The 56,627-nt window shown below is 69.4% G+C and carries 48 protein-coding genes and 9 pseudogenes (1 of these 57 running past the window's edge); 31 read left to right on the top strand and 26 right to left on the bottom strand.

The window, feature by feature from the left end:
* The 3 genes and pseudogenes from ABZ939_RS33850 to ABZ939_RS33860 form a co-directional block, all read left to right on the top strand.
* Positions 1–237, top strand: a pseudogene (locus tag ABZ939_RS33850) (glyoxalase); the annotation flags it as partial.
* Between the two features lie 164 nt (positions 238–401).
* On the top strand, positions 402–836 hold the full coding sequence (locus ABZ939_RS33855) for a YdeI/OmpD-associated family protein (RefSeq protein WP_361863923.1): 435 nt from the start codon (positions 402–404) through the stop codon (positions 834–836).
* Between the two features lie 96 nt (positions 837–932).
* Complete coding sequence (locus ABZ939_RS33860) at positions 933–1,328, top strand: DoxX family protein (RefSeq protein WP_361863925.1); 396 nt, start codon at positions 933–935, stop codon at positions 1,326–1,328.
* A 212-nt stretch (positions 1,329–1,540) separates the two neighbouring features.
* On the opposite strand, the gene ABZ939_RS33865 is transcribed toward ABZ939_RS33860, so the two are convergent.
* On the bottom strand, positions 1,541–1,972 hold the full coding sequence (locus ABZ939_RS33865) for a cupin domain-containing protein (RefSeq protein WP_361863927.1): 432 nt from the start codon (positions 1,970–1,972) through the stop codon (positions 1,541–1,543).
* 531 nt (positions 1,973–2,503) lie between these two features.
* Between ABZ939_RS33865 and ABZ939_RS33870 the strand changes: the two genes are divergently transcribed.
* A complete protein-coding gene (locus ABZ939_RS33870; RefSeq protein ID WP_361863929.1) occupies positions 2,504–3,820 on the top strand; it encodes a phytase in 1,317 nt (438 codons plus the stop codon).
* A gap of 261 nt (positions 3,821–4,081) precedes the next feature.
* On the opposite strand, the gene ABZ939_RS33875 is transcribed toward ABZ939_RS33870, so the two are convergent.
* Positions 4,082–4,852, bottom strand: coding sequence for an NAD(P)-binding domain-containing protein (locus ABZ939_RS33875; RefSeq protein WP_361863931.1), 771 nt, complete (start codon positions 4,850–4,852; stop codon positions 4,082–4,084).
* Here ABZ939_RS33875 and ABZ939_RS33880 point away from each other — a divergent pair.
* On the top strand, positions 4,851–5,288 hold the full coding sequence (locus ABZ939_RS33880; protein WP_361863933.1) for a helix-turn-helix domain-containing protein: 438 nt from the start codon (positions 4,851–4,853) through the stop codon (positions 5,286–5,288). The two genes, ABZ939_RS33875 and ABZ939_RS33880, sit on opposite strands and share 2 nt — an antisense overlap.
* On the opposite strand, the gene ABZ939_RS33885 is transcribed toward ABZ939_RS33880, so the two are convergent.
* Complete coding sequence (locus tag ABZ939_RS33885) at positions 5,277–6,623, bottom strand: lipase family protein (RefSeq protein ID WP_361863935.1); 1,347 nt, start codon at positions 6,621–6,623, stop codon at positions 5,277–5,279. The genes ABZ939_RS33880 and ABZ939_RS33885 overlap by 12 nt on opposite strands.
* Positions 6,624–6,900: 277 nt before the next feature.
* On the opposite strand from ABZ939_RS33885, the gene ABZ939_RS33890 reads away from it, so the two are divergent.
* Positions 6,901–8,175, top strand: coding sequence for a helix-turn-helix domain-containing protein (locus ABZ939_RS33890; RefSeq protein ID WP_361863937.1), 1,275 nt, complete (start codon positions 6,901–6,903; stop codon positions 8,173–8,175).
* Positions 8,176–8,321: 146 nt separating this feature from the next.
* Here ABZ939_RS33890 and ABZ939_RS33895 read toward each other — a convergent pair whose 3' ends face one another.
* Positions 8,322–8,675, bottom strand: a complete 354-nt coding sequence (locus ABZ939_RS33895) for a hypothetical protein (RefSeq protein ID WP_361863939.1) — start codon at positions 8,673–8,675, stop codon at positions 8,322–8,324.
* 230 nt (positions 8,676–8,905) lie between these two features.
* Complete coding sequence (locus tag ABZ939_RS33900; RefSeq protein ID WP_361863941.1) at positions 8,906–9,757, bottom strand: MBL fold metallo-hydrolase; 852 nt, start codon at positions 9,755–9,757, stop codon at positions 8,906–8,908.
* Positions 9,758–10,026: 269 nt separating this feature from the next.
* Between ABZ939_RS33900 and ABZ939_RS33905 the strand changes: the two genes are divergently transcribed.
* Positions 10,027–10,419: a nuclear transport factor 2 family protein gene (locus ABZ939_RS33905; protein ID WP_361863943.1), complete on the top strand. Its 393-nt coding sequence runs from the start codon at positions 10,027–10,029 to the stop codon at positions 10,417–10,419.
* 143 nt (positions 10,420–10,562) lie between these two features.
* Here ABZ939_RS33905 and ABZ939_RS33910 read toward each other — a convergent pair whose 3' ends face one another.
* Complete coding sequence (locus tag ABZ939_RS33910; protein ID WP_361863945.1) at positions 10,563–11,405, bottom strand: class II glutamine amidotransferase; 843 nt, start codon at positions 11,403–11,405, stop codon at positions 10,563–10,565.
* A gap of 439 nt (positions 11,406–11,844) precedes the next feature.
* On the opposite strand from ABZ939_RS33910, the gene ABZ939_RS33915 reads away from it, so the two are divergent.
* From ABZ939_RS33915 to ABZ939_RS33930, 4 genes are all read left to right on the top strand, one after another.
* A complete protein-coding gene (locus ABZ939_RS33915) occupies positions 11,845–13,011 on the top strand; it encodes a glutamate--cysteine ligase (protein ID WP_361863947.1) in 1,167 nt (388 codons plus the stop codon).
* 231 nt (positions 13,012–13,242) lie between these two features.
* Positions 13,243–15,027, top strand: coding sequence for an N-acetylglutaminylglutamine amidotransferase (locus ABZ939_RS33920; protein ID WP_361863949.1), 1,785 nt, complete (start codon positions 13,243–13,245; stop codon positions 15,025–15,027).
* The gene (locus tag ABZ939_RS33925) at positions 15,000–17,036 is read left to right on the top strand and encodes a prolyl oligopeptidase family serine peptidase (RefSeq protein ID WP_361863951.1); all 2,037 of its coding nucleotides are present in this window, start codon (positions 15,000–15,002) and stop codon (positions 17,034–17,036) included. The genes ABZ939_RS33920 and ABZ939_RS33925 overlap by 28 nt, the downstream gene beginning before the upstream one ends.
* Positions 17,037–17,238: 202 nt before the next feature.
* Positions 17,239–18,705 carry an ornithine decarboxylase gene (locus tag ABZ939_RS33930; RefSeq protein WP_361863953.1) on the top strand — a complete coding sequence of 489 codons (1,467 nt, stop codon included), beginning with the start codon at positions 17,239–17,241 and terminating at the stop codon, positions 18,703–18,705.
* 182 nt (positions 18,706–18,887) lie between these two features.
* Here ABZ939_RS33930 and ABZ939_RS33935 read toward each other — a convergent pair whose 3' ends face one another.
* From ABZ939_RS33935 to cpt, 3 genes are all read right to left on the bottom strand, one after another.
* Positions 18,888–20,093: an amidohydrolase gene (locus tag ABZ939_RS33935; RefSeq protein ID WP_361863955.1), complete on the bottom strand. Its 1,206-nt coding sequence runs from the start codon at positions 20,091–20,093 to the stop codon at positions 18,888–18,890.
* 76 nt (positions 20,094–20,169) lie between these two features.
* Complete coding sequence (locus ABZ939_RS33940) at positions 20,170–20,598, bottom strand: profilin (RefSeq protein WP_361863957.1); 429 nt, start codon at positions 20,596–20,598, stop codon at positions 20,170–20,172.
* Positions 20,599–21,093: 495 nt separating this feature from the next.
* A complete protein-coding gene (gene cpt, locus ABZ939_RS33945) occupies positions 21,094–21,627 on the bottom strand; it encodes a chloramphenicol phosphotransferase CPT (protein ID WP_361863959.1) in 534 nt (177 codons plus the stop codon).
* Positions 21,628–21,820: 193 nt separating this feature from the next.
* Between cpt and ABZ939_RS33950 the strand changes: the two genes are divergently transcribed.
* Positions 21,821–22,021, top strand: coding sequence for a hypothetical protein (locus tag ABZ939_RS33950; RefSeq protein WP_361863961.1), 201 nt, complete (start codon positions 21,821–21,823; stop codon positions 22,019–22,021).
* Between the two features lie 315 nt (positions 22,022–22,336).
* A pseudogene (locus ABZ939_RS33955) lies at positions 22,337–22,690 on the top strand (transposase); the annotation flags it as partial.
* Positions 22,691–22,720: 30 nt separating this feature from the next.
* On the opposite strand, the gene ABZ939_RS33960 reads toward ABZ939_RS33955, so the two are convergent.
* On the bottom strand, positions 22,721–23,158 hold the full coding sequence (locus ABZ939_RS33960) for a DUF5959 family protein (protein ID WP_361863963.1): 438 nt from the start codon (positions 23,156–23,158) through the stop codon (positions 22,721–22,723).
* Positions 23,159–23,406: 248 nt separating this feature from the next.
* Between ABZ939_RS33960 and ABZ939_RS33965 the strand changes: the two are divergent.
* A pseudogene (locus ABZ939_RS33965) lies at positions 23,407–23,535 on the top strand (IS256 family transposase); the annotation flags it as partial.
* 57 nt (positions 23,536–23,592) lie between these two features.
* On the opposite strand, the pseudogene ABZ939_RS33970 reads toward ABZ939_RS33965, so the two are convergent.
* Positions 23,593–24,177, bottom strand: a pseudogene (locus ABZ939_RS33970) (sigma factor-like helix-turn-helix DNA-binding protein); the annotation flags it as partial.
* A 4-nt stretch (positions 24,178–24,181) separates the two neighbouring features.
* Here ABZ939_RS33970 and ABZ939_RS33975 point away from each other — a divergent pair.
* From ABZ939_RS33975 to ABZ939_RS33995, 5 genes and pseudogenes are all read left to right on the top strand, one after another.
* Positions 24,182–24,441: pseudogene (locus ABZ939_RS33975) on the top strand (carboxymuconolactone decarboxylase family protein); the annotation flags it as partial.
* 93 nt (positions 24,442–24,534) lie between these two features.
* On the top strand, positions 24,535–25,206 hold the full coding sequence (locus tag ABZ939_RS33980) for a HEAT repeat domain-containing protein (RefSeq protein ID WP_361863965.1): 672 nt from the start codon (positions 24,535–24,537) through the stop codon (positions 25,204–25,206).
* A 3-nt stretch (positions 25,207–25,209) separates the two neighbouring features.
* The gene (locus ABZ939_RS33985) at positions 25,210–26,328 is read left to right on the top strand and encodes a MerR family transcriptional regulator (RefSeq protein WP_361863967.1); all 1,119 of its coding nucleotides are present in this window, start codon (positions 25,210–25,212) and stop codon (positions 26,326–26,328) included.
* 354 nt (positions 26,329–26,682) lie between these two features.
* Positions 26,683–26,889: a hypothetical protein gene (locus ABZ939_RS33990; RefSeq protein ID WP_361863968.1), complete on the top strand. Its 207-nt coding sequence runs from the start codon at positions 26,683–26,685 to the stop codon at positions 26,887–26,889.
* Between the two features lie 28 nt (positions 26,890–26,917).
* Positions 26,918–27,139, top strand: coding sequence for a hypothetical protein (locus ABZ939_RS33995; RefSeq protein WP_361863970.1), 222 nt, complete (start codon positions 26,918–26,920; stop codon positions 27,137–27,139).
* A gap of 653 nt (positions 27,140–27,792) precedes the next feature.
* On the opposite strand, the pseudogene ABZ939_RS34000 reads toward ABZ939_RS33995, so the two are convergent.
* Positions 27,793–27,994, bottom strand: a pseudogene (locus tag ABZ939_RS34000) (amidinotransferase); the annotation flags it as partial.
* Between the two features lie 92 nt (positions 27,995–28,086).
* On the opposite strand from ABZ939_RS34000, the pseudogene ABZ939_RS34005 reads away from it, so the two are divergent.
* Positions 28,087–28,372, top strand: a pseudogene (locus tag ABZ939_RS34005) (helix-turn-helix domain-containing protein); the annotation flags it as partial.
* 156 nt (positions 28,373–28,528) lie between these two features.
* On the opposite strand, the gene ABZ939_RS34010 reads toward ABZ939_RS34005, so the two are convergent.
* Positions 28,529–28,978 (bottom strand): HD domain-containing protein, encoded by a 450-nt coding sequence (locus ABZ939_RS34010; protein ID WP_361863972.1) that lies wholly within the window; start codon positions 28,976–28,978, stop codon positions 28,529–28,531.
* Between the two features lie 299 nt (positions 28,979–29,277).
* Here ABZ939_RS34010 and ABZ939_RS34015 point away from each other — a divergent pair, with 299 nt between their 5' ends.
* The 4 genes from ABZ939_RS34015 to ABZ939_RS34030 all read left to right on the top strand — a co-directional run bounded on the left by ABZ939_RS34015 (position 29,278) and on the right by ABZ939_RS34030 (position 33,612).
* Positions 29,278–30,552, top strand: coding sequence for a geranylgeranyl reductase family protein (locus tag ABZ939_RS34015; protein ID WP_361863974.1), 1,275 nt, complete (start codon positions 29,278–29,280; stop codon positions 30,550–30,552).
* 79 nt (positions 30,553–30,631) lie between these two features.
* Positions 30,632–30,862 (top strand): e9imm peptide, encoded by a 231-nt coding sequence (locus tag ABZ939_RS34020; protein WP_361863975.1) that lies wholly within the window; start codon positions 30,632–30,634, stop codon positions 30,860–30,862.
* A gap of 309 nt (positions 30,863–31,171) precedes the next feature.
* Complete coding sequence (locus ABZ939_RS34025) at positions 31,172–32,074, top strand: hypothetical protein (protein WP_361863977.1); 903 nt, start codon at positions 31,172–31,174, stop codon at positions 32,072–32,074.
* A 1,079-nt stretch (positions 32,075–33,153) separates the two neighbouring features.
* Positions 33,154–33,612, top strand: a complete 459-nt coding sequence (locus tag ABZ939_RS34030; RefSeq protein ID WP_361863979.1) for a cupin domain-containing protein — start codon at positions 33,154–33,156, stop codon at positions 33,610–33,612.
* Positions 33,613–34,269: 657 nt separating this feature from the next.
* Here ABZ939_RS34030 and ABZ939_RS34035 read toward each other — a convergent pair.
* The 3 genes and pseudogenes from ABZ939_RS34035 to ABZ939_RS34045 form a co-directional block, all read right to left on the bottom strand.
* Positions 34,270–34,734: a DUF5958 family protein gene (locus tag ABZ939_RS34035; RefSeq protein WP_361863981.1), complete on the bottom strand. Its 465-nt coding sequence runs from the start codon at positions 34,732–34,734 to the stop codon at positions 34,270–34,272.
* A gap of 419 nt (positions 34,735–35,153) precedes the next feature.
* A pseudogene (locus ABZ939_RS34040) lies at positions 35,154–35,332 on the bottom strand (IS5/IS1182 family transposase); the annotation flags it as partial.
* A 678-nt stretch (positions 35,333–36,010) separates the two neighbouring features.
* Positions 36,011–36,775 (bottom strand): hypothetical protein, encoded by a 765-nt coding sequence (locus tag ABZ939_RS34045; RefSeq protein WP_361863983.1) that lies wholly within the window; start codon positions 36,773–36,775, stop codon positions 36,011–36,013.
* A 461-nt stretch (positions 36,776–37,236) separates the two neighbouring features.
* On the opposite strand from ABZ939_RS34045, the gene ABZ939_RS34050 reads away from it, so the two are divergent.
* Positions 37,237–37,440 (top strand): cold-shock protein, encoded by a 204-nt coding sequence (locus ABZ939_RS34050; protein WP_147981444.1) that lies wholly within the window; start codon positions 37,237–37,239, stop codon positions 37,438–37,440.
* A 241-nt stretch (positions 37,441–37,681) separates the two neighbouring features.
* Here the strand turns inward: ABZ939_RS34050 and ABZ939_RS34055 are convergent, their stop codons facing one another.
* The 5 genes and pseudogenes from ABZ939_RS34055 to ABZ939_RS34075 form a co-directional block, all read right to left on the bottom strand.
* Positions 37,682–38,491 (bottom strand): leucine-rich repeat domain-containing protein, encoded by an 810-nt coding sequence (locus ABZ939_RS34055; protein WP_361863985.1) that lies wholly within the window; start codon positions 38,489–38,491, stop codon positions 37,682–37,684.
* 342 nt (positions 38,492–38,833) lie between these two features.
* Positions 38,834–39,083, bottom strand: a pseudogene (locus ABZ939_RS34060) (hypothetical protein); the annotation flags it as partial.
* 129 nt (positions 39,084–39,212) lie between these two features.
* Positions 39,213–39,599, bottom strand: coding sequence for a hypothetical protein (locus ABZ939_RS34065; RefSeq protein ID WP_361863987.1), 387 nt, complete (start codon positions 39,597–39,599; stop codon positions 39,213–39,215).
* Between the two features lie 510 nt (positions 39,600–40,109).
* Positions 40,110–40,835 carry a hypothetical protein gene (locus ABZ939_RS34070; protein ID WP_361863989.1) on the bottom strand — a complete coding sequence of 242 codons (726 nt, stop codon included), beginning with the start codon at positions 40,833–40,835 and terminating at the stop codon, positions 40,110–40,112.
* Positions 40,836–40,946: 111 nt separating this feature from the next.
* The gene (locus ABZ939_RS34075) at positions 40,947–41,384 is read right to left on the bottom strand and encodes a hypothetical protein (protein WP_361863991.1); all 438 of its coding nucleotides are present in this window, start codon (positions 41,382–41,384) and stop codon (positions 40,947–40,949) included.
* A 366-nt stretch (positions 41,385–41,750) separates the two neighbouring features.
* Between ABZ939_RS34075 and ABZ939_RS34080 the strand changes: the two genes are divergently transcribed.
* Positions 41,751–42,377, top strand: coding sequence for a cupin domain-containing protein (locus ABZ939_RS34080; protein ID WP_361863993.1), 627 nt, complete (start codon positions 41,751–41,753; stop codon positions 42,375–42,377).
* Positions 42,378–42,428: 51 nt separating this feature from the next.
* Here ABZ939_RS34080 and ABZ939_RS34085 read toward each other — a convergent pair whose 3' ends face one another.
* Positions 42,429–43,061 (bottom strand): hypothetical protein, encoded by a 633-nt coding sequence (locus ABZ939_RS34085; RefSeq protein ID WP_361864011.1) that lies wholly within the window; start codon positions 43,059–43,061, stop codon positions 42,429–42,431.
* Positions 43,062–43,289: 228 nt separating this feature from the next.
* Here ABZ939_RS34085 and ABZ939_RS34090 point away from each other — a divergent pair, with 228 nt between their 5' ends.
* Positions 43,290–44,072: a phosphotransferase gene (locus ABZ939_RS34090; protein ID WP_361863994.1), complete on the top strand. Its 783-nt coding sequence runs from the start codon at positions 43,290–43,292 to the stop codon at positions 44,070–44,072.
* 220 nt (positions 44,073–44,292) lie between these two features.
* Here the strand turns inward: ABZ939_RS34090 and ABZ939_RS34095 are convergent, their stop codons facing one another.
* From ABZ939_RS34095 to ABZ939_RS34105, 3 genes are read right to left on the bottom strand one after another with little or no spacing between them, the layout of a single operon-like run.
* Positions 44,293–45,339: an ABC transporter ATP-binding protein gene (locus ABZ939_RS34095; protein WP_361863996.1), complete on the bottom strand. Its 1,047-nt coding sequence runs from the start codon at positions 45,337–45,339 to the stop codon at positions 44,293–44,295.
* On the bottom strand, positions 45,336–46,961 hold the full coding sequence (locus ABZ939_RS34100; protein WP_361863998.1) for an iron ABC transporter permease: 1,626 nt from the start codon (positions 46,959–46,961) through the stop codon (positions 45,336–45,338). Before ABZ939_RS34100 ends, ABZ939_RS34095 begins: the two co-directional genes overlap by 4 nt.
* Position 46,962: 1 nt before the next feature.
* The gene (locus ABZ939_RS34105; protein WP_361864000.1) at positions 46,963–47,982 is read right to left on the bottom strand and encodes an iron ABC transporter substrate-binding protein; all 1,020 of its coding nucleotides are present in this window, start codon (positions 47,980–47,982) and stop codon (positions 46,963–46,965) included.
* Between the two features lie 172 nt (positions 47,983–48,154).
* Between ABZ939_RS34105 and ABZ939_RS34110 the strand changes: the two genes are divergently transcribed.
* Positions 48,155–50,728: an AMP-binding protein gene (locus ABZ939_RS34110; RefSeq protein WP_361864002.1), complete on the top strand. Its 2,574-nt coding sequence runs from the start codon at positions 48,155–48,157 to the stop codon at positions 50,726–50,728.
* A 58-nt stretch (positions 50,729–50,786) separates the two neighbouring features.
* Positions 50,787–51,548, top strand: coding sequence for a hypothetical protein (locus tag ABZ939_RS34115; protein ID WP_361864004.1), 762 nt, complete (start codon positions 50,787–50,789; stop codon positions 51,546–51,548).
* A 350-nt stretch (positions 51,549–51,898) separates the two neighbouring features.
* Here the strand turns inward: ABZ939_RS34115 and ABZ939_RS34120 are convergent, their stop codons facing one another.
* Positions 51,899–52,291 (bottom strand): hypothetical protein, encoded by a 393-nt coding sequence (locus ABZ939_RS34120; RefSeq protein ID WP_361864006.1) that lies wholly within the window; start codon positions 52,289–52,291, stop codon positions 51,899–51,901.
* Positions 52,292–52,697: 406 nt separating this feature from the next.
* Here ABZ939_RS34120 and ABZ939_RS34125 point away from each other — a divergent pair, with 406 nt between their 5' ends.
* Entirely contained in the window at positions 52,698–53,123 is a 426-nt protein-coding gene (locus ABZ939_RS34125; RefSeq protein WP_361864008.1) for a hypothetical protein, read from the top strand.
* A 152-nt stretch (positions 53,124–53,275) separates the two neighbouring features.
* Positions 53,276–56,627, top strand: partial view of a DNRLRE domain-containing protein gene (locus ABZ939_RS34130; RefSeq protein WP_361864010.1) — the 5' end (the start) only. It continues 5,234 nt past the right edge of the window; 3,352 of the gene's 8,586 nt are visible here — the first part of the coding sequence; its start codon is at positions 53,276–53,278; the stop codon falls past the right edge of the window.

The following is a 56,627-nucleotide window of genomic DNA, read 5'->3' on the forward strand; positions in this document are numbered from 1 at the left end:
CGGGGCCTGACCGTGGCCAAAAGCTTCGGCGGCAAGTACGCCGAGTTCACCCCCGGTCAGTCCAGCCCCGTCAAGCTGGCGCTGTACAAGCGCCGTGCCCTGGCCAAGGACCTCGGCGTCCCCGCCGACGGCACCGGCTCGCACCGCATCGTCCTCGGCAGCACCGCCGACACCTTCACCGACCCGGACGGATTCGCCTGGGAAGCCGCCCCGTCGCTCACCCCCACGCCGTCCTGACTCCCGGCCCTGTCATACCGATTGACCGGCGAACACGCGCCGATGTGACAGCCGGGCCCTGGCCCGGATGTCCGGCGCAGATACATCTGTGGGAACTGGGAGCGGCTATCGGAGCCGGACGGGCCGGATCCGAGGTGAGCCGGGACAACAACAGGAGAAAGATCATGAAGTTTTGGACCCACGTCGAGCCGCCGGAGCCCATGCGGGGCCTGGTAGTTCCGCCCGAGGTGGTAGCAGCGCTCGGCGGGGGCGCGCGGCCGCCAGTGACGATCACGGTCAACGGGCATTCCTGGAAGAGCCGGGTCGCCATCATGCGAGGCCGCCACCTGCTCGGCCTCAGCAACGCCAACCGGCAGGCCGCGGGTGTCGCGATCGGCGAGGAAGTCGAGGTCGAGCTGGAGCTCGACACCGAGCCGCGCGTCGTCGTTGAGCCCCCGGACTTCGCCCGAGCCCTGGATGACGACCCGGTCGCCCGCGCCGCGTACGACAACCTTGCCTATAGCCGCAAGCACGAGCACGTGCGCGCCATCGAGAGCGCGAAGAGGCCCGAGACGCGCCAGCGGCGTATCGAGAAGGCCATCGCGACCCTGCGGGGCTGACCCCCGAAAGCAAAGACTCCGGCGGCAGTGCCATTGCCGTGCGGAGGCCTGACCCTGCCCAATCCTCCTGAACGGACGAGTATGTCGAAGAGACTGATGACCGGTCTGTACTGGTTCCTGGCCTTTGAGTTCGCGCTGGGCGCCGTGACCAAGTACTGGCCAGGCGACACGATATTCAGCTCGGCGTACTCCGCGAAGTTCGTCGACTGGGGTTACCCGGCCTGGATGCGCTTCGTGGTCGGCGCCCTGGAAGGCGTCGCCGCCGTCCTGCTCGTGATCCCCGACCGGCGAGCACGCTTCCTGGGTGCCACGACGCTGATGTTCGTGCTCACCGGCGCGGTCACCACCCACATCGTCAACCATGACCCGGCGGTGGAGAGCTGGGCCGCGCCGACCCACCTTCTCATCATGGGCATTCTCGCGCTGGCCAATTGGCCTGCCGACTGGCGAGACCTCCTGCGGGCTCCTACCGCGCCGGCAGGGAATCCCTGACCTGCACCGACCCGCGGCGGCCTCGTCGCCCTTCTGCTGGACCCGGCGCCGAACAGGACAGTCATGCCCCGCTCGGTGAGTCGTCCGGCGGCGGCAGGCCGATCCCCTTGTTCTGTTCGCCCGGCGCTAGCCGACCATGATCGTTCTCAGGCCGTGGGGCCACTGCACGCACCCTTGGCAGAATCTGCCGCCGCCTGCACGAAGTCGGCACGTCACCCGGCTCCAACCGGGTAGGGGCCGACTCGAGTCTCCAGCCAGGCCGGCAGGTCGAGCAGTCGGACACCTTCCTGCTCGTTGGGGTCGGTCCGCGCGACCACGCACACCATGTCCTCGACGCCGGTGTTCACGGGCATGTGCGGAGTGTCAGCGGGGATGTGGATGTAGTCGCCCGCGCGCAGGACCACATGCTCGGCCAGGTCCTGGCCGTGCCACACCTCGACCTGACCGGACTGGATGAAGATGGCCGACTCGTGCCCCTCGTGCAGGTGAGGGCGGCCCCGGCTGCCGCCGGGCATCACCAGCCGGTGCAGACACAACCGCTCAGCCCCGGCGGACTGCGCGCTGATGCCTGCCCCGAACATCCCGCCCTGGATCCCTTGGTACTCCCCGGACCGAACCACCGTGCACTGCTCCTGATCTGTCATAAGCGCAGTACAGCAGCGCACGCAGGGCGTTCGACCAGATCACGCCAGCCTTCCTCGCCGGAAACGCCGGCGTCCGTCCCGCGTGGACACACCGTGCCGCTACTACAGCCATCGCGCTGGAGGGTCGGGCCAAAGGAGCGCGAGTCCACGTTCGTGAGACTGAGTAACTGCGTCACCGGTCTGAGGCAGCGGAGGGACCGCTGGGTCAGTGAGTACGTCCTGTGCCACGAGCTATGCAGACCCCGGCCGGGATCGCACATCCTCGGGCGGTGCTGGTCGTCGGCGCAGAAGCCCGATGGTGATGGCAGTCGGCGAGCCCAGGGGGCCTTCGGACGGGAGCGGAGACCATGCGCACCGGGCCTCTCAGCCCCCGCGTCCCCGTCGCAGCGCCGCCCCAACGCCCTTTCGCTGCACCGCCGGGTCGACGCACAAGCCGATCTCAAAGGTCACCCCGCGTTAATGATCACGTACCCATGTCTTCGCGAAGTCCCCATAGTGTCCCGGGCGTCCACGAATCTACCAAGGAGTAACGTGAGCGCCTTCGCTCTCAGCACCCTGACCGCACTTGCCACCGCGTTCACCCTGACCACCGGCCCCGTGGCCCCGGTGACCGTCACGGCCGCCGTGGAGACTCCCGTGGTTTACGACGACGAGGCCGGCGGCAATGCCGACGCCGACGACCCGGCCGTGTGGGTCGACCCCAGGAATCCCGGACGCAGCATCGTCGTCGGCGCGCTGAAGGAGGCCGGCCTCGACGTCTATGGACTCGACGGCCGGCGCCTGCAGCACATTTCGGCGCCCCAAGCACCGAACGAGGACGCCAAGCCGGGCCGCTTCAACAACGTCGACATCGTGTACGGGTTCGAGCTCGGCGGCCGGAAGACGGACCTGGCCCTCGTCAGTGACCGGGGCCGTGACCGCGTTCGCGCCTACGCCATCGACCCGGCCGCCGTAGCCGCCGGCAGGCCGCCGCTGAAGGACGTGACGGCCTCCGACGCCGCACCGGTCTTCGCCGCCGACGAGGCCGAGGTGGAAGACCAGCACACGTCCTACGGCCTGACCGCCTTCAGCGATGACGACGACGCCTACGTGGTGGTCTCGCGGCGCGCGGAGACCCGACTGAGGCTGCTGCGGCTGGAGGACCGCGGCGGACGCGTCGGCTACCGGACCGAGGACACCCTCGACCTGCCCGCCACCTTCACCCTGCCCGACGGCAAGGCATGGACCCCGTGCGCGGACCCTGGCGACCGCCCCCAGGTCGAGGGCATGGCTGTCGACCTCGAGGAGCACGTCCTCTACGCCGCCCAGGAGCGGGTGGGCCTGTGGCGAATCGACCTGGACGACGAAGAGTTCGAGGACCCGGAGCTGGTGGACCGCGTCCGTGAGTACGGCACGCCGTGGACGTACGACGCGGCGGAGGAAGAGTGCGTCCTCGACACGGCCGGCGACCCCGGTTTCGGCGGTGAGCACCTGCGGGCTGACGCGGAGGGTGTCACCGTCTATCACGCCGAGGACGGCAAGGGGTACGTCCTCGCCTCCAGCCAGGGCGACAACACCTTCGCCATCTACGAGCGCGACGGCGACAACGACTATGTCGGCTCCTTCCGCGTCGGCGACGGAACGGTCGACGGCGTCCAGCACTCCGACGGCTCCACCGTGGTCAACGTCCCCCTGGGCCCGAACTTCCCCAAGGGCATGCTGATCACCCACGACGGCGAAGCCACCCCCGTCGACGGCGACCGGGCAGGCACCAACTTCAAGTTCGTCCGCTGGGACGCCGTCGCCAAGGCTTTCCCCGAACCGCTGACCATCGACACCGAGTCCTTCGACCCCCGCGACGCGAACTGACCCGAACCACAGCGCTGCGAACTGTCCGGCAGCCTCCAAACACTGAGATCGGTGGAGGACCACACGTCACTGGAGCCGGGCCCAATCCCTGGCCCGGCTCCGGTAGGTGAAACACCGACAGACCGCCCGCCCGCAGGGTCCGACCAGGACGGATGGAAGGTGTACGCCGAGACCTGCGAGACCACGGTCGTTCACTACACCCCGCCCTCGTAGTCTCCCGATCCCACCAGACCGGGCCCCTGTCGTCGACCGGACAACGTCCTAGTCGTCCACGGCCCCCGGGGCCAGAGCCGGGGCCGGAAACGCGAAGCGGGCCTCGGCGCCCGACCACCAGACACCGACGGCGAAGACGGCGGTGGCCTCCAGCAGGGAGGCACGGCCGAGGCCGCCGCAGGGCAGCGGCGTGCAGCCCATGGAGGCGATGAGCTCAGCCACCCGCGTGGCGGCGCCCGGCTGGTCGGTGCAGAACGGCACCGCCAGTGGGGCCCCTTCGAAGGCCGGCCGGTCCAGGGTCCAGATGCTCTCGTGGCACACTCCGAATGCCTTCACCACATCGGCGCCGGGGGCGGCGTCCGCGATGAGCCGGGCGACGGAGGTGGCGCCGCCGCCCGTGGTCAGCGCCGGGCCGTCCGCGCCCGGCGCCATCGGAACGGTGCAGTCGATCAACGTCCGTCCCGCGAGCAGGTGTGCCAGCTCCGTGGCCAACTGCGGTGCGGCGTCCGCCGGTACGGCGGTCAGTACCACCTCCCCGTGGGCCGCGGCCTCGGCGAGGCTGCCGTGCCCGGAGGCGCCGGTGCGCCGGGCGGTCCGGGAGGCCGCCTCGGTGTCCCGACCGCCCACCCGAACGTCATGGCCGGCCCGTACCCAGGCCGCGCCGAGGGCCGTGGCCATAGCCCCTGTTCCAAGAATGCCGATGCGCATGTGCTTGCTCCTGTCGTCCGTACCGCGGGATGTGCGGGGTGTGATGGAAAGGACGCTAGACGCGCCGATGCACACCACATGGTGTGCATCGGCGGGGCAGGATGAGCGCATGGTCGACGGAGCGGTGGAGGAAGAGGAACAGGACCTGGGCGAGGACCTGGGCGGGGGCGAGTACGCCGCGGACTGCCAGGCGAGGGTGGCCTTCGAAGTGCTGTCGAACCGCTGGGACAGCGTGATCGTGTACATCCTCGGCGAGAGCGGACCCATGAGGCCGCGGGCGCTGATCACCCGCATCGGCGGGATCAGCCCCAAGGTCCTCAACGAAGCCCTGCGCCGCCTCGAGTACAACGGCCTGGTCGTACGCCAGGCGTATGCCGAGGCCCCACCGCGCGTCGACTACTCCCTCACCGAGGCGGGCACCGCGCTGCTGGGCCCGATCCGCACGATGGGCGCGTGGGCGGGACGCTACGCCGAAGCCGTCCTGGCGGCCCAGACCCGCCTCGGACCCCGGGAAGATCGCCCGGAGGGACGATGCTCAGGACAGTGATGCGGGCTTCTCCGGCGCCAGTGAGTTGCCGGCGGGGATGCGGCCGCAGTCGGACGGGGCCGTCCTTCCGGCGAAGCGGTCGTTGAGCCAGCCCAGCGCGTGGGGCGCCCAGACGACGGGAGCGCCCAGGTGGCTGAGCAGCCCGTACTGGCTGTACTTGACGGCCTGGTCGCCGGTGGCGCAGTACTGACGGGCGAGCGTTCGCACGTCGCCGGCCACCATCACACCGTCGCCCGTCCCGATTCCCGGGTGATGGCTGAAAGTCCCTTCCAGGACGCCCGCGTTGCCCTGGGCGATGAATCCGGGAATGGTCGGAGTGGCGGCGGAGCCGAGGTTGAGCTTGTTCACCGCCTCCAGGAACGCGGGAATCGAGTTGGGGTCGGCGTACTCCGGCTTCGCCATCTTCTTCCAGGTCAGCCCGGGGTAGTGACCCAGGGCGTCGATGATCGACCCCTGCTCCAGCTCCTTGTACACCTCCAGGCCGTAGCCGCTGAGGTAGGGCCTGAGGTCGATGTCGTAGGAGCGGGATGCTCCGATGACCGCCATGGGGATGACACCCGACCACGCCAGCGAGCCGTCCACGTACTTCAGGTTGTGCGCCGGGGCCACCAGCAGGCCGCCCTCGGCGTAGCCGACGAGCTTGCGATTGACGTCCGGCGCGTAGCTCGGCGCGAGCGCGGCCGCCCAGTTGGTCGCGATGGCGCCGCCGGAGTAGCCGATGAGCCCGAATGCGGTGTCGGAGTTCAGTCCGGTCTCCGCCGACCTGGTCGCGGCGCGGATCGAGTCCAGCGTGTTGGTCCCGTACTCCGGTCCCGCGGCGAAGTTCGCCCGCTGGCCCTCGGTGTCCGGGATGACGACGTCGTAGCCCTGCGCCAGCAACGGCGCGATGAAGATCGCCTCGACGTTCGGGATGAGGCCGCCCAGGCTGACGTCGCCCGCGATCGCCCGGGACGGCCCGTCCTCCGGGTTGAGCGAGTCGTAGAACGACTGGTACGACACCGCCTTGCTGCCGTCGCCCGTCAGACTGCGCACCACCGTGGTCACGTTGGCGGCCGGCCGGCCCTGTGCATCGGTCGTGCGGTAGAGCAGCTGGACTGCCTTCAGGGGCGTGGGAATGCCGATGAGGTGGTACTGCAGCGTCCGCGTCTTCAGGACGGCGCCGGGCGCGAACGAAGACAGCGGCTCGCTGCCGTCGTAGGTGTAGAACGCGTCGCTCGCCGTCGCCGTGGCCGTCGTCCCAGGCACGGACTCGGCGGCGTTGGCCGACGGCGCGGCGGTCATGACCGCCGCGGCGGCGACAGCGACGGAGATCAGGCGAACCACTGCCTTGGACATGGGTTCCTCGATTCGTGGGAGGCCCGTGCGTCAGCGGCGGCCGGGCGGGCGGCCCCCGGCCGTCGCTCTGACGCGAGGGTGGGTGTTCGATGGCGGCTCTTCGGTGCGGGTCGGGTGGCATGAGGAGGTCCGGTGAACGACGTGGCCGCGGTCCGCCACGTCTGGTCATCTGTCCGCCGGACGTGTTACCACCGAGTAGGGGAGTCTCGGAGAACATCATGGAAGCGGCGCGCGGCCACGTCTCCGGGGCGGACGACAGAGATTGGTGAGGTGGATTGTGACCGCATCCAACGCCGCGGAACGCGACTCGGCGCCTCAGTTCGGCGGCATTCCGGTCCACAAGCGACTTCAGGCTGCGGCCGGGACGCTGGAGCGCGCGGTAATGGGCCGGCTCGTCGAGCGGCTGCCCGTGTACGGAACGCTGCCGTCGGAACACCTAGGCGGCGACATCGCCAAGCAGGTGACACGCGGCATACGGAGCTTCGCGGAGGTGCTGCGCAGCGGCGAACTGCCCGGGCAGGCCGAGCAGGCGGCGATCCGCGAGTCGTCGGCCCGACGTGCCGACGAGGGCGTGCCACTGGAGGCCGTGGTCAGCGCCTACCACCTGGGTGCGGAGGAGTGCGCTGCCCAGGTCTTCTCGGCGGCCGAGCCGGGTGACCTGGGTGACGTGCTGCTGGTCCAGCGTCAGCTGCTCGCGTATCTCCGGCTGGTGAGCTGCGAGGTCGCAGCCGGGTACGTACAGGAGCGGCAGATGGCCCTGGGCGACGAGCAGGTCGCCCTGCAGTCGCTGCTGTCCCGGCTGATGGAAGGCGGCAGTCCGCAGGCCGCCGCCGACCGCGCCGGCATCCGTCTGCCGCCGTGCTACCTGGTGCTGAGCATCACCATGGGACCGCACCCGGACGAGCTGGCGCCCGGAGTGAACCACGCGGTCGCCGCGCGCCGCAAACTTCGCCGGCTGCGCAACGAACTGCAGCGCCAGACAAGGGGAGTCCCGCTGTCCGTGCTGTCCGGCGACGGAGGGGTTGTGCTGATCCCGTACGAGACGCCGGCCGCCGACTTCGGCCGTGCGGACCGTGACCGGCTCGCCCAACTGGTCGAGCAGCTCGGCCGGATGTGCGGAGCCGAGCTGATGGCCGCGGTGGTGGCCGCGGCGCCGGAAGGCGTTGCGGAGGCCGCCCGGCTGGCCGGCGAGGTACGCGAGACGGCGGAGGCGTCCGGCCGGGGGCCCGGCCTGTACCTGCTCGACGATGTGCTGCTCGAGTACCAGCTGAGCCGCCCGAGCCCGGCCAGGGAAGGACTTGCCGCGCTGATCGGCCCGCTGGATGCGCGACCGGAACTGCTCGACACGTTACGCGCCTTCCTCGCATGCGGCCTCGATCGGCGCCGGGCTGCCGCCCGGCTTCAGGTGCACCCGAACACGGTGGACTACCGCCTGCGCAAGGCGACGGAGTTCACCGGACTGGACGCTGCCCGCGGCGCCGATGTGCTGACACTGCGCGCCGCGCTGGCCGCCCACGACGCCATGCGGCAGGGCAAGCCCGACGCCGGCTGACCCGCTGACTGACCGGCCGGCGACATCCGGCCGGGCACGACCGGACGGCTGGTGCCCGGCCGGCAGGCGCAGCCCGGCTGCGCCGAGCCGGGCGACCGTCCACGCTGAACGCGGCCTCGCGCGCGGTCCACCGCGCGCGCCCGCGCTCAGCGGAACTCGTGCACGACCTTGATCTTCCCGACGATGTGGGCGTTGAACAGGTCGAGCTCCTCGGCCGGAACCCAGAGCTCCAGGATCGAGCGCCCGCCTGCCTGCTGTACGGGGTACCGGCTCAGGAACTCCGTCTCGACCTCGAACCGCGTCACGAACCCGACGCCGCTGTGCTTGACGTTCCAGTCCCTCGCGATCTTGATCGCGTAGTCCTCGTTGAGGACCGGGTAGAAGATCGGCTGCTCGGGGAGCCGCGGCGGCCAAGCACGCCAGTTCAGCTCGCGGACCAGGTCCAGCTCCTCGGGGCCGGTGGGGCGCCATAGGGTTGTCGTTGCTCGCCGGCTGGTCATGTGAATCGCTCTCTGAACACGGGTGGCCGCTGGTACGGCCGGTGTGAGACCGGACGATACCGGCGCCGGGAACGCAACAGCCACGCAGTTTTCGCACCAGGCCATCGCCATGACCAGCAGTGCAGTTACCTGCCCGAACACAGCCTTCTGCAACACGCATTGACGACCTCGTGGTTGGCGGTGCGTCTCGCCGGAGTGCAGCAGACCCCGATGCCGCGGGCCGGCGCCGCTCACGTCCCCGAGGGCCTCGGCTGCTCCGGCGGGACCGAGCTCTCGGCAAGCGCCATCCACTGGTCCAGATCGGCCTGGGTGAACTCCGCCCACGGTGGGACTTCGGGGAGCCGGCGGAGGACGTCGTAGGCCTCGGGGATCTGGGAGCCGCGGAGGACCGGGCAGTGGCAGCCGGCGATGACCTCGGCGTTCAGGCGTTGGAAGTCGGTGACGACCGTCCCGAACTTCTGAGAGTCCAGAAGGGCCACCCAAGGGGAGACCAGGCGGCCGCCGAACAACTGACCGTCGCGGAATTCGTCCGGCGACAGCGCTGCCGTTTCGGGCATGGGGGTCGGCACGTTTGTGGCGAAGGTGTCGACGGCCCACAGGACGTTGGTCTTCGGGTCGAAGAGAGCGCGGGTGGTGGGGTTGTCGTACAGGGGCGGTCGCTTGGCAACCAGGGTGCGGTCGCCCGCGTCGATCGTGTCGCCGTCGGTCATGAAGCGGCAACGGTTGACGGGAGTCTCCCACTCCTCGGCCATGCGGCCGATGGAGAACCATGTCGTCAGCAGGGTCGCGTTCGGGCATTCCGCGAGGACCGCCAGGAGGTTGCCGGCGTGGTCACGGTCGTCGTGGGTGAGGAAGATCCACCGCACGTCCAGAGGATCCACGACGGACCAGGCTGCCTCCAGCCACTGGGAGCGCACCGCGGGCGCCCCGGTGTCCACGAGGACCGGTTCGGCTCCCCGGATCACCATCGAGTTCATCGGGAAGTGGCCGACCGGCGGGGCTTCGAGGGCCCACGGGATGACGAACGTCTCCTCGGCGATCTTGTACGGCTGCAGAAGGCTGAAACTTTCGATGGTCGTCATCGCTGCTCTCCCTAGGGCGGAGTCGCCACAGCGTCCATGAATCCAGTGCAGCCCCGTGGCGGGCTGGCGTCAAACGCGCAACTCGTGACGGTCGGCTTCAGTGACAAGCGCCGCCGACGCCCTAGCCGGAGCCGGCGCGAGGATGTCGGAGGTGCCCACGGCTCCCGTTGCGCCCGATCGGGTAGGCGGGGCCGGCCGGCCGGTGTGCCTGCGGCTGTCCATCTGGATTCCGGTTACGTTCGCGGGGCAAGAGGCCGGAGGAGGCTGTGATGACTGATCACCCGAACATTGCCGTGTTTCAACGGGCCATGGCCGCCTTCACGGCAGGCGACATGGAGACGCTGGCGGAAGTGTTCCACCCCGATGTGGTGTGGCATAACCCCGGCCAGAGCCAGCTGGCCGGCGAGTTCCGCGGACGTGAGGCCACATTCGCTGCGTTCCAGAAAGAGTTCCAGCTCTCAGGGGGCACGTATCGCCCGCAACTCCATGATGTGCTCGCCAACGACAAGCACACGGTCGCCCTGCTCCACGTCACGGCCTCGCGTGAAGGCAAGAAGCTCGACATGGACTACGTGATCGTCTTCCACATCCGAGACGGAAGGATCACCGAGGCCTGGGACCTCTGGTCCGATCAGAAGGCGTACGACGAGTTCTGGTCGTAGCGAGAGCGCGGCGGCGATGCCCGCGCACTTCATCGCCTGCGGGTGCGAGTCCAGAGAGCCGAAGTGGCGGTCGGATTTCGTGTACCTCATAGGCGTCTCTGGACCAAAGGCATCGGCCCCCGACGGCGTCCCGCGCCCGCGGATCAATAGCCGTCCGGAGGCGTTGGGGCGAAGGGGTACAGCTCGTCAACGCCCGGCTGAACGAGTCTGTAGCTGCTTTCCGGTACCTCGTTCCAGGCGCCGGGCAGGTCGTCAAGAGGTTCGGACACGATGAGGCGGGATTCCTGGGAAATGTCCCGCAGGAATGCCACATCGGGATGCAGCCTGCGCAAGTCGTCCACTCGGCTGCTGTAGAAGAGCGAGCGCGATGCGCGCTCGCTGGAGTAGCGGAAGGCCCAGAGGCGTACGCCATCGGTGATTGCGATGGTCATCTGGAGCGGGAATTCCACCCCGTGGTCGCGGCCGGCGCGCTCCACGGCCCATGCCATCCGGGCCACCGCCGCGGGCGGGTCCTTGTCCAGGCCGAAGGTGAGGGTGAGGTAGAACATCACCTCGGAGTCTGTCGTTCCTTCGAGGTCGGCATAGAGCGCGGGGTCGATCAGCAGGGCAAGGTCACGGCGCATGAGGCGGAATCCGTCGATGGCGCCGTTGTGCATGAACATCCAGCGCCCATGCCGGAACGGGTGGCAGTTGGACTGCTGTACCGCCGTCCCGGTCGACGCCCGAATATGGGCGAAGAACAGCGGGGAGCGAACGTGATCCGCCAACTCCCGCAGATTACGATTGTTCCAGGCGGGGCCGACGTCTCTGAGAAGCGCTGGGGTGCTGCTTTCGTTCGTGTACCAGCCGATTCCGAACCCGTCGCCGTTCGTGGTCTCCACGCCGAGCTTGGCGTACCGGCTCTGGTCGATCAGCGAGTGGGCCGGTTTGTACAGGATGGTGTCGAGCAGCACGGGCGTTCCCGAATACGCGAGCCATCGGCACATACGCGATCACCTAGGTCCCTACAGCAGTGCGGCGAGAAATTGCCTCCCACTTCCTCCGGCATGGCGCTGCTCAACGACCGGCCCGTAGCCAGGCCAACACGCGGGTTCAGGCGCCCCCGGCAGGGATCGCTGTCTCTCCCGCCGCTCTGCGGGCGACTTCATGTCGAACTCGTCCGACTCTCATTCTCGGCTTCGCCCCCGGACAGCGCCACGCGGGCCATGGCTTCTCCGTCGCCGCCGCCGGGCCGGGGCGGTCGCCGACCATGAGTGCTCAATTGAGTCGTATGTGTGACAGATGAGCGGGGAGTGCTTAGGTCGCGCCCGATGGGGCACCCGCACTCCATGCCGAGGCTGGGCGCCGGTCACGCCGCATCAGCCAGCACGAAGATCGTCGGCCCGAAGATCGTCGAGTTACGCAGGAGTCGCTGTGGTCGTCCGGATGGGTGTCGAAGAAGAGTTCCATGTGATCGACCTCGAGAGCGGCGCGCTGACTCCCCGGGCCGACGCTGTACTGAGACGGCTGTCCCGGCACGGAGGCGACTTCACGCAGGAGCTGCCCCAGTCGATCGTCGAGTCGAACAGTGGAGTGCACGCGTCCCTCGACGGGCTGTACGTGGACCTGTCGGCGTCGCGGCGGCGCCTGGACGCGGCTGCTTCCTCCCAGGGCCTCGCGATCATGGCAGCCGGCGCGGCCCCGATCGCGCGGCTCGGCGCCGTGCACGCGACGGACGACCCTCGCTACCACGCCATGACGGAGGAGTACCGCCGGGTCGCCGACGAGCAACTGATATGCGGCGCCCAGGTGCATGTCGACATCCCCGACAGAGACACCGCGGTACGGGCGCTCTGCTTCCTGAATCCGTGGCTCCCACCCCTCCTGGCATTGTCCGCGAGCTCTCCCTACTGGCTCGGGGCCGACACGGGCTACGCGAGCTGGCGCACCATGATCTGGCAGCGCTGGCCCACCTCGGGACCGGCCGGATGCTTCACCGGCGCCGCGGAGTACGACGCCGCCGTCAGCGAACTGATCGTTTCCGGCGTCATCAGCGATCCCGGGATGATCTACTACGACGTCCGCCCCTCCGCGCATCAGCAGACGCTCGAACTGCGGATCTGCGACGCATGCCCACGCGTCGAGACGGTGGTGCTGATCGCGGCCCTGTTCCGGGCGCTCGTCGTCGACGCGTGTGCGCACGCCGAGGCCGCGGGCGGGACGGTCTGTGGCGACAGGCACGAATGGCTGCGGACAGCGACCTGGCGGGCCGCCCGCTCCGGCCTGGAGGGCGACCTGATCGACCCCGCCACCCGTCGGCCGGCGCCGGCTCCCGACGTCGTACGCGCCATGCTTCGCCGACTGCGCCCGACGCTGGAGGCGTACGGGGACTGGGAAACCGCCCAGAGCCTGGCCGAGGATGCCCTTGCCCGCGGCAGCGCCGCGCACCGCCTTCGCCGGGCGGCGTCCGACGACGACCTGCTCGCGGCCGTGGACCTCTTCCTGGCCGAGACCCGTGGTGAGGACTGGAGTGGTCGCAGGCGGGCAGGCTCGCGGCTCAGGGCGACCCGCTCCCGAGCAGAGGGCCTACCGGCGAGGGCCTTCTGGAGGTGACTCACCGGCGCTTCCGATCCAGCGGCACGCCTGGCCGCCGACCCCGCTCATTGCGAGTGGGCAACATCTTGTTGCAGGCGGGCGGCATACGGACGAAAGAACAGCGCATGCCGATGTCGAACAACGTGCGGAGAAGAGAAGAGTTCGTGCAGACACGTGTCTTCTCCGCCCCACGCCGCCTCGGGCGATGTCGAGGCTCGCGTATTTGTCTGCCCGTCGAGGAGGTACCGGGTGTGCGGCTTGAGCGGCGAGATCCGCTTCGACGAGGGACGGCCCGACCTGGCAGCGGTCGAGCGCATGACCGACCGGATGGCGGCCCGTGGCCCCGACGGTCGGGGACTGTGGTCACAGGGGGCCGTCGCCCTCGGACACCGACGCCTGAAGATCATCGACCTGTCGCCGCGGGGAGTTCAGCCGATGACCGACAGCGAAGCAGCGATGACCTGCGTCTTCAACGGCTGCATCTACAACTACCAGCAGCTCCGCGAGGAACTGCGGCAGCTCGGCCACCACTTCGTCACCACCTCCGACACCGAAGTGGTGATCAAGGCCTACCACCAGTGGGGCGCCGACTTCGTCCACCACTTCGTCGGCATGTTCGCCGTGGCGTTGGTGGAGCACGATACGGGCCGGCTCGTGCTCGCACGCGACCGGCTGGGCATCAAGCCCCTCTACCTGGCTGAACTGCCCGGCCGTCTGCGCTTCGCCTCCACGCTCCCGGCCCTCCTCGCGGGCGGCGGGGTGGACACGTCACTCGACCCCGTAGCCGTGCACCAGTACATGACCTGGCACGCGACGGTCGCCGCCCCGCGCACCGTCCTCGCCGGGGTACGCAAGCTTCCGCCGGCCACCGTTCGCGTCGTGCAACCGGACGGCACACATCGCGACACCCGCTACTGGCAACCCTCCTACACGCGCCGCAGTGCGTTCGCCGGGATGAGACCGGACGACTGGCGGGACGCCGTCCTGGACGCGCTCCGCACAGCCGTGCGCCGACGGATGGTGGCCGACGTGCCCGTCGGCGTCCTGCTGTCGGGCGGCCTGGACTCCAGCCTCATCGTGGCCCTGCTGGCCGAGGAGGGGCAGAAGGACCTGGCGACGTTCAGCGTGGGCTTCGAGTCCGAGGCGGGGGAGGAGGGTGACGAATTCGCCTACTCCGACCAGGTGGCGCGGCACTTCGACACCGACCACCACCAGCTGATGGTGCCGTCCGACCGGGTCTCCACCGCCCTGGGCGGCGCGATCGCCGCCATGAGCGAACCGATGGTGAGCCACGACGTCGTCGCCTTCCACCTGCTGTCGGAGCTGGTCTCCAAGGAGGTCAGCGTCGTACAGAGCGGCCAAGGGGCCGACGAGGTGTTCGCCGGCTACCACTGGTACCCCGCCCTTGCGGATGTCGAGCGGGAGCAGGAGCCCCAGCGCTACGAGGAGGTCTACTTCGACCGCTCGCACGCCGATCTCGCGAAGGTCCTGCAGCCGCACATGCTGCCCGACCACGACACGTCCGCCGAGTACGTCCACAGGCACATGGCCGCCCCGGGCGCCGAGACCGCACTCGACGCGGCGCTTCGGCTCGACACGCACGTCATGCTGGTCGACGATCCGGTCAAGCGGGTCGACAACATGACGATGGACTGGGGCCTCGAGGCGCGAGTGCCGTTCCTCGACCAGGAACTGGTCGAGCTGGCCGCCGCCTGCCCGCCGGAACTGAAGCTCGCACACGGTGGCAAGGGCGTACTCAAGGAAGCCGGGCGCACGGTGCTGCCGCGCAATGTCGTCGACCGGCCCAAGGGCTACTTCCCGGTGCCGGCCATCCGCCACATGGCGGGTCCCGTTCTCGAACGCGTACGGGACGCCCTGTCCGCGCCGGAGGCCCGTGCGCGCGGGGTCTTCCGTGACGAGTACGTCGCCTCGCTGCTGGCGGCACCCGACGACCACCGCACGAACCGTGGGGCGAACGCCCTGTGGCAAGTAGCGTTGTTGGAGACATGGCTGCAGACGCACCGAATCAGCTGACCTTCGAGCCCGCGTCGACGGCTCCCGTGGCGGAGCCGCTCGTCGACGCGGCCGGTCCGCGGGACGCCCCGCGGCCGTGGGTGGCCCACGGCTGCTGGTACCCGTCTCCCGATCCCCGAGGCGAGCACGTGGCCTTCATCTGCGACCGCGACGGCGCGCCGCAGCTCTGGACGGGGCCGGTGGGGAGTGACGACGTGCACCTGCTGGACACCGGTCCGGATCACGTCACGGAGGTCTCCTGGTCCCCGGACGGCAGGTGGATCGCGTACACCGTGGCCCCCGGCGGGAGCGGCCACACGCGCGTGCTCTGCGTCCGCCCCGACGGCTCGGGCCGCAGGATCCTGGCAGGGGCGGAACCGGGGAGTTCGGCCTATCTGGGGTGCTGGACGCCGGACGGCTCGGCCCTGGCGGTGACGGTCGCAGAGCCCATGGGGGAGAGAGCCGGCCCGCTCACCGACACCGACCGCCCCGCCGGCTGGACGGAACGCGACGGACACGCCACCCTCCTCAACGGCGTCCGTCCCGGCGAGGTGGGCGACCCGACACCGGCGCCGGTACGTGACCGGCTCACGGCATATCTTGTCGATCCCGCCGGTACGACCGCGCCCGTCCTCGTGGCCGACGAGACCGAGGCGGCGACGCTGCGCGTGTGCGACATCAGCCAGGACGGGCGCCTGGCCCTGCTGCGCCGCGGGCCCCGAGGGAGGCGCGAGGCCGTGGTCGTGCGGACGGCCGACCAGATTCCGACGTGCGTGCTGGCGGTCGCCGACGGCGATCCATGGATCGGCCGCTTCTCGTCCGACGCCCGCACGGTGTGGCTGCGCAGCAACCACGACCGGGAGTTCGCGGCACTGCTGGCGGTCCACCTCGACGGCGCCGACGAGCGGAAGGACCTCTCCGTGGTGATCTCGCGGGATGGGTGCGATCTCGAACTGCTCACCCTCGTGGAGAGTGGTCGGCGAGCGGCCCTGGCCTGGAACGACGGGGGGACGAGTGTGCTCGAGACCGTTCCTCTCACTGGCGGGTGGACCGAGCCGCCCCCGCCTCGCGAGGTGGAGCTGGCCCACGAGGTGGTCACCCGGGTCACATCGGCGGGGCCGGACGGCATGGTGGTCGCGCTTTCGGGTTCCCGGCGCCGCCCGGGGGTGTGGTCCGTGCCGACTTCCGCGCCACCTGCGCGTACCCCATGGTCGGCGAGCGACGCCGACTCCGTCCCCCAAGGCCTCCCGCCCGTCCGCCCCGTACCCCTGCGTGCGACGGCCCGCGACGGGCTGCTCCTCGGCGGCTGGTACCACCGGGCTCCCGGCCGGGGCCCCGGCGAACCCGCACCGTGCGTCCTGCATCTGCACGGCGGTCCGGAGGAACAGGAACGCCCGGTCTTCAACCCGCTGTACCAGGAACTGCTCGGCCGAGGCATCGACGTCTTCGCTCCCGACGTCCGCGGCTCCTCCGGCTGGGGCCGCTCCTTCGTCGACGCCGACGTGCGCGAAGGCCGCTTCGCCGCGATCGACGATGTCGCCGACTGTGCGACCCACGCGGTCGCGTCAGGCCTCGCAGACCCCCGCCGGCTCGCCGTGATGGGGCACTCGTACGGCGGCTACCTCACACTGGCCTCTCTCGTATGGCACCCCGACCTCTTTCGTACGGGCATCACGGTGTGCGGGATGTCGGACTTCGCCACCTTCTTCGCCGGAACCGAGCCGTGGCTCGCCGAATCGGCCGCGCACAAGTACGGCCATCCTGACCGGGACCGCGCGCTGCTGCGGGCGCTGTCGCCCATGAGCCGCATCGACGAACTGCGCGTCCCGTTGCTCGCGGTGCACGGGGAACACGACACGAATGTCCCGCCCGGCGAGTCCGAGCAGATCGTCAGCGCGGCACGTCAACGCGGGCTGGTGGCGGAACTGCTGCTGCTGCGCGACGAGGGCCACGACTTCCGGCGTGCCGAAAACCGGCGGCTGTTCCGCCGCGCCGCCGCGGAGTGGATGCAGCGGTGGCTGCTCGGCTGAGGCCGGGTCTGCTGGGCGCGAGAGGCCGCGTAGGGGCGGACCGTGGGGCGGACCGTCTCCCTGCCGCCGCGTAACGCACACTGCGAGGCCAGAAGTCGCCCGCCACCGAACCGACGTACCCCGGCGGCGGCAGCCAGGAAGCAACATCCCTGCGGCCGGGTGGGGGCGTTTTTGCCCTGTTTCAGGGGGAAACCGAAGTGCCATGGACCATTCAAAGGCACCCGTGCTCGACGCGCTGGCCGCGTACCACGCGGAGAACCAGACCCCTTTCACGCCGCCCGGCCACAAACAGGGGCGCGGCGCGGACCCGCGCGTGCGCGCGATCCTCGGGGACAGCGTGTTCCGGTCCGACGTCCTCGCCATCAGCGGTCTGGACGACCGGACCTCGTCCAAGGGCGTGATCACCAAGGCCCAGGAGCTGATGGCGGATGCCGTCGGAGCGGAGCACACCTTCTTCTCGACCTGCGGCAGCTCGCTCTCGGTCAAGGCCGCCATGTTGTCCGTGGCCGGCCCGTACGAGAAGCTGCTGGTTGGACGAGACGCCCACAAGTCGGTGGTGTCCGGCCTCGTACTCGCCGGAATCATGCCGATCTGGGTGGATCCTCAGTGGGACCCGGAGCGTCATCTCGCCCATCCGCCGTCCGCGGAAGCCTTCCGCGCCGCCTTCGCCGACCACCCCGACGCGCGGGGAGCCCTGGTCACGACGCCGACGCGCTACGGCACCTGCTCCGACCTTCCCGCCATCGCCGAAGCGTGCCACGAGCACGGCGTACCCCTCATCGTCGACGAGGCATGGGGCGCCCACCTGCCGTTCCACCCGGACCTGCCGACCTGGGCCATGGACGCCGGCGCGGACGTGTGTGTCACCTCCGTGCACAAGATGGGCTCAGGGCTCGAACAGAGCTCGGTCTTCCACCTCCAGGGCGATCTGATCGAACCCGAGGTCCTCAAGAACCGCGAGGACCTGCTGGGAACCACCAGCCCCTCCGTGCTCGTCTACGCGGCCCTGGACGGCTGGCGCCGCCAGATGGTCCAGCACGGGCACGCCCTCTACGGCGACGCGCTCGCCCTGGCCAAGTCGGTACGGGCGCGGATCGCCGAGATCGACGGGCTGCGCGTCCACGGGCGCGACGACTTCTGCGGTCCCGGTCGCGCAGCCGACCTCGACCCCCTTCAGGTCATCGTCGACATCAGCACGCTCGGCACCAGCGGCTACCGGATCGCCGACTGGATCCGCGAACATCACCGGATCAACCTGCATCTGTCCGACCACCGACGCACCAGCGCCCAGCTCACCCACGCCGACGACGCCTCGAGCGCCGATGCGTTGATCGCCGCGCTGAGCGACGTCGTCGAACATGTCCACGAGCTGCGCCCTGCATCCCCCTTGCACGTCCCCGACCCGGCAGAGCTGCGTCTGGAGCAGGTCATGCTGCCCCGTGACGCCTTCTTCGGGCGGGTCGAGCGGGTGCCGTGGGAGAAGGCAGTCGGCCGTGTCAGCGCCGAGATGCTCACGCCCTATCCGCCGGGCATCCCGGCCGCGCTTCCCGGCGAGAGGCTCAATGCCGGGGTCTTGAGCTACCTGCGCAGCGGTGTCGACGCCGGCATGGTCGTACCGGACGCGGCCGACACCGAGGTGAAGACGGTACGCGTGACCGTCGAGGAGTGACGACTGAGGACGGAGCAATTGCCGGGGGCGGCCGGTGCCGATCGGTGGACCGGCAAGCGCCGGGGGCGGTGGGCGCCGCTCTGCAGACCCGGAGCGAAGGACCGGAGGGCCAACGGACCGAAGGCCTGAAGGCCGGGCCACCATCCGCCGTCCGTGCCCACACCGCCGCGCGGACCGTGCCGTCACTGCCCCGCGGCGGCCTTCGCCCTCAAACTCGCCCAGGCCCGCTCCCGCACATCGGGCCGCAGCAGGACGTCGGCCGCCGTGCACGCCAGCGCCTCGGCCGCGGCCACCATTACCCGCCGTGCCCGGGGCCCCGCCGCCGCTTCCGCGAACTCGGGCGTATGGTCGGATCCGTCCGAACCCATGATGGCGATCCATGGATGGATCCCGGGCACTCGCGTGCTGACGTTTCCGAAGTCGGACGACCCCAGGTACACGCCCGCCGTGGGCTCCGACAACCGGATGCCCGCCCGGTCGAGATGGGCGGCGAACAGGCCCGACAGCACCTCGTTGTCACGGAAGTGCTCGTACCGCCCTCCTACGTCGGTCACCTCCACCCGGGTACGGGTGGCCGACGCCACGCCCTGCGCGCACGAGCGCAACTCCTCCACCAGCTCCTCCAGCGCGGATGTGGTTCCCCCACGCAACCCGAACAGGCCCTCGGCGTATTCGGGGACGATGTTCGTGGCCCGGCCGCCGTCCGTCACGATGCCCTGGATGTGTGACCCCATGGGAAGCCGCCTGTCCAGCACGCCGAGCGTGTTGAAGAGCTGGATCAGCGCGCCCAGCGCGTCGATCCCCTCCGTCGGGCTGCCGGTCGGGTGCGCGGCCCGCCCGTGAAACCCCACCCGGACCTGTGCACTGGCCGTCAGCGGCGCCCATGTCCAGTCGTGGACACCCGGATGGAACATGAGAGCCGCGTCGACTCCCTCGAACAACCCCGCCGCCACCTCCGCGACTTTGCCGCCGCCGCGCTCCTCAGCCGGGGTTCCGACGGCCAGCAGCGTTCCCTCGACCTCGCCGACCGCGGCGCGTACGGCGAGTGCCGCACCGAGGCCCGCCGACGCGATCAGATTGTGGCCGCACGCGTGCCCGAGAAGCGGCAGCGCGTCGTACTCCATCAGGAGGGCGACGCAAGGCCCTTCCCGTGGCCCGCCGGCCGACCCCGTGCGGGCCACGAACGCGGTGGGCAGGTCGGCCACCCCGCGTTCCACCTCGAAGCCCTCCTGTTCGAGTTCGCCTGCCAACAGGCGGGCCGCCCGGTGCTCCTCGTAGGCGGTCTCCGGTTCGCGGTGCAGCGCGAGACTCACGTCCCACAGCCGGTCCGAGCGGGCGGCCACCTCCTGCCTGATGCGGGCGTACAGGGACTCCGGGGTCTGTGACACGTGGGCCTCCTCGGGCCTGGTCGATCGCTGTGCCACCCCACGTATTCCACGATTTTGCCGCCCGACACCGAAGCGGTCAGAGCCCGGCCTGCGGGCCCGCCGGGTCCCCCGGCGGCGAGTCAGGGCCCCCGGCACGTGACGCCAGAAGGTCGGCAAGGTTTCCGACGGCCAGGACCGCGTCCGCCGGACGGTGCCCCTCCTCGTACAGGGCGACCACGATGAACGGCGGATTCCGAACGACCACCACGCCGGCGCTCCCACGTTTGCCATGCAGGAGACGCCGATCCGCCTGCGCGGCCACGTACGTGCATCCCCCAACCGTGATCCCCGCGGCGATCGTGTCCGCCGGCGCCTCGAACAGCCTTACCAGCCGTCTGCCCTCCTGCACGGTCGTCAGCAACCGGCCCGTCGACGTGCGTACCGTGCCGTCCATGCGGAGGACCTCGGCCTGGGCCACGCAGCCCGATCCGAGTACCCGCTGCAGATACACCGACGACGTGTCCACTTCGGCACCACCAGACGACTGAGCCTTGTCGAACGACCACGTGCTCGGCTTGCGAAACCGGCTGGGACGCCGTCGACGTGGGAAAACGCCGACCGACCCTGTGATCGACTGACGGGTTCCCGCTTCAACCGCGCGCAAACAGTGCGCCCAGCATGCGCACGGCGAGCAGCGTCTGCCGGTCCCAGGCCACCGCGAGGGCGAAGAATCCGGTGAAGTGCGCTGCGCGCAGTGTCGCAAACGGCCCGTCGAAGTCTGCGGCTCGCTGTGTCGAAGGGAGACGCCGAGGCGCAGCAGGGGCATGAGTTTGCCTTTCGATGCCAGTCCGGTGGCGACACGACGATCACCCGACCGCCCTGTCGCCACACCCAACTCCCGCACCGGCCCCATTTCATCCGGGCCGGGACGCAGCGGATCGCCCGTCACCCCGTCTGGTGCTCGCTGCCCAAGGCCGCGAACTCCCCAACCCGGTGAACCTTCCCGGTCAGGCACTGGCGATCAGCTGATGTGGGTGGCGATGGTTCGCGCACACACCAGGGACTCCGTACGCGTCGTGTCCACCTCCAGGTCGTAGAAGACCCCCTCGTGAACCACGTCCGACTGCGACGCGGCCATGCCCTCGGTGCGATCTCCTCGTGCGACCTCACGGCCTGCGGCGACCGCACTCTCACACCTGACACCGACCCACAGCACGTCAAGCCCGCGCAGAGCCTTCTGCCATCGCTGCTGGGACGCCGCGCCTCCGAGAAAGACGTCGTCGACGATGATCCTGGCGCCTGCACGGGCCATCGCCACGACGCCCTCCATCCAGGCCGCCTCCAGCGCCCGGAACTCAGCCCCGACGCTGACCCCGCCATCCGCCGCGAACACAATCCCCTCGTCCGACGCCTGCATCTTCGCGGGCATGGCGTCGACGAACGAATCGCACCCGAAAGCCAGCCACGGATCCGGCAGTACGGCCTGCAGACACCGTACGATCCCGGACTTCCCCGAGCTGGAACCACCGTTGAGAATGATCATCTGAGTCGTCACCGTGCCACGGTAGGGCGCTTCTCACGCGACGCGAAACGAATATCGGCAGGCCCAGCACAGGGGGGCCGTCCACGATGAGCACGGCGCCCTTGGCAAAGCGCGTTCGGGGTGGAGTGCGAGCATCGCCCCGAGGCGGTCGATGATTCGGTCCCGCCGCTGATCCGGGTAACGCTCAAGCCGTACCATCCCCACCATGACGATCGAAGTCCTCGCCGAAGACCTCGAGCCCGGTGACCACCTTGAGCTCTCAACCGAACACGGCCCCCGGATCATCCGGCTGACTCTCGTGGAGCACCGCACCCACGGCATCAAGTTCATGGGTCGCAACCAAGCGGGGCAGCTCTACTCCAGCGGCATGAAGTACGGCCAGCTGGCGCGGTGCGTTCGGCCGTAGGACGTCTCGCCTCCCCGCCGACAGTAGTACGGGACGGCCTTCGCAGGACAATTCCGAGCACACCAAGTGGACTGACGAGGCGAGCGCCTACGTTAAGCGGCGAGAGCTGACGAACAACTACTCGCAGAAGTAAGCCACTCCGCAGGGCAACGGCACCTCCAGCGGAACGATCACCAGTCACCGGCCCGGATCTCCAGGACCTCGGCGGCGCCATGCGCGGTGACGTAAGCCCATGTCGATTGGTGGCCGCTGGGCAGTGCGGGGACTCGCCTCAGTTCGAACCGGTGCTGGAGAATGTCCGCGTGCCCCGCATCGATCCGCGTTCCGCGACCAGGGCGCGGCAGGCCTCGCACCCGCCCCGACCGGGTCCTGGCAGACAAGGCGTACTCCTCCCGAGCCATCCGGGTCTGGCTGCGGCGCCGCGGTATCAGGGCCACCCTCCCCGAGCGTGCCGATCAGGTCGCCAACCGCCTTCGGCGAGGCTCGCTGGGCGGCCGCCCGTCGGCTTTCGACGAGGAGGCATACAAGGGCCGCAACGTGGTGGAGCGCTGCTTCGGTCGGCTCAAGCAGTTCCGGGCGATCGCAACGCGGTTCGACAAGCTCGCCGGCCGCTACTGGGCCGGGCTGCACCTCGCCTCGCTCGTCCTGTGGCTGCGCCACCCTTGCCGCGTGAACGCATGCGGGGCACGGGGTGAATCCTCAGTTGCGTCGCATGGGCCACGCCTGCCGGACTCTGTCCAGGCGGGCGTGATGGTCTTCGAGCCAGCCGTCAGCCAATTCAATGGTTACCTGGACGGTCGTCAGGGACATTGAGCGGTCGACAACCGAAACCGTGGCGCGTCCGAGGTCCTCTTCGAGGGCAACGTGCAGTTCGGTTGCTCTCTTGTTCTCCCTCCAGGAGACGCTTTCCCCGCCAGCCAGACTGCTGAGGGCCGTCTCCCAGTCGGTGAGGTCCTGAGGGAAGATCCAAGTCTTGAGACTTCCCTTGACGAAGCTGGTTCCGACGCTGATCTCGCCGACCAGGATGTGGGGGTCGTGCTGAGATGCGCCGATTTCTTGGCCTGTTACGCGAACAACAACACTGTTGCCCTCAATGCCTGCCAAGTGGATCAAGTCAATTGGGCCTTGCACTTCCATGCCAACTCCCACCCCTCAGGTTCGCGACCCTGGAAAGCTACTTCACTGTCCGCCCGATCCCGACGGCGCATCCGAGATCAATTGCCAGACACCCCCTAGGGGACGTCGGAGCGAGAGTCGCGGCTCACGGACGCCTGGACGGCCTACGGTCACGCCGCCTCAGTACGGTTGTCCGGCGGCACGATGTCGAACAAGGCAGGGTTCCGGGGAGTTCGAAGGGACGACGGAGTTCGGACGGCAGCGGACCCCTCGTCGAGTCCGCCCAGGCCCGCCGGCGAGCCGTGAACGCGCCGCACCTCGTCGCCCTGGTCCGGGTCGGGGCAGCCCGCTTCGAACGCGGCCACTTCGTCGTACGCCGCGAAGCCTCCGCAGCCTGACACAGGTCAATGGTCCACAGACCTTGGTCACTGGACGGCGATTGCCTCGGCAGGGACTCACGCCGGATCCGGCAGGTCCATCAGCGCGAGCTTGGCCGGGTCGATCACGACCGTGATGTCGGTGATCCGGCCATCGCCGACGGTGAACGTGAGGACCGAGAGCGGGGTGCCGTCCTCGCGCCAGGACATGATCCCCGGGAGGCCGTTGACGAGCGCTGCCCGTCCCTGCGTGGCTGCGGTGGCGGACAGTTGCGCGCCGGCGGCGACCTGCGTGGCGCCGAGGCGGACGACCAGGCCGGACGAGGTGTCGACGGTCAGTTTCACCTCGGGGTCGAGTACCCGCAGCAACTCCTCGAAGTCGCCGCGGCGAGCCGCTGCCAGGAAGGCTTGGACCACATCTCGCTGCTCCCGTCCGACGCCGGTCGGTCGCTCAATCGTCTGCACCTTCCTGCGGGCGCGGCTGGCGAGCATCTTGGTGGCGGCGGTGAACTTGCCGAGGATCTGGCCGATCTCGTCGAACGGCACCGCGAACAGGTCGTGCAGCACGAACGCCAGCCGCTCGCTCGGCCCGAGCGACTCCAGAACGACGAGGAGCGCGAGCCCGACCGAGTCGGCGAGCACCGCGTCGTCCTCGGGGGCGGGACTGGAGGAACAGCTGCACAACGTGGTCGCGTGGCGCGAGACGCCCTTCTACACCGAGGAGGAGCGGGCTGCCCTTTCGCCCTGACCGAGGCCGCCACCCGGCTCCAGGACGGCGCACCGGGCGTGACCGACGAGATCTGAGACGCCGCCGCCGACCACTTCGACGAGGAGCAGCTGGGCGCGATCACCCTGGAGATCGCCATGACCAACTTCTTCAACCGGATCAACCACACGGTCCGGGAGCAGGCCGGCAAGACCTGCTGAGCCGGGCGGAGGGTGCCTGGCCAACTCTCGGCCTGGCTCCGCTTGACCTTGACACAGTGACAAGGCCTTCACTGTGTCGAGGAGGTGGTCCCGATGACCTTGGCGAAAGAAGACCTGAACCCGCTGCGTGTTCTCCAGGGGCTGGAGAACAACAGCTCGTCGGTCCGGCTGCAGGCAGCTCTGACGATCGGCACGATCCCGGACCCGGGGTACATCGGCGAGCTCATCGAGCGATGCGCGGTCGAACCGGAGTTCTACGTGCGCGAAATGCTGACGTGGGCGCTCACCCGCCACCCTGCATCGATGACTCTCCCGGCGCTTCTCGAGGAAGTCCGCTCGGAGCGTGCGCAGGCCCGGAGCCAGGCGTTGCACACGCTGTCCAAGATCGGGGATCGGCGAGCATGGCCGGCGATCACACCGGCGCTGGTGTCCGACGCCGACGACGAGGTGGCCCGGAGCGCCTGGCGGGCAGCGGTCGTGCTCGTGCCCGAAAGTGAGGAGCACGAGTTGGCCGTAGTGTTGGCGACACAGCTCGGCCGCGGCGAACGCGAGATGCAACTGAGCCTCAGCCGGGCGCTGATCGCGCTCGGGGAGGCGATGTTGCCGACAGTGGGCGCCGCGACGAAGGGTCCCGACCCTCGTGTGCGCACACACGCGATCGCCACGGAACGGCTGTGGCGCGACCCGGATGCCGGATTCGAGTTCGCGATCGAAGAGGCCAAGCGCATTGTCGCCCTCGGCGGGGCCGGCCAGAAGGGGCGGTAGGCATTGTTGATCGGTGACGTCGCGCGACGGTCCGGGGTCAGCGCCCGCATGCTCAGGCATTACGAATCGCTCGACCTGGTGCGGCCAACAGGTCGTACCGATTCGGGCTATCGGGAGTACTCCAGCGAGGACATCCGGCGAATCTTCCACATCGAGAGCCTGCGGTCATTGGGGCTGTCGCTGCGCGACGTCAGGCGCGCGCTCGATGACCCCGGCTTCGCGCCCGCGGAGCTCGTCGCCGACCTCATCCGCCAGACGCGAGAGCGCATCGCTGCGGAGACGGAGATGCTCACGCGACTTCGTCGGATCGGTGCCGCGGAACCCGCGGGCTGGGAGGAGGTCCTCCAGATCGTCGCGCTCCTCCGGGCGTTGGGGTCGAAGAGCGCGGGGGCGCGGCAGCGCGCGGCCCTGTCCGCGGCCGAGGAAGTTTCCGTCCCGGTGGAAGCACTGGTCGAGGCCGTGCTGAGCGAGTCCGACCCGAACGTCGCCGGAGCCCTTCGTTGGGCACTGGCGCAATCGGGCGTGGACGGGCTGACACTGCTGGGGGAGGGCCTCGGCTCACCTGCGGCCGAGGTGCGGAAACGTGCCGTCCAGTCCATCGCTGAATTTCCGAACGGCGAGGCGACCGCGCTGCTGCAGAACGCCCTCACGAACCCCGACATCGTGGTCCGCAGGTACGCGGCTCTGGCGCTCGGAGCACGTGGAGTAGCCGACGCGATTCCGACGCTCATCGACATGATCGTCGAGGAGAGGAACGACGCCGACGCAGCCGACGCACTGAGCACGCTGGCGAGTGATCCAGCGTTGGCGGATCAGATCGCAACTGGGCTCGTCGACTGCCTCGCCCGCGAGACCATCGGAGCGTCTGCACGTCTACGGCTGACACAGGCGCTCGCGGACATCCCGGGGATCACGACGTCACGTGCTCTCGCAGATCTGTCACGTGATGAAGACCGTGCCGTTGCGCTCACCGCGACATACATTCTCAAGCTACGCACTGCACGAGAGCGAACCTCTCCCGGGAGCTGTGTGCGTGGGGCCCAGTTGTTGCCGGTCACCGCCGACAGGCCGACCGGTGGACAGTCCAGCGAAACCGGGACGGCCCACTCGCCACTTGCTTGACCGTCCTCCGCTGGACTACCGAACATGATCAGAGCACCGGCTGTCGCACCGCGCCGACACCGCCAACCGCGAACTGTCCATCGCGCGAACGGCGATGGCTGGTGGCCGGCCCAGAGCCGGACCGAGGCCGACCCATGAGCGGGATCGAGCGCAGCCCGGCACTCCCGGAACGTACGAAGGCACTGTCCCAGCACGAGATCGCCGCCCCGTGGCAACTAGGGCCCGTCCTTCGGATTGGTGATCTTGTACACCCGATGGGCGCCTCGATGAGCTGGTGACCCCGTCGTAGGCGCCCGCCCCGGCGGCGTCGCTGCGCTAGCCTCGTACGAGCAACACCCAGGGAGTGGAGGGCCCATGGCGCGCCTGATCTTCGAACCGGCCGAGCAACAGGCGCTGCGCGGGGCCGCGCGCACGGAGTTCCCCGGAAACCCTGCGCTCGCCTACGTCCTGGAGAACCTTGCCTCGGAGGGCATCGACCTCGACCGGTGCCGCGACTGGGAAGACCTGCGGACGGAGAACGGCCTGCCCCCGCAGAGTGACGAGGCCCCGAACGTTGTCTAACCCCTCCCTCGCCCGGCGCCCTCGCATCGTGTTCATCGAGCCGGCCGAGACGCAGGTCCGTGCCCTGTCCACCGTGCAGGTGGCGCAGCTGGACGCGGCTCTGAACGAAATCGCCGCCGACCCGGCCGACGTGAAGGCTCACGCCACCGCGTCCGCGCTGCGTGACTACCACCACTCCGGCGTCCGGATCGTGTTCTACGCGACCGCGCTCGGCAGCATCCTCATCATCACGTACGTCGAAGTCGACTGACCGCAGACAGTCAGGTACTCCCCGCCTGGGTACGACAGAGCGCAATGAGAGGCGCACGTGCGCCCCGCAGAGGCTGAAGCGGAGGCGCGTCTGGCCGCCTACAGATGCGCCGAGGAGGAGCGAGAAACGGTCGCGAACGCGGCGCCGGAGGCCAGACGGGCCCGTGCGGCACATCTTGGCAGCGCTCACTGCCTGTGCCGCTTTGTCTGGCGGGACCGGTAGCGGGTTCTCCATCGGGCGAGGAGTTCGCCGGGTGTCCGGGCCGGTGGATTACGTTCGGCGGGCTTCTGTTCTTGCCGGGTGAGGGGGGCTGTCAGCATGAGGTAGCGCATGCCCTCTGCTTCCAACGCGCACAAGGGGGCGTCGCCAGGGTCGGATGGGTGGCCCAGGCGGATGAGGAACGGTCGAGGAGGATCGGTCGCGATCTCGCCTCGCATCACGGTGACCTCATGGCGAGCCATACGGGCATTGGCGACGGTCTTACCGTCGACCCAGGTCTCCGCGCGATGGCGCCGGAGATCATGCAGGACCGTGATCGAATGTCCGTCAAGGTCCAGGTGATACCGATGGTAGGCAGCCATGCCCGCCTCCGAGGACGCCCCTGCCATCAGAGTAAGCGGTGGCGTGCCATGGGGGAGGGCCGGCGGCGAGGCGTACGACTCCAGTGTGACGCGCTGCCGGATGCCGAGCGTTGCGCAGCGGAACGAGCCGCCGAACGGCACGGAGTGCAGCAAGTTGCACAGGATCGGCGCGAAGCGCCATCGTTCGAGCGCGCAGCAGGCTGGAGTGGTGCTGCTCGGCGATCGCCCGTCTCTCGTCGATCACCAGGAAGCTCATGCTGAGCCGCTTCCCGCAGCGAGGTGGTCCTCAGGAGGCTCAGGTGGTCCAGCTCGAAAAAAAGCAGTCATTGCGGCGGTGGCTTCGACCTCGACCAGGTACTCGGGTACGTCTTCTCGGACGTCGCCAAACAAGTGGGCGCTCCTGATCATCGAGGCCCTGGGGGAGAGCACCCTGCGCTTCGGCGAACTGCGGAACGAGATCGAGGGCATCAGCCACAAGATGCTTACTCAGACGTCTCGCGGACCGTGCACCCCGTCGTGCCACCGCGGGTCGAGCACGCCCGTAGCGACCGGGCCGGGCCTGGCCCTGCCGGTGACGATCGACGGACCGTGCCACTGGACCCACCGGTCCCTCGGCCACATCGAGACCTCCCGCCACCGCTTCGACGCCTGACCGGTTGAGGACTCGCTCGGCGCCCAGCCGCGGAGGAAGCCCACTCGCAGGCTCCCTCCGGATGCAGCGGAATGACGGGCGGACCCGGTGGAAGACGAGGCTGACAGCCCCGAGCCAATGTGCGGGGCCGTCCAGACACCGATCTCTGCGGGATCTTCACCGCTCCTGGAGCCCGAGGAGCCGCCGCATCCTCGCGTACTTCTCGCTGAGCTGGGTCCGCGTCGGTTCGTCGAGCAGGGCGAGCCGGGCAGGGTCGGCGTTGTGGGCGAGGTCGGCCTCCTTGATGAGGCGGGCGCCCGGTGTGGCCAGGATCCGTTGCGTGTACGACTCGTCGTCCTCGCCCGGGCGCTTGGTCATGGCGTCGACCAGGTCCTTCACGCGCTGCGGAAGTGCGGCTGTCGCCAGCCACTCTCGGGAGAGCACATCGTCTTCGATCGTGTCGTGCAGCCAGGCGGCGGCTATCTGTTCGTCGGATCCTCCACGCTCCCTCACCCCCTCGACCACCGCCTGGACGTGCTCCAGGTAGGGCCGTCCCGTCTTGTCCCTCTGGTGCGCGTGACCTTCGCGGGCGATTGCCTCGACCTGGTCGGGAGTGAGGTCCGGCATGGATACGACTCTACGGGCACCGGGCCGTCGTCGCCCGTCACACCGCTGTCTGCCGGGCAGGTCAGGGAGTCAGCGCGGGCGACCCTTGCGATCCACCGCGAGGACCAGATCCCTCGGCGCTGGGCACGGAGAGGAGGTCGCGGGGCGCATCACTCTTGTGGCCTGTAGCGCTCGCCAAGGGATGCGTCGCCCGACCAGACGAAGGCTTCGCCCGGAAGACAGGTGATCGATGCTGTCGGCCGTGGGTACACATGGGAAGCCGTTGCCCCTCACGGCCCACCGCAGCAGAGGAAGGTTTCATGGCCTCATCCCCACAGCGCCACTCGGCGGACGTCATCGTTGTCGGCGCAGGACCTGCCGGCTGTACCGCCGCTCACCATTTGGCGCTGACAGGCCACGACGTCCTACTGCTGGAGAAGGCCGCCTTCCCGCGGGACAAGATCTGTGGAGACGGCCTCACCCCGCGCGCCGTGAAGGAACTCGTTGACATGGGCCTCAACATCGACGGGGACGGCTGGACCAGAACGCGGGGCCTACGGGTTCACGGCTCCGGAACGACTGTGGAGATGCCCTGGCCCGGTGAAGGGCCCTTCCCTGACTTCGGGCTCGTACGCAGCCGTATGGATTTCGACCACCTTCTCGCAACAAAAGCCGTGGCAAGCGGCGCGCTCCTGCTGGAAGGGGCCAAGGTCACTGCGCCCATCATCGACCCGAGAACCGGCCGCGTCAGCGGCGTGATCGCTCAGCAGGACGGCACCACTCGCACGTACCGGGCGCCGTTGGTGGTCGCCTCCGATGGCGCGTCGAGCCGCCTGGCCGTCGCCCTCGGTCTCCAGCAACGCAAGGACCGACCCATGGGGGTGGCCGTGCGCCGCTACTACACGGCGCCGCATCGCGACGAGGACTTCTTGGAGGCCTGGCTCGATCTCGAAACACGTGACTCCCGCGGCCGGACGTACATGCCGTTCGGCTACGGGTGGGTCTTTCCTGTCGGGAACAGCGTCTTCAACGTGGGCCTGGGCACCTTCCACATCGGACTCAAACCCAAGGTCGACCACCGAGAGCTCTTCAGAGAATGGACCGCGCGCCTGCACCCCGTCGCGCACTTCGACGAAGCGCACGCACTCAGCCCGCTGCGTGGAGCGCCTCTTCCCGCCGGCCTCAACCGATGCCCGCTCTACACACGGGGTCTGCTCCTGACAGGCGACGCCGGCGGGATGATCAATCCTCTCAGCGGCGAAGGCATTGATTACGCGATGGAGTCCGGGCGCCTGGCCGCCGAAGCAGTCACCCGTGCGTTCGCCCAGCCCACCGCGCATGCACGTGAGGAAGCTCTGCTCACCTACCCCGAGATCATCCGAGAAGCCTACGGCCGGTACTTCACCGTGGGACGCCTCGTGGTCCAAGCCCTTGGCCACCCGGCTGTCATGAAGCTCGTCGCCACCAAGGCCCTACGCCGTCCCACTCTGCGACGCTTCATGTTCAAACTCTGGGTCAACCTCGCGGACCCGTACAGTAAGGACGCTCTCGATCGCGTCATCATCGCACTTCAGCGCGCCGTCCCAGCAGCCTGACCAGCAAGGGGCGCGTGCGGTCAGGACTCGTCCGGCCGATCATGCTGCTCGCTGAAGCGGCGCCTATGGAGGTGGCCTGATGAGTGCGGTGGAGATGACTCGGGCGGAGGCGGTCGCGCTCGAGCAGCGGATCATGGAGGCGGACTACGCCTCCGAAGGCGAGGCGAACGACTGGTTGGACAGGCTCGACAGAGCTCTGGCCTGTCCGTCCGGTCACGTCAGCGGCCTGGTCTTCGGGCCGCCAAAGCGGGAGTTGTCGGCCGAGGAAGTGGTCGACCATGCCTTGGCGTACCGGCCGATTGCCTTGTGACGCCGGTACTCAGCTACGGGGCCAGATGGCGAGGGCTCGCCGCGATGGTGTTGCCCAGGAAGACGTAACGTCACCGGCGGCGAAATCGTCCGTCGGCTGCCGGCGGGCACCCCGCCGCAAGGGAGCCGCCCTGAGATGCGGCACGATGGCCCGATGAACGCACAACGGGGAAGCACCGCAGAGGAATCCATCGGGGAGCTCGCCCGGCGACTCGTCGCGGCAGACACCGACGGCTGGACGCCGGAGGGTGTCAGGGCTGTGGCGGCCGAGCTCGGGTGGGCTTGGGGCGGGACGTCAGACGCTCCTGTGTTGATCACAGGTCGTTCCTCGGGCGATGCTCGCGTGCGCCCGGTCGGCGAGTACGAGAAGCGCTACGTCGACGGCGAGTCGTACGTCGAGATCGCGATCCCGGTGGCGGCTCCCGCGCCGGACGCCGCAGCGCAGGCAGCCGCCTTCCGCGTCACGAGGGAGGAAGTGACCGCAGCGCTGGGCAAGCCGTCCATCATGGGCTCGCACGGCGACATGGGCCCCTTCTACGACAGCGAACCCCACTGGGGCGCACCCTTCCTCCGCTGGCGCGGCAGGCCGAACACTCTCGAACTGCGCGCCGGGAAGACGGGACCGGAGCTGGTCCTGCAGCCCACCGACCCGGCGGAGAACTGGTTCTGGCGCCAAGGCGTCGGCGAGGAGCACTCGATCAGCGGCTTCTTCGGCAGCAACCGCGACCAGGCCAACGCCGGTCTCGGCTTCCCCGGCGGGTGGACCGCCCGCAGCTGGGAGACCGTCACCCGGTCGCTGGGAGACTTCCTGGGAGCGCTGCCCGCCGAGACCACCGCCCTGGGAGTCCGGATCGGAATGCCGTTCTACGGCCGCAACGGCCACAGCGCGCCCCTCCTCTTCGACGTGACGTGCGGCGACCGGCTCTCGATCGGCTGCTTCGCCTCGGACGACGTTGATCTGGCCGCACTCGGCTGGGGCACGGTCGCCGAACACCCGCACACGGCGACCGTCTTCAGCGACGACGATCCGGTGTGGCGCGTGGACGCGGGCGGCCCCGGCGAGCCGAAGGGCCGCGCACTCGCGGAGATGCTCGTGGCCACGGCCAAGGCGGCGGGCGCGAGCGAACCCACCGACCTGATCGTCGGCGGCGAGGCGGGGTACGTGGACGGATACCACGTCACCTACTACGGGCTGGGCCTGCCGACCGGCTGACCTTCTCCCGTGGCGCGCACCCCCGTGGCGCGCGTCCCTCTTTCTGGCGCTTCGCCTGGATCGGGGCCGGGATGGGCCTGTCCATCCCGGCCGCGGCCGGCCCCGGGAGATGGGGTGAGCCACGACCGTACTGTCGGCTCGACTCCCACCTGCTGCAGAGGAAGAGCGCCCCGTTCCGCAGAACACTGATGTCGCCGAGTCTTGGAAGGGCCCAGGTGGTTGCTGTGGCACGGGCGTTGAGACGACCAGGCGCACCTCTCTCTACGCGCCCGGCCCCGGCCGCCCAGGGCGAGGGTCTGGCCGCGGAAGCCGGTTCGCCTCCTGCGCGGTGCTGCTCCCCGACCCCAGGCGGCGGGGGAGTGGCCTCCTATCGCGCCGAGACTGTCCGGCCGCGAAGACGCACCGGTGACAGGTTGATCGATGGTCTGCATCATGAGGGCATGTCACCTGTGAGCGTTCATGCGAAGCCCAGTACAGGCAAAGAGATCACGCTCGATGACCTGAGGGAGCTCGTGGAGAAGACCAAAGGCCTGGACGGGAAGTCGCCGATCCTGGCGACGATCAACAATCGGCAGACGAAGATCAGCTTGATCGACATAGATGCCTGACTGCCTTCCACTGCACAACAAGCCCTGAGCCGTCAGGTTCGGGGCTCGCAGTGCCTTCAAAGCACGCCACCGCACCCGGTGTACGAAGACGGCCAGCGGATGCACCGCCCCCAGCAGCCCGGCCGCACCGCATGGGAGAGGCCGGCTGCTGAGACCCGATGCGACGATGCGCACCGACGATGCATCGCATGTCGGCGTACGCCATGTTTCCCCAGCTGTGCCGCCCAGGCCTTCGCCACCCTCACCCAGAAGTGCAACCTCGGCGGCGTCTCTTCTGGTCCTCGAGCACACCCACGCCGAACCGTCCCCAGCCGGCACCCACGGCATCTCCATCGCTTACCTCCCCGGCGCCACGTCCGCCAACCGGCGGATGCGTCTGCACGTCACCTCTTCTGCCCATTCGGCCGCCGGACCTCCGGAGCCGTCACGGACTCGTGAGTCGAGGCGTTACCCCTGGCAGAAGGTCGGCCCATGCCGTGGCGGGCAGACGAGGCGCATCGGACGGAGGCAAGGGTGAGGGTGACAGGCGGAGAATCTTCGGGCCCAGCAGACGGGGCGCCGGTGCCTCGGGTTTTGTTCGAAACCGCAACGCTGGAGACGCTCGACCCGGCAACGGCCGGTGCGGTGTGGCGGCTGGCGGAGCCCGGCCGACAGGTCGACGCCAACGTGGTCCGGATCCCACCCGAACGTGGCGTCGACCCTCACACCGAGCCGGACCTGGACGTCCTCTTGCTGGTCGTGGCCGGCGAGGGCACATTGGTCACTTCCGAGGGAGCGTGTCCTCTGAGCGAAGGCAGCCTCGCCTGGCTGCCCCACGGCTCCACCCGCGGCCTTGTCGCCGGCAAGCGGGGTATGGCGTACCTGACCGTTCACCAGCGTCGCCCCGGCATGCGGATCCAGCCTGCCGCAAGCCGAGACCCGCGGCCCTGACCATGGTCGAACGGACTGGCTTGCGCGCCCCGATCCACACCGGATCCCGGCCCGGCGAGAACATGGGCATCTTCCAGGTCCCGGGCGGGGCCGGTCATGGAGTCCTGGTCTCAAGTCTGCGGCGGGCTAACGAATCGGTGACGTCCGCGGCACTGCCAGACGCTAAAACAAGCCACCGTCGTTGTCCGATACGTGACCACACCCCACCGCGAATCCGCTGCCTCGTCCGCTGGGCCGACGAGTGACTACTGGCTCGAACGACCTGACCATCGGGATGCCGAATGCGTGACCAGTAGTCGCCTGATGCGCCCTGATGCCAGGCAGCCAATCCCCGCCGCGGCCGTGACGCGGCTGGCGATGCTCATTGTGGCGGCCTGCGCCATCGGTGCCGCCCTGGTCAGCGTTGTGCGCGGCTGATTCGAGGTCGACCGCGCGCTTTCGGGTTCAAGGTGCCGCTCCTGCTAACCGTCGTACGACGATCCGCATTGATTGCCTGTTGGGGGTCACCGCCGGCTTCGAGAGTCGAAGCCCGTGGTGGATTTCGACCCGCTGTCGGCTCAGCGGTCGAACAACACGCTTCCCACGCACGCCCTGAGTCACTGCGCCCGTAGGCGAGACGCCGTAGCGGGCGTCGGCGTCTTAGCCGCCGATCGCCAGTCACCCTGCGCTCCCGACCTCCTCCTGGTCCTGGGGCGAGCGCCGAGGTGTGCCCGACTCCCTGTCAGCGGTCAGGTGATGCCAGTGGTGTCCGCAGCCGTGGACACGGCACCGTGCCCTCCGCCTGCCGTCCGCGACGGCGAGCAGGGCGATCAGCAGACGGAAGGCCTTCATCCGCTCGTGCTGCGGGGTCAGCCCGGCGATCCTGCCCACTTGGTGCTCGATCCGTCCCCGAACGAGCATGACCGCAGGAGTGTGGGTCGGTCGGAGACCGGAACGCCGGATGCTCTCCAGGGCTTCCTGGAGGGTGGGATGGGCCTGGAAGCAGAACCCCGCCAGCAGGCGCAGCGACTCCGTCTGCTCGTCCTCGGGGAGGTCCGCGAACCACGCGACCCCCTCGTCGAGTGGACGTAGGTCTTGGGCGAGTTCGTTCAGGTAGTCCCCGGTGTCGGGTCTGTATCCCATCGCGTGCCCACTCTCCTCGGATGTCCGCCCATCGTCATCTGTCGGAGGCCGCTGCCGCATTCCTTTATCGCGAACCCAGAGTCAGGAGGCGAGGTGCCCTCCATGCGCTTGCAGGCGGACGCCCCCGTCTGTTTGCGGACCACTCACCCAGGCTCGCCCCGTGAACGTGACAGGCGGGTGTCACCAGTCGACGTGCGCGGTGATCCATTTGGCCAGCGCGTTTTCGTCGTCCGTGGGGGGGCAGGTCGGGACCGCAGCTGAGTGGGGTGCAGGACAGCTGGAGATGGGTGAGGAAGCCGTACGGGCCGTTGTCGGCTGACGGTCCAAACACCAGGGCGTGGGTGGCGGTGCGCCAGATCCTGTGGGTCAGCGCGGTCCCGGTGACCACGGCTGCGGAGGACAGAACGGTTCGCTCCGGGGCTGCGCCAGTGGGCGGCGAACAGGCTGGACCCGGTCCTCCAGGGGCAGGCTCCACGGTCGGTCCTTGCGGACAGGGGCCGCACCTTCGCGGGCCGCAATGCGGTGATCAGCTTGCCGAACTGACAAGGGCTCAACCGGCAAATGGGGCTATCCGGGTCGGCTCCGACGCCGTGATCACACAACAGGCACGCCAAGATCATCTGACCTGTGACCAGGGGCCCGCCCCGTGCAACATCACGCGCCGCGGGGGGTGGGTCGACCGCTGTTGGCCGCCCTCCTCTGGTGCACCATTTCCCGGCGGAAGGCGAATCCGTGGAGACCGAGGAAGTACGGCCTTCCCTCGCCGAGAAGAGGGCGCCGTACAGCGCCGGTGCCTGGTTGATTGGGTGGGTAGTCTTTCTGGGGTCGGGGTTCGTGACCTCCGTGCTGCTGCTCAGCTCCTTGACGAACTGCAGTTTTGGCAGCACGGGTCCAGGCCAGCTCTTCCTGTTGGTAGTCGCAGCGACCGGCATGGCGACGGTGTCGACCGCTCTGTGGGCTGTGATGCGCAAGGTGACCGGCCGACGGGGGCTGTTGCTGCCTCTAATTCTGACAGTTCTCGCCACGACGGTGCTGCTTTGGCCGGCGCTGGCAATGTGGTACGTCTCGCCAGGCCGCCCGGAAAGCATGTGCGAACCAGGCGGCACGCCCCTGGGGTGGCCCAATTGGCTGCCCTTGTGAGGCAGCACTCAGCAGACTGCTCGATGTCACCGAGCGGGGCTCTCGGTTAGTCGAACGCTTCTCCCCGGCCGGGTCACGGCGGTGGCGTCGTGTTCGACCTTGCCGATGCCCGGGCCGAGAAAGACGTCGAGTTGAGTCAGTTGACGGGAGCTTGGTAGAGGCCACGGCCGGCGCGGGTGGCCCGCGAGGTAGCTACGAGTCGATCAAGTGTGCTACGCACGGTGTTGATGGCGCCCGTGGAGGAATCGCGGCCGAGCGCCTGCGCCACGTCACGCGCACGCATGGGACTGTCCGGGGATTGCGAGAGGACAGCGACCACCTGCTCAGTAAGGCCGCCGGAGTCTTGCGTTGCAGGAGCAGGCGGCGTCTCTTGTACTGCCGCCTCGGCTCGAGGCTTCTTCGTTGAGGGACGTTCCTTGCGCCCGCGAGTCCTGGAAGCGGCTGCCTTCTTCACGCCGGTGGAGCGCGGCTTGGTGGCTTCTCGGGGCGCCGGGACCGATCCGGTGCTGTCTGGCGTCACCGTCTCCACAGGCTCACGTGTGGCTACGCTCTCCACCACGGTCGGTTCGGGCGCTTCCTGCACTGCGCGAGGTGCGGGTGCGTCGGCCAGGGCCAGGAGAGCGGTCAATGCGGTGCGGACCGAGAGTGCGCGTTCGGAAACCGCGGCCAGCTCCTTCTCGAGATCCTGCTGAAGCTGTTCCAGCAGAGGAAGCTCTTTCTGGAGCTCCGATGTTGTGGCATTGATGCTGCGGACAGTGGCGTTTGATGAGGGCACGAAAGACTCCTGCTTGATGGTGTTGGGCAGATGAGACAACGACCGCTTGTCGAGCAGGGTACGTCTCCTCAGCGGCGCATAGAGGCTGAGGAACCAAACAACAAGCCCGCCGGAGGAAGAGACCAATCAGCGTTTCAGGTTTTGACGCCGGGATTGTGTGAAGGGAACCGCGCCTCCCGGCGGCTGCATCGGAGGCTGTGCCGGCCTGGCATGGTCCGGGTCTTCTGTGACCGCCTTCCTGGCCAAGCCGGTTGCCTTGATGGTGCTGAACCCGCACAAGGGGACTGTCCCTAGGGCCGGTCGAGTGGATTTTCTGGCCCGATTTTCGCAGGTCAGGTGACCTGATCGTCCAGTTCGTCACAGTCGCTTTCCGGGGCGCGCCAGAGCTCGACGGCTCTGTCGACTCGCCCGCGGCGTGCTCCTGCCCGCCTTCGGTTGCTGCTCGCGGGTACCCAACAGAATCCGAACAAGATCTGATGCATGAGTGTAGATGCGGGAGTCGGTGGGGAAGACTGGATCGGGCGTCCGAAGAGGGCGCCAGGGTGGCCCGAACCCGGGCTACTGCTGAATTGACCAGAAGGACGAGCATGGCCAGCGGCACCGTGAAGTGGTTCAACTCCGAGAAGGGCTTCGGCTTCATTGCCCAGGACGGAGGCGGACCGGACGTCTTCGCCCACTACTCCAACATCTCCGGCAACGGATACCGCGAACTGACCGAGGGCGAGACGGTGACGTTCGACATCACCCAGGGCCAGAAGGGCCCGCAGGCAGAGAACATCATCCGCGGCTGAGCCCGGCTCCCACCCACGTCTGACGGCGCCCGCACCATGTGCGGGCGTCGCCGGCACGGGTGACGCCTGGAGTGCGCACAAGCTGCAGCAGGTGACGCCCCAAGACTCGGTCTTGGCCGATGAGAAGTGTCGACGATCACGTTCCCCATCGGCAGCTTCGGTGTCCGTGCTCACCCGGCTCGAAGGCGCGCGGCAGCAGGGGATCCCTGGCCGAACAGCGGGCGAATCGATGATCGGCTGGTCAGTCCCAGTCGGATGCCGGCTGGTCGATTCGGCCGCCTCTGTGTGGTGCAGGGATGTAGTCGCGCGCACCGCCGGGCAGTGCCGCGACACATGCCGCTGAGCAAGAGCTGACCAGCAGGGGCAGTACGTCGGTGGCTACGTGCAGGGAGATCCACACCTGATGGAGTCCGCTCTGTTCGAGCGGGCGGCCGCAGACACTGCAGCTGTGGATGGCGGTGGTGCCCCAGCGCCGGGGAACCAGGCTTCCCAGGTCGAGATTCGTGACGGAGTCCGGGGAAGGCTGAAGCTTCGGGAAGGGCGGCCGCATCTTGTAGTTGCCGAACAATGCGCGTGTGCTCACCGTGCTACGGGTCAGCTTCCGGCATCGGGTGATCTCGTAGGGGAACCAGTGCAGCCGGTAGGAGGTGTAGGGGGTGAACTCCTCCAGGCTCGTCATGCCCCCGATCTCGGGCGGGATCCGTACCAGGTTGCTGCCGTAGAGCACGAGGTGCTTGACCGCCGTCAGCTTGGCGATGCTCGGTGGCAGGGTGATGATCTGCCGCCGCTCTTCCGGGCTGAGGTCCACCAAGGGGCGGAACTCTTCGCGTCCGTCGGCGGCAGCCTCGTCGATCAGCTCCAGCAGATGCTGCCAGCCCGGGGCGGAGGTGTCCTGGCCCTCAGCGTGAAATCCGACGCGGGCTCGCGGATGAGGCCTGGACTGGTCGAAGCACGAGCAGATGTCCCTGTAGGACCCGTGCCGGCCTGGGGCCGGGTCCGATGTGTCGCCCCAGCGGTTCACATAGAGCCTGGGCTCTCTCTCGTTCGTCATGGCGCCAAAATGTTGCCGCAGACCGCCTCAGCGATTATTCGAGTGAGAGCACGGACGACATCCGTCCGCCGCGATCACACCGTGGCCGAGCGATCGAGGAACTACGGGTAATCCACCAGCTATCAGGTCGTGGTCGATGCCGAAACCCGCATGGGTTGTGGTGGTGGACCGGCTGCCTGCCGGGAACCGACGGGAAGTGGCTGGCGCCTCTGACTACCTCAGCAAGCTCATCGACCAGCGGGCCGTAGTGCTCCCGATACGAGGCCACGGTGCCGCCGCCCCTGCAACTCCGGCGAACCCCAGGGCTGTCCCGTAAAAGCTCTTCGGAGCCTGGCAGTTGGGCTATCCCATGACCGCTCGGGCCGCGTCGAGGAACGCCAGCTGGTTGTCCTCCAGGTAGCCCCGCACGCTCTCGCCGTCCGGCAAGCCTTCCCACACCGTCCGATTGAGGTCGAGGAAGTGCGCCCGGGCCGCGTCATGTACGGGCAGGGGGGAACTGGGTACGGATGAGTCGCTCTGCGACCCGCAGCCTATTCATGACGCCCTGAGTCGTGAGGTACCAGGCGTGGGTATCGTCCCCTTCGGACGGCCTGCGTCGGAGCCGTCCTGGACAGCCCCGCTCACCGGGCTGCGCACTCCTCGCCGTCCGCGGGGGCCTCAAACGCTGACGTCGTGTTGTGGGTGCTCTTTCGCAGCCCGAACTATGGGGCCGTCGCTGTGGTCAGCCCGGATGCGAGGCGCCGCGCACGTATTGCGTGTCGGGGCCGAGTGGCAGGAACCCTATGGTGCCGTACTCGTCAGTGATTGATATGGAGAGGTAGATCCGGCACGTCTTCCCGGTGACGCCCTGGGGTCCTGGGTAATCGAACCTGATTCCCGGTGACTCGTCGGGAAAGGTGTCGAACACCCACCTCGCAGGCCCGGTGTACGTGGAGGGCTCCTGACCGGTGTACTGCCCGCAGTTCACCTCAGGTTCGGTCATTCCCTCCAGTTCTGCGGAACCGTCCGCCCGGACCGTCAGACGTCCGTCGTCCGAGACTGCCGACCAGACACCCTCCACGTCATTGACGGTGAGTGGCGGTGGGCTCTGGTGCTCGGTCAAGTCCATGAAGAAACTGATCAACGCCGCAGCGATCAACCCCCCGGCGGCAACCATCAACCAGACGAAGCTTCGTGGCAAGTCAGTCACTGAAAGCCTCTCTTCGGACCAGTGACTCGGGCGCCCCCCGAATCCATTCACGTCTCCGCCATCATGATCCATGAGTGGACAGCTGGGAACCGGCCAGGAGCTTGGCAGCGAACCGCTCGCTCCTGGAGCCCGCCTTCTCGCGCCCCCGAGACCGAAGGGCCGACTGTACGGGCTGGCCGCCGACGGATGCGGTTTACCAGTGTTACCTGAGAACCCGTACGTGGCCGGCAGGGCGCACGCCCTGCCGGCCACGTACGCAACCGGCCCGTCCGGTGACCGATCGGCCAGCGGACACGTGGACGATCGGTCACAGGAGATCGCTAGGCAGGGGCTTCCAGTCGGCCACCGCCTACGTCGGTGGGAATGGCTGCCGTGTCCTTTCGACATGCCCCTGCCCGATCCTCGCGCCGGCCCCGCCGCCCCTGGTCGTCAGTGGCTGTGAGCGTCGTTGTGAGCCGGGGTCGTGGAAGTCGGCTTGGGGGCGGAGGGAGTGGCCGGTGCCGGACTGCCTGCGGTTGAGGGACTGGTGGCGGGGGCGTGGTCGTCCGATGCCGGTTCTTCCGAGGTGCCGTGGCTGTGACCGCCGCCGTCGGGCGTGGTTTCCATGGAGGCCGCGACATTCCGCAGGCCGAGGAACGCCAGGGCCGCCACGACCAGGACGGCCAGGCCCAGCAGGCTGAAGATGCGCTGCCAGGGGGTCTCGGCATCCTTGATCACGTAGGCGATGAAGGAGACGACGATGCCGGCCGGTACGAGGACGGCGCCGCGGGCGGGGAAGTCGTCGAAGTGCTGGAGGCCGCCGCTGAGCATGCCGATGCCGAATGACAGCAGCAGCGCGGATCCGACGACCGCGAGCATGCGGGGGAGAGCGGGCCGCTCGCGGGTGAGGACGAACTCGTTGAGGACGGTGGCGGCGAGGAAGACGAGGGCGCCGTAGCCGGCGATGCGGGTGTAGCGGTCGGGGTCGAGCGGGTGGTGGACGACGGCACCGCTGATGAGGCCGGCGCCGACGAAGTAGCCGACGTAGCCGAGGTAGCGGGCGGCCAGCGAACGCTTCCGCGACGAGTGGGCCTTGCGCCGGGCGGCCCGCCCCATGGGGGGAGCGTCCGGCGCGCTGTCCGGGGTGCGGGCGTCGAGGAGCTGGGTCGTGGTCATGTTGAGAGTTCCTTGGGCGTAACGGGCGTGCCTCATCGCCGGCGGGCGCCGCAGGAGAGCGGTCCGGGGCCGGCGACGGGAGTCAGGTCAGATCTGGGCAAAGGGCCCGATCTATACCTGCTGCACCACTGAGCTGAGGGAACTTCGCAAAGGAGGAAGGCCGCAGGGCACGGTACGGGTCCACGGCTGCGGCGTCATCGCGTTGAAGGCGGGAGTCCGCTCGCCGAGGGGGACCAGGTGCGGGCCGGGCAGGTCGGCGGTCTGCTGCGGGTGGCCGGAGGCGCATACCTCGGCAGGGTGCCCATGGCCGTTGCCGTCGTGGCGGTCGTGCCGGGGGTCGTCGCGCTGATCGGCGCCACCGCCGGCGTCGGCGGGTGCCGCGTGAGGCACGGTGACAGCGCCGCCCGTGACGTGAGCGGACGTGTTCTCGGCTCCGGCGGCGTGGGTGTAGAGGAAGGCGAACAGCAGCGCCGCCAGCCACAACAACCGCAGCGGGCCCGCCGGTCGGCGGGTCCGCGTGGTGCTGAATGCGGCCAGGACTGTGATCACGCCGCGACCCTACCCGGTGGCTGGAAGGCGCTGTCCAGCGGCTCATCGAGTGAGACGGCCATGCCCCCGTCGACCTCGGCACGGCGATCGGCATGATGGTGCGCCGGTCGACCTGGCAGAACGATCCCTCCCGGCCGCGGTCCGCTCAACGAGCGTGTCCACCACCTGGTCGCCGGTCCCGTCTGACCTTTCGCTGCCGACAACTGGCGAACCTTGTCGCACAGGCAGGATGTCGTGGCACTGAGCGGACTGGCCCCTCATCCAGCCGCGTGTCCGGATCTGCAGGGAATTCGGCATGGCGGCCCGGGAGCCCAAAACTGACGATGGAGCCGTACCGGGACTCGCCGCACAGCGAGGAAGGGAATCGTGGACGGCTCCACGAATTCGCTTTCCGCTCCTTCGGCGTGCGCCCTGAGAACCCTGAAATTCAAGGAGACATCAATGCGTGCCAAGGCGAAGAACATCACCGCGGTTGCGGCCGCCATGACTTCGGTTGCCTTGCTGGCAGCCTGCTCGGGCGGCGCCGAGCCCAAGGGTGGCCAGAAGAACAGGGAAGGCAGCAGCACTGCTGCTACGGCGTCCTCGACCGTCACGCCGCCCACGAGCCCGACGGCTAAGAAGGGCCCGTCCGAGTTCCTCTCCTTCCCTTCGCCAGGCCGCACGTGGAAGGAACTTCCGGATTCGGGCGGCGTGAAGTACGCGAACGTGCAAGGGGATCTCGCGGGGAGCGGCAGCTACGAGGCGTTCGTCTCCTTCCCTGCCGGGAAGGACAATCCGATGCACGTGCACAGCCAGGACCTCCCGACCGTCGTCCTGAAGGGCACCTTCTACGCGGACATTGACGGGAAGCGCGTCCAGTACCCGGCCGGCTCCTACTACCGCCTCCCTGCGGGCAAGCCGCACCTGAGCGGATGCGAGAAGGGAGAGGACTGCCTCCTCTTCCAGTACCAGGAGGACCACTTCGACCTGGTGCCCGCCAAGGCAGGGGAGTAGCCGCCTACGGGCGCTTCGGCCCCCAGCGCGGCGCCGGAGCAAGCCGTCGACCTACGGCTTTGGCGGTACGACCCGCGAGGGCAAGGCGAGGACGCGCGCGAGGGCGGCGGTGACGGGAGTGGCGTGGTGGGGCAGGTACTGAGACGCCCAGTCACCGGCTAGTGCAAGGAAGTTGGTCAGGTCGTGCACGGCGTCGTCGAGCAGGCGGCGGAGTTCGGTGACGGACAGTTCGATCACGGGGCTGTCGCTTTGCTCGGCGTCGACGGTCAACCGGACGTTGTCGGCGACGCGCTCAGCGAATGGATCGGGGTCGTGGCCGAAGAAGGCGCGGCCGCTGCCGTCGAGGACCTCGAGCCAGTCACGCCAGTCCTCCAGCCCACTGCAGCAGCCGGGTAGGAAGGTGATGCCGGTGGAGCTGTCCGTGACCCGCATGCCACCAGCAGCGAAGAGAGTGTCGAAGGTCAGCAGCCCGTGCAGGAAGGATCCGAGCGGGTCGGCGGGCCGCGGCGGACGGTCATCCCCCTCGGGGTCGATGTCGTTGCAGCCGGCGATGCGCATCACCGCTGTCCCGACCTCGGCGGGCGTGAGCTCACCGCTCAGTGGCAGGTAGCTGAACGGCTCGATATCGGCGACGGGCCAGAGGGCAAAGCCATCAGGGGTGTAGATCTCCAGGACGGGCTGCATCACGATCACCTGGGGAAGTGTTCCGGACTCCCCGCCTCCATCGCCTCCCGATTACGCCGAGCGCCGGGCCTCGCCCGTCGCTTCAGCCCGACGCCCGACCCGGCCCGCCGGATCTCGCCCGTCGCTTCGGCCGGACGCCCGACGCCGACCCGGCCCAGGTCCCGCGCCTGGACCCCACTGGAAGGGATACCGAGCCCGGGGGCCCAGGCCCCTCACTAGGATTGCGCCATGATCCAGGACGGTGAATCGATGCGCGGCGGCCTGTCGACCGTGCGCCGCGAGGGCGAGACCATCCTCAGGCCCTGGCGGGTGTGGACCCCCGCGGTGCGGGAACTCCTGCGCCACTTGGAGCAGGTGGGATTCGAAGGCGCGCCGCGCGCCCTGGGTGACGGTCCCGTCGACGGCCACGAGGTGGTGTCGCTGCTGCGCGGCGAGGTTGGACTGTACCCGTGGCCACGGCCGCTCCTCGCGGACGAAGGCGTCATCGCGCTCGGACGGTGGCTGCGTGATTACCACGACGCCGTACGCGACTTCGACCCCTCGCCGCAAGCCGTCTGGTGCGACCCGGACGCCCGCTGGCGCCCCGGGCTGATCATGCGCCACGGCGACCTCACGACCTGGAACTCGGTCTGGGCTGACGACCGCCTGGTGGGCGTCATCGACTGGGATCTGGCCATCCCCGGCGAGGCGTTGGACGATCTCGCACAACTGGCCTGGTACAGCGTGCCGTTGCGACTGCCCGACCGACAGCGCAGGGTCGGGTACGGCGAGGCCGGTGCGCCGTTGGCGCGACGGCTGCGGCTGCTGTGCGACGCCTACGGCGCGGACCCGGCCGACGTGCTGGACTCGCTGGCGCGGTTGCAGCGCGACGAGACCGCACGGATCGCGCGCCTCGGCCGGCTCGGCGCCGACCCGTGGGCGGCGTTCTTGAAGCAGGACTTCATCCCGGAGATCGAGGAGGAGCGCACGTGGGCTCTGGCCCGGCGCGAGGAACTCCTCGGCCGCGCCTGACACGATCCGGCCGGATGGCGCCGCGCTGCTCAAGCACTGACCGGGTTCCGAGGAGTCTGCCGAAGCCGGATGTCCCACCACGCGGGGCCGCGCACGCCCGGCGGGTGACGTGAAGGCTCCGGCGGCGAGGCAGTTGCGACGGCTCCTGAGTGGTGGTTGGGAGACCATCTCCACGAACGCCGTGCCGCGCTCGGGTCTCGCCCGCCACCACTCGTAGCGATCAGGCCGGGACTTCGTGCAGGGTGGCCTCGCCCGTGACTCGGATGCCGATCCTGCCGCCCGGGCGCACCTGGAGCGGTCCGGGAGTACGGATGTCGATCGGCTGGTCCAGGCCGTCGACGGCGACGGTGACCATGGAGTCGTGACCGAAGAAGCAGACGTCGGTGACGGTTCCTTGAGCAGTCGCCACGTCCGGCCCCGTGAGGTGGAACTGCTCGGGACGGAGGAGGACGAGGCCGTCGCGCAGCCCCTCAGGAGCGGCGGCGAGAGGGATGCGGCCCAACAGCGTGGTGGCGGAGTTCTTGTCGGCCGTGCCGGCAATGAAGACCGCGTCTCCGACGAAAGAGGCCACCCAGGGATCGGCGGGGCGCTGGTAGAGCTCCTCAGGGGTGGCGCATTGGGCGACGCGGCCGTCGCGGACGACGGCGACGACGTCGGCCGTGGAGAGGGCCTCCTGCTGGTCGTGGGTGACGAGGACGGCGGTGGCGCCGGTGGCCCGGAGCGCGGCGCGGACCTCGGCCCGTACGGCTCCGCGCAGTCCGCTGTCGAGGGCGCTGAACGGCTCGTCGAGGAGGACGAGATGGGGTTCGGGGGCGAGCGCGCGGGCCAGGGCGACGCGCTGCTGCTGACCGCCGGACAGCTCGTGCGGCATCCGGTTGCCGTAGCCGCCGAGACCGACGAGTTCCAGCATCTCCTCGACGCGCTTCGCGCGGGCGCCGCGCTCCGTGCCGGTCAGACCGAAGGCGACGTTGCGGGCCACGCTCAAGTGAGGGAAGAGCGCGCCTTCCTGGGGGACGATGCCGATGCGGCGGCGTTCGGGCGGGAGGTGGACACCGGGGCCGGAGAGGACGTGAGCGGCGACGGTGACGGTGCCCGCGTCGGCGCGCAGGAAGCCGGCGATCACGCGCAGCAGGGTCGTCTTGCCGCAGCCGGACGGGCCGAGGACAGCGGCGAGGTGCCCGCCCTGGACGGTGAGGTCGATGCCGTCGAGGACGGTGGCGCCGGGACCGTACGACGTGACCACGCCGCTGACCTGAAGGTCGTTCATGGGCGGTGCCTTCCGAGGAGGTAGGAGGGAACGGCGGCCAGGAGGATCAGGAGGACGGCGTACGGGGCCGCGGCGGCGAATGACCCGGTACCGGTTTCCGTCCAGAGCCGGGTGGCCAGGGTGTCCATGCCGGTGGGGCGCAGCAGCAGGGTGGCGGGCAGTTCCTTCATGCAGACGACGAAGGTGAGGGCCGCGCCGGCGGCGACGCCCGGTGCGGCGAGCGGCACAGTGACCTCGCGCAGCACGCCGAAGGGTGTGCGGCCCAGGGAGCGGGCGACGTCGTCCAGGGCGGGTGGTGCCTGGAGGACGGCGGCGCGGGTGGCGGCCACCGCGACGGGTAGGAAGAGCACCGCGTAGGCGCAGATCAGCAGGGGGGTCTCCTGGTAGAGCGGCCGGGTGTAGCGGACCGCGAAGAAGACCAGGGCGAGCGCGACGGTGATGCCGGGGACGGCGTGTCCCGCGTACGCGGCCTGTTCCAGGAGGTGGGCGAGGCGCCCCCGGTGGCGGGCCGCGATGACGCCGACCGGCAGAGCGAGCAGGGTGGTCAGCGCGGCGCCGGCCGCGGCGACGCCGAGGGTGGTGAGCGCGGTCCCGGTGAGGGTGGCAGGGTCCCAGGTCGCGGACGAGCCGACGGCCAGCCAGTACGCGAGAACGGCGAGCGGGAAGCCCACGGCGGCCGCGACGACGGCTCCGCACCAGGCGAGGGAGGGCAGCCGTAGTCGGCCGAGCGTGACCGGGACGGTCTGCCGGGCGGTTCCCGCTCCGGTGCGGGAGTACCCGGCCCGGCCACGGGTGCGGGTCTCCCCGGCGACGAGCGCGATGGTCATGAGAACGAGCACGGCGCTGAGCGCGGCCGCCGGGGTGCGGTCGAAACTGGCGCGGTAGGACGTGTAGATACCTCGGGTGAAGGTGTCGTACCGCATGAGGGAGACGGCGCCGAAGTCGGAGAGCACGTACAGCGCGACGAGCAGCCCGCCGCCCGCCGCGGCCGGCCGCAGCTGGGGCAGGGTGACGGTCAGGAAGGTGCGCACCGGCCCGTGCCCGAGTGAGCGGGCGACCTCCTCGTACCCGGGGTCGGTGCCGCGCAGGGCGGCGGCGACCGGCAGGTACACGTAGGGGAAGCTGGCCAGGGTCAGTGCGAGGGCGGATCCCGTGAAGCCGGCGAGCGAGGGAGCCGCGGACAGCCAGGCGAAGGCGGTGACGTAACTGGGGACCGCCAGGGGCAGCGTGACGAGGACGGACCAGGCGCGTGCGCCGGGCAGAGCGGTGCGCGTGGTCAGCCAGGCCAGCGAGATGCCCAGGAGCAGGCAGGCGGCGACGACGGTGGCGGTCAGCCCGAGGCTGCGCAGGAGCAGTTGCCCGGTCCGGTCGTCGGCGACGACGTCCCAGGCGAAGGCGGGGCCGCGTTCGAGGGCGCGCACGGCGAGGTAGCCGAGGGGCAGGACGGCGAGGGCGGCCGCGAGGCAGGCGGTCACGATCAGGACCCACGAGGGTCTGCCGGCCCGGACGGTGAAGCCGGGGGCACGCTTCCGGTCGGCGGCGCGCTTCCGCCCGGCGGGCGCGGGGGCGCTCGCCGGGCGGGTCTCGCGACGCGTCCGGACGGGGGAATCCGGTGAGGTCACGTCAGACCAGTCCGACTTCCTGGAGCATGGCCAGCGTTTCCTTCAGGGAGTCGAGCCTGCCGAGGTCGATCTTCGGCGGCTGGAGGGTCTCCAGCGGCGGCACGCCCTTGGCGGTCTTCACACCGGCGGCCAGCGGGTACTCCTTGGTCTCCTCGGCGAAGTACGTCTGGGCCTCGGAGGAGAGCAGGTAGTCGACGGCCTTCTGCGTGTACTTGGCCTGCTTCTCGTCCGCGCCCTTGAGGATGCCGACTCCGGCGACGTTGACGAGGCCGCCCGGGTCACCCTTGGGCAGGTAGTGGATCCTGGCCTTGAGCTTGTCCTCGCCCTTCTCGGCGGCCTGCTCGTACCAGTAGTAGTGGTTGATCAGGCCGAGGGAGACCTCGCCCTTGTCGACGGCCTCCAGGACCTTGAGGTTGTTCTCGTACGCCTTGGGCTGGTTGGCCTTCAGGCCCTTGAGCCAGGTGCGGGCGGCCTCGTCGCCCTCGAGAACGCGCATGCCGGTGACGAACGCCTGGAAGGAGGCGTTGGTCGGGACGAAGCCGATCTTGCCCTTCCACTCCGGCTTCACCAGCTCGTGGACGCTGTTCGGGGGAGTGGGGACCTGGGCCGGGTTGTAGCCGAGGACGCGTACGCGGCCGCTGACGCCGGTCCAGTCGCCGGCCGAGCTGCGGTAGGCAGGCGCGACCTTCTCGAGGGTGGCCTGCGGGAGCGGCTTGAGGCGCTGCTCCTTGGAGAGCGCTCCGAGGGCGCCCGCGTCCTGGGACAGGAAGAGGCCGGCCTCGGTCTTGTCGCCCTCCTCGAGCAGCTGCGCGGAGAGCTCGGCGCTGTCGCCGTAGCGGACCTCGACTGTGGTGCCGAGGTGCTTCTCCAGCTTCTCGATGAGCGGCTTCACGAGGTTCTCGTTGCGCCCGGAGTAGATGACGAGACCGGCCGGTTCGTCGCTGCCGCACGCGGCGAGCGCTGGGGTTAGCAGGAGGGCTGCGGCGAACGCGGAGAGAGTGCGGGCCAAGGGGCGGCGCATACGGGGGTGCCTTCCTGCTGTGATCTACCGGGAGAACCTGTGAATACGGCATTGATAAGGTAAAGCTAACCTAATGGTCAAGCCAGGCTTTGATAACGGACCGGCCGCAAATGAGCATCTGGTGTGGACTCCCCCTCTTCTCGATTAGGAAAGCCTTACCTACGATGCGCCCGTGACGCTCCTACCCGCCCCGCCCGTCGGCGGCCACACCCTCCCCCTCGCCCGCGGCCTCGCGCTGCACGGCGACCGCACCGCCCTGGTCACCGCCGAGGGCGTGGTCTCCTACGGCGAGTTGGCCCGGCGGGTCGCGGACACCGCCCGACGGCTCGGTCCCGGACGCCGCCTCGTGCTCCTCCCCGGCGCCAACACCGTCGGTGCGCTCGTCGTCCACCTGGCCGCGCTCTCGGCGGGCCACCCGGTCCTGCTCGTCCCCGGCGACCACCCGGAGGCGGTGGCAGCACTGACCGCCGCCTACGACCCCGACGTCGTCGTCCACCCAGGCACCGACGAGTGGCGGATCGAGGAGCGGCGGAGCGGCTCCGCCCACGACTTCCACCCCGACCTCGCTCTGCTCCTGAGCACCTCCGGTTCGACCGGATCGCCCAAGCTCGTCCGACTTTCGTACGACAACCTCCAGGCAAACGCCGAGTCGATCGCCACGTACCTCGGGATCCGCGACGCCGACCGCGCCGCGACGACCCTGCCGATGCACTACTGCTACGGTCTGTCCGTCGTCCACAGCCATCTGCTGCGCGGCGCCGGCCTGGTCCTCACCGAACTCTCGGTGGCCGACGCCTGCTTCTGGGACCTCTTCCGCACCGCCCGCGGCAGCGCCCTCGCCGGGGTCCCGTACACCTTCGACCTCCTCGACCGCGTCGGCTTCGCCGAGATGGACCTGCCGCACCTGCGGTACATCACCCAGGCCGGCGGACGCCTCGCCCCCGAACGGGTCGCCCACTACGCCGCGCTGGGGCAGCGGCGCGGCTGGGACCTCTTCGTCATGTACGGCCAGACCGAGGCGACCGCCCGCATGGCCTACCTGCCGCCGAAGCTCGTCGCCGCACGACCTGGAGCGATCGGCGTGCCGGTCCCCGGCGGCTCATTCCACCTTGAACCCGTCGAGGAAGCGCTCGGGGAAGGCGTCGGCGAACTCGTCTACAGCGGGCCGAACGTCATGCTGGGCTACGCCCGCACCCCCGGCGACCTCGCCCTCGGCCGTACCGTCGACACCCTGCGCACCGGCGACCTGGCACGGCGCACCGACGAGGGCCTGTACGAGATCGTCGGCCGCCGCAGCCGGTTCCTGAAGATCCTCGGCCTGCGGATCGACCCCCAGCAGATCGAGGCGATGCTCGAACGGAACGAACTGAGCGCGCTGTGCGCCGGCGACGACGAGAGGCTCACCCTCGCCGTCGTCCGCAAACCCGGGTGGGACGAGCGGCGGATCCGAAGGCGTGTCGTGGACGAGTGCGGCCTCCCCGCCCGCGCGGTCCACGTCCACCTCCTGCCGGACCTTCCCCGCCTGCCCTCGGGCAAGCCCGACTACCAGGCCGTTCGCGCCCTGGACCGACCGGTCGACCAGCCCCTCGCCGGCGACGCGGACGGCGACGACCTGTGCGCCCTCTACGCGCGAATCCTGGACCGTACGGACGTGACACCTGACAGCACGTTCGTCGGACTCGGCGGCGACTCCCTCTCGTACGTCGAGATGTCACTCCACCTCGAACAGCGCCTCGGCCATCTCCCGGCGAGCTGGCACACCACACCGATCCGGGCCCTCCGCGCACCCGAACGTAGACCCCCCTCACGAAGAAGGGCCCTGGAGACCAGCGTCGCTCTGCGCGCGGTGGCGATCGTGTGCATCGTCGCCTCGCACGTCCGGCTCTTCGAGATCCGTGGCGGCGCGCATCTGCTGCTCGCCGTGGCCGGTTTCAACTTCGCCCGCTTCCTGCTCACCTCAGCCGAGCGACGCGAACGCGTCCGCCGTACGGCGCGGAGCATCGCGCGCGTCGCACTCCCGTGCATGGCGTGGACCGCCTTCGCGATCCTCATCGGCGCCGACTACGACCTGAGCAACCTCCTCCTGCTGCACAACGCCCTCTTCCCGCAGGACATGGGGCCGGGTCTCCACCTGTGGTTCGTGGAAGCACTCGTCTACATCCTGCTGGCGACCCTCGCACTGCTGGCCGTGCCCGCGGTCGACCGGGCGGAACGACGCTTCCCGTACGGTCTTCCCCTCGCCCTCGTCGCACTCGGCCTGCTGACCCGCTACGAACTTGTCGGCCTCCCCGACCGCTCACAGATCACCGACGCGGTCACCGTCTTCTGGCTTTTCGCCCTGGGCTGGGCGGCCGCGAAGGCCCGCACGACGCCCCATCGCCTGCTCGTCACCGTCGCCGCGCTCACCACGGTCCCCGGCTTCTTCCCCGGCGAACCCCGGCGCGAGGCGTACGTCCTCATCGGGTTCGTCCTGCTGGTGTGGTTCCCCACGCTGCCGAGCCACCACCGCGTCAACCAGGTGGCGGGACTCCTCGCCGCCAGTTCGCTCTCCATCTATCTGACGCACTGGCAGATCTATCCGATCCTGGACGACATCTCCGAACCCCTGTCGCTGGTCACGGCCCTCCTCTTCGGCATCGGCTACGCCAAGGCAGCGGACCGCCTGCCCCGGAAACTGCCAGCGCTGCTTCGCCTTCCTGTACTGCGCACGGGATGGCTCGGCCTCCGTCGGAAGCTTTCTGGCTGAGAGTCGGCCAGACCGTCTGGTGGGGAGCGACGCCGATCGGCTTCCTCAACAGCTGGTCGTGGCAGTCGCACAGGTCACGTCACGGCTCCAGGCCACGTCACCGCTGCCGGTCCGCCGACTGGGCGGCGGTGGCCTGCGCCTGCTGTTCGTCGTCATGGCCGTGTGCGGTGCGGCCGTCGCCCTCTGGGCGGCGCTCGCCGTGCCTTCCGTACCGCCGCTGCCTCGCAAGCGGCAGACCGTGGCCGACCTCGTACGCCGCCTGGCCGACCGCTCCTTCCTCGCCCCGACCGCAGCGCTCGCCGCCGCAACCGCGGCGCTCTCCGGCGGTGTCGGCTTCCTGCCCGTCTCCGGCGCCGCCGCCGGTCTCGGCATCGTCGCCACCGGCGCGGCCGTCTCCGTCCTCGCGGCGACCGCCGCCTTCGTCCAGCCCAAGGCCGGACGTGCCCTGGACTCGGGACGCCTGACCACCCGTACGGGACGCCTCACCGGCCTCGCCGTAACGGGTCCGGACTGGCGGCGGCCATGCTCCCCGGCCTCACCGGCGTCCTCCTCGCCGAGGCCCTCACCGGCACCGGGCACCGGCTTGATCACCCCGCTCGGAATCGCCGCCCTCGCGGCCTCCACACCCGAGAAACGCCTCGGCCAGAGCATGGGCTCCGCCGAACTCGGCCGCGAACTCGGCGACGCCGGCGGACCCATGCTCGTCGCGGCGGTTGCCACGCTCTCCACCCTCACGTACGGCTACGCGACCCTCGCCCTCCTCGTGGCCGCCGCACCGCTCCTCGCCGTCACGGCACGGATGCCAGGACGGCCGAAATGAGAACCGTGCGGCCTGCGCAGTTCCACTGAGCTGCCGGGCTTGAGGACACCGACGACCGCCACCAGCGTTCAGGGCCGGCGACACCGACGTACGGGTCCTGCGGATGGCGACGCAGAGGGAGATGCCCCGGCGGTACGAGCACCTTGCCGAGGACGAAGAAGCCACCGTGAGGGCCTCGGCCCTCATCCCGGAGCTGTGGCCGCACCTCCCGGTGCCCTTTCAGGAGAGGCTGCTCACCGATCCAGCCCGCGGTACCAGCGCCGCCAGGCGAACGTGCCGCACACCGACCGGAGCACCACCGACGGCGAGCTTGCAGACGGCCTGACCGCCCCCCTCGCCGAGGGTGATGCTCACGAGCGGCTGCATGCCGAGCGGTACGCGCAACGTCTTCCGCCGGGGCCGGGGCGCGGCCTGTGCGACCTCGGGCTTGCCGGCCCGGGCGGCCTTGCCCTCGCCGAGCCGGCTGATGCCGGCCGTGCCGGAGCGAGTGCCTCGTAGGTCACCTCCGCACGTTCCGTCGGCTCGTCGCCGGAGTCGAGGAGGCCGTACCCGACGAGCCCGCCGGTGACGAGGGGCAGCGCTCCGACGATGGCGGCCACGGCGCGCCGGTCCGAGCGGTGCTCCACCTTCTCGGCCTGCTCGCCCTTCGCCTGCCCGTCCCCGACCCGCTCGGCCCTTGGCCGCCTCTCCTTCGCTTGCCCGTCCTCGACCTGCTCGCTCTTGGCCGCCTCGCCCTTGGCCACCTCGTCCTCGGGCCGTTCGCTCTAGGCCGCCCCGTCCTCGGGCCGTTCGTCCCCGGGCACTTCGCCTTGCGGCTCCTCGTCTTCCGGCACCTCGTCTTCCGGCACCTCGCCTTCCTGTACTTCGACTCCCGGCACTTCGCTCTCGGTCGTTTCCCTCGTCGACACAGTGAGGCTTTCCCTCGCCGCGCATTCCCCGGACGTCAATACCGCGGGAGCAAATCCGCCCGGTTCTACACCAGACGCAGGAGCGGTGGCAACACGGCGGAGAAAACGGGACATTCAACTGCGGCAAGCCGCGACTGTCCCAATTGTCTGGGGAGTTGACGGCACGTCGAATTACTGACTACAAATCCGCCCCGGTATGCAGAAGAGGCGCGGCAAGCGCCTGGCGAAGGGGAGTTCTCTGATGACGATTCGGGCTCGACTGGTTCAGTTCTTCGCGGTGTTCGCCCTGGCGGTGGGCTCCGTCGTGACGCTGCCCGCGCAGCCGGCGGCGGCCGCCAACGGCTGCAACGGCGACCTGGTGGCCTGGAACAGCTGGTACGACTCGGCCGGCCGTCTGGCAGCCAAGACCAACTACTACGACGAGGGCGCCTACACCTGCGTCAACCTCGTCGCGCAGGGCATCTACTACGGCCAGTCCAAGTACATGGCCATCAAGCTGTGCGACAGCTACAACTCGGGCTGCGTCAGCGACGCCGGCACCTTCCTGTACTACGCGGGTCCGGTCCGCCGCCCGTCCGGCGTGTGTCTGTGGGCCGTCTCCACGATGAAGAACTCCGCCGGCACCACCATAGTGAACAAGAGCACCTACGTTCCGCCGTGCAACTGATCCGCCGATTCATCGCCAACTGTCCAAGTTGTCGCCTGATTTGACTCGGCGTCATCACGCTGGCTAGAACCCTCTGGCCTGAAATCGGCACCCCCAGTGTCCAATTTCAGTAATCCGGAGGGAAATACCACGTGAATGGTCGATCCAGGCGGTTGCTCACAGCAGCCGTCGCCGCCGCGATGGCCGGGACGCTGATACAGCCGGTGTCCCCGGCCGTCGCGGATTCCGCGCCACCGAAATTCGACGAACAGAAGTGGCGCGACGAACTCAGGGACTGGGAGGAGTCGGGCCGCCCCGGCGACCCGCCGGTCCTGCCCGCCGAGGGCGTCGTCCGCAACGAGCGGCTGCCCAAGGGCCGCACCGCCGCCAAGGCCACCCGGGTCGCCGAGCTCACCGCCCGGCGCACCCCGAACTCCCGCTCGTGGCTGCTCTCCGACGGGCGCGTCCAGTCCGAGGTGTCGGTCGTCCCCACCTCGTACCGGGACGGAAAGAGCTGGAAGACGCTCGACCCCGCGGTGACACCCACGGACCGTGCGGGCTTCGACTTCGCCAACACCACGAACACCGGCCGCAGCTGGTTCGGCTCCGACCCGAAGCGCCTGCTCCGGTACGAGACCCAGGACGGCCACGCCGTCACGCTCGGCCTGGTCGGCGCGGGCGCGAAGCTGAAGCCGGGCGCCAAGGGAAGCGTCGTCTCCTACCCGGACGCCCTGCCCGGCGGCGCGGACCTGACGTACCAGGTCGGTCCCGGCCGGGTGAAGGAGAACATCCTTCTGGCCCGGCGGCCCGCCGGCCCGGTGAGCTTCACCTTCACCCTCGACGCCGGCGGCCTGACCCCCAAGGCCCGCAAGGACGGCTCCGTCGAGTTCTACGGCGAGGCCAAGCATCCCGTCCTCGTCATCCCGCCGGCCTTCATGACCGACTCCCGCAAGGACGCCGACTCCCCGTACGGGTACGCCGCCAGCGACAAGGTCGCGCAGACGCTGACCCGGGACGGCAAGGGCTGGAAGCTGACGGTCACCCCCGACGCCAAGTGGCTGGCCGCGCCCGAGCGGCAGTACCCGGTCACCGTCGACCCGACCCTCACGATCGCGCCGACTCCGTCCGAGTCGCAGGACACGATGATCCTGTCCTCCGCGGCCGGCACCAACTTCAACGACACCTGGCGACTGTCCGCCGGACTCGACTCGGCGGGCAACGCCACGCGTGCCCTGGTCCGCTTCGGGCTCTCGGGCGTCCCGGCCGGGACCAAGCTGGAGGACGCGCGCCTCCAGCTCTACTACGACCAGACCCACACCGGAGTGTCCACGGGCGCCCCGGTGACCCTTGGCGCGTACCGGGCCACCACCTCGTGGACCGCCGGTCAGGCGAACTGGAGCAATGCCAGCGGCCTCGTCGGCGAGCTCGCCGGCTCGACCACCCTGGTCGACGACGGCGACGCGGGCACCACCGCCGCCCAGGGGGCCTGGCCGTCCTCGTCCAACACGGCGTTCACGCAGTACGCGGTCAACCGCGACTACCTGTACAACAAGGACACGACGGCCGGTGACACGTACACCTGGCAGCCCAAGCTGCCGGAGGACGGCACCTACCAGGTCGACGCGCATGTGATCCCCGCCGACGACCGGTCCACCGCCGTCCCGTACACGATCACGTACGACGGCGGCAGCAAGCCGTACACCGTCGACCAGAAGACCGGCACCGGCGGCGTCTGGAAGCCGCTGGGCGCGCACCCGTTCAAGGCGGGCACGGCCGGCAAGGTCGTCCTCGGCGACGGTCCTGCGTCCGCCTCCACGGCCGTGATCGCCGACGCCGTGCGGTTCACCAAGCCCGGCACCGTCTCGATGCCGGCGAACACGTACAACAAGTGGCACTCGTTCTCGGTCAAGGACACCGTCCAGTCCTGGATCGACGGCACCCAGGCCAACAACGGCTTCGTCATCAAGGCCGTCGACGAGGCCGCGAGCGCGCCCAAGGGCGGCCCTCGCTACGAGGCGTCCGAGTTCGGGTACGGCGGCGAGACCGTCAACTACCCCAAGCTGGTGCTGACCTACGGCCGGCCCGGCGTGACGCTGAACGCGCCCACGGTCATCCACGACACCGGCGCCGAGCTGACCTGGTCCGCCTACGCCGACCCGTCCGCCGCCACCGGCGACGACCTGGTCGAGTACCAGGTGCACCGGAGCGTCTACCAGACCTTCACGCCGTCCGCGTCGACGCTCGTCGCGCCGCTCTCCGCCGGCACCACGGCGTACACGGACACCTCGGCGACGCCGACCCCCGCCGACGACGCCGACCCGTTCGGCCGCGCCTACTACTACATGGTCGCGGTCAAGACGAAGGACGGGCAGGTCGTGCCCGCGACCACCCAGCTGGTCCGCCTGCCGAAGGCCGGCCGGACCACCAAGGTGATCGAGGCCGCCCAGGACACCACCCTGTCCTCGACGGAGTCGACCCTGCCGCACGACACCATCCAGGACGGCGCCCCGCAGAACTGGGTGACCGTCGGCAACAACTCGGCGACGTACGGCAAGACCCGCACCCTGCTGAAGTTCCCGGCGCTCGGGATCCCCACCACCGCCCGCGTCCTCGACGCGGACATCCGGCTCTGGGGCACCCAGACCACCACCCAGTCCACCGGCACCGTCTACGAACTGCGCCCGCTCACCCGGGACTTCGACGAGGCCACCGCGACCTGGGCCAAGGCGAACGCCTCCACCTCCTGGACCACCGCCGGCGGTGACACCGGTGCCCCGGTGGCCGACACCGTCTCCGCCGTGACCAACGACCCGGCGCGCCACGAGTGGAGCGTCACCTCGCTGGCCCAGGGCTGGGTCACGACGCCCGCCTCCCAGCAGGGCGTGCTGATCAAGACCGCCAACGAAGCCGTCCAGACGGAGCGGACGATCTTCCTGTCGTCCGAGGCGACCGAGCAGCGGCTGCGCCCGCGCATCGTCGTCACGTACATCGACTCCACCACCGAGTCGACGTACTACGCGCCGCAGACCCCCGCCCGGATGATCCCCGGCGACACGCACAACGTCGAGGTCACCCTCACCAACACCACCGCCTCCGTCTGGCGCGCCGCCGACCGGGTCCTCAGCTACACCTGGGCCCTGCCCGACGGCACCGACCGCACCACCGGCGGCAACCAGGTCGAGACGGCGCTGCCGGCCGACGTGTCGCCCGGCGGGACCGTCACCGTCCAGGCGCAGGTCAAGACGCCGATCAACTCGGACGAGGGCAACAAGCGCACCGACTACGTACTGACCTGGGACCTGCGGAACAAGACTGCGGGCACCTGGCTCTCGGCCACCGACGGCATCGCCGGCCTGAAGCAGAACGTGGCGGTGGAGGACCCGACCTCCAACCAGCTCGGCATGGAGAAGTTCTACTCGTACGCGGGCGAGAACACCGGCGCCGGCTCGTCCGTCATGAACAACACGGCGGCCGGCAACAGCGTCTGGCAGTACAACGCGTTCGCCAACCCCGGTCGTGGCCTCG

Source organism: Streptomyces sp. NPDC046712 (genome assembly GCF_040645695.1).
Taxonomy (GTDB): Bacteria; Actinomycetota; Actinomycetes; order Streptomycetales; family Streptomycetaceae; genus Streptomyces.

Excerpts from the sequence above, each read along its gene's own strand:
- ABZ939_RS33855 (WP_361863923.1), top strand. The coding sequence starts at position 402 with ATGAAGTTTTGGACCCACGTCGAGCCGCCGGAGCCCATGCGGGGCCTG.
- ABZ939_RS33860 (WP_361863925.1), top strand. The coding sequence starts at position 933 with ATGACCGGTCTGTACTGGTTCCTGGCCTTTGAGTTCGCGCTGGGCGCC.
- ABZ939_RS33865 (WP_361863927.1), bottom strand. The coding sequence starts at position 1,972 with ATGACAGATCAGGAGCAGTGCACGGTGGTTCGGTCCGGGGAGTACCAA.
- ABZ939_RS33880 (WP_361863933.1), top strand. The coding sequence starts at position 4,851 with ATGGTCGACGGAGCGGTGGAGGAAGAGGAACAGGACCTGGGCGAGGAC.
- ABZ939_RS33875 (WP_361863931.1), bottom strand. The coding sequence starts at position 4,852 with ATGCGCTCATCCTGCCCCGCCGATGCACACCATGTGGTGTGCATCGGC.
- ABZ939_RS33885 (WP_361863935.1), bottom strand. The coding sequence starts at position 6,623 with ATGTCCAAGGCAGTGGTTCGCCTGATCTCCGTCGCTGTCGCCGCCGCG.
- ABZ939_RS33895 (WP_361863939.1), bottom strand. The coding sequence starts at position 8,675 with ATGACCAGCCGGCGAGCAACGACAACCCTATGGCGCCCCACCGGCCCC.
- ABZ939_RS33900 (WP_361863941.1), bottom strand. The coding sequence starts at position 9,757 with ATGACGACCATCGAAAGTTTCAGCCTTCTGCAGCCGTACAAGATCGCC.
- ABZ939_RS33905 (WP_361863943.1), top strand. The coding sequence starts at position 10,027 with ATGACTGATCACCCGAACATTGCCGTGTTTCAACGGGCCATGGCCGCC.
- ABZ939_RS33910 (WP_361863945.1), bottom strand. The coding sequence starts at position 11,405 with ATGTGCCGATGGCTCGCGTATTCGGGAACGCCCGTGCTGCTCGACACC.
- ABZ939_RS33915 (WP_361863947.1), top strand. The coding sequence starts at position 11,845 with ATGGGTGTCGAAGAAGAGTTCCATGTGATCGACCTCGAGAGCGGCGCG.
- ABZ939_RS33925 (WP_361863951.1), top strand. The coding sequence starts at position 15,000 with ATGGCTGCAGACGCACCGAATCAGCTGACCTTCGAGCCCGCGTCGACG.
- ABZ939_RS33930 (WP_361863953.1), top strand. The coding sequence starts at position 17,239 with ATGGACCATTCAAAGGCACCCGTGCTCGACGCGCTGGCCGCGTACCAC.
- ABZ939_RS33950 (WP_361863961.1), top strand. The coding sequence starts at position 21,821 with ATGACGATCGAAGTCCTCGCCGAAGACCTCGAGCCCGGTGACCACCTT.
- ABZ939_RS33960 (WP_361863963.1), bottom strand. The coding sequence starts at position 23,158 with ATGGAAGTGCAAGGCCCAATTGACTTGATCCACTTGGCAGGCATTGAG.
- ABZ939_RS33980 (WP_361863965.1), top strand. The coding sequence starts at position 24,535 with ATGACCTTGGCGAAAGAAGACCTGAACCCGCTGCGTGTTCTCCAGGGG.
- ABZ939_RS33990 (WP_361863968.1), top strand. The coding sequence starts at position 26,683 with ATGGCGCGCCTGATCTTCGAACCGGCCGAGCAACAGGCGCTGCGCGGG.
- ABZ939_RS34010 (WP_361863972.1), bottom strand. The coding sequence starts at position 28,978 with ATGCCGGACCTCACTCCCGACCAGGTCGAGGCAATCGCCCGCGAAGGT.
- ABZ939_RS34015 (WP_361863974.1), top strand. The coding sequence starts at position 29,278 with ATGGCCTCATCCCCACAGCGCCACTCGGCGGACGTCATCGTTGTCGGC.
- ABZ939_RS34020 (WP_361863975.1), top strand. The coding sequence starts at position 30,632 with ATGAGTGCGGTGGAGATGACTCGGGCGGAGGCGGTCGCGCTCGAGCAG.
- ABZ939_RS34030 (WP_361863979.1), top strand. The coding sequence starts at position 33,154 with ATGCCGTGGCGGGCAGACGAGGCGCATCGGACGGAGGCAAGGGTGAGG.
- ABZ939_RS34035 (WP_361863981.1), bottom strand. The coding sequence starts at position 34,734 with ATGGGATACAGACCCGACACCGGGGACTACCTGAACGAACTCGCCCAA.
- ABZ939_RS34050 (WP_147981444.1), top strand. The coding sequence starts at position 37,237 with ATGGCCAGCGGCACCGTGAAGTGGTTCAACTCCGAGAAGGGCTTCGGC.
- ABZ939_RS34055 (WP_361863985.1), bottom strand. The coding sequence starts at position 38,491 with ATGACGAACGAGAGAGAGCCCAGGCTCTATGTGAACCGCTGGGGCGAC.
- ABZ939_RS34065 (WP_361863987.1), bottom strand. The coding sequence starts at position 39,599 with ATGGACTTGACCGAGCACCAGAGCCCACCGCCACTCACCGTCAATGAC.
- ABZ939_RS34070 (WP_361863989.1), bottom strand. The coding sequence starts at position 40,835 with ATGACCACGACCCAGCTCCTCGACGCCCGCACCCCGGACAGCGCGCCG.
- ABZ939_RS34085 (WP_361864011.1), bottom strand. The coding sequence starts at position 43,061 with ATGCAGCCCGTCCTGGAGATCTACACCCCTGATGGCTTTGCCCTCTGG.
- ABZ939_RS34090 (WP_361863994.1), top strand. The coding sequence starts at position 43,290 with ATGATCCAGGACGGTGAATCGATGCGCGGCGGCCTGTCGACCGTGCGC.
- ABZ939_RS34095 (WP_361863996.1), bottom strand. The coding sequence starts at position 45,339 with ATGAACGACCTTCAGGTCAGCGGCGTGGTCACGTCGTACGGTCCCGGC.
- ABZ939_RS34105 (WP_361864000.1), bottom strand. The coding sequence starts at position 47,982 with ATGCGCCGCCCCTTGGCCCGCACTCTCTCCGCGTTCGCCGCAGCCCTC.
- ABZ939_RS34125 (WP_361864008.1), top strand. The coding sequence starts at position 52,698 with ATGACGATTCGGGCTCGACTGGTTCAGTTCTTCGCGGTGTTCGCCCTG.